Annotated in this window: 54 protein-coding genes, 1 rRNA gene and 1 pseudogene (2 of these 56 running past the window's edge); 29 read left to right on the forward strand and 27 right to left on the reverse strand. The window is 52.2% G+C overall.

Annotation, left to right across the window (positions count from 1 at the left end; genetic code table 11):
• From A3K92_RS02535 to A3K92_RS02550, 4 genes are all read left to right on the forward strand, one after another.
• Positions 1–1,159: the 3' portion of a CDC48 family AAA ATPase gene (locus A3K92_RS02535; protein WP_088884776.1), read on the forward strand. 1,349 nt of this gene lie to the left of the window's left edge; 1,159 of the gene's 2,508 nt are visible here — the last part of the coding sequence; its start codon lies off the left edge, out of view; the stop codon is at positions 1,157–1,159.
• Positions 1,160–1,249: 90 nt separating this feature from the next.
• Positions 1,250–1,870 (forward strand): archaeal proteasome endopeptidase complex subunit beta, encoded by a 621-nt coding sequence (psmB, locus tag A3K92_RS02540; protein WP_088884777.1) that lies wholly within the window; start codon positions 1,250–1,252, stop codon positions 1,868–1,870.
• Between the two features lie 10 nt (positions 1,871–1,880).
• Positions 1,881–3,827, forward strand: a complete 1,947-nt coding sequence (locus A3K92_RS02545; RefSeq protein ID WP_088884778.1) for a beta-CASP ribonuclease aCPSF1 — start codon at positions 1,881–1,883, stop codon at positions 3,825–3,827.
• A gap of 244 nt (positions 3,828–4,071) precedes the next feature.
• Complete coding sequence (locus A3K92_RS02550) at positions 4,072–4,557, forward strand: hypothetical protein (RefSeq protein ID WP_157722413.1); 486 nt, start codon at positions 4,072–4,074, stop codon at positions 4,555–4,557.
• On the opposite strand, the gene A3K92_RS02555 is transcribed toward A3K92_RS02550, so the two are convergent.
• The 4 genes from A3K92_RS02555 to A3K92_RS02570 are packed head-to-tail and all read right to left on the reverse strand — an operon-like array spanning position 4,541 to position 9,438.
• Complete coding sequence (locus tag A3K92_RS02555) at positions 4,541–6,220, reverse strand: ATP-dependent DNA ligase (protein WP_088886014.1); 1,680 nt, start codon at positions 6,218–6,220, stop codon at positions 4,541–4,543. The two genes, A3K92_RS02550 and A3K92_RS02555, sit on opposite strands and share 17 nt — an antisense overlap.
• A 49-nt stretch (positions 6,221–6,269) precedes the next feature.
• Positions 6,270–7,172 (reverse strand): pantoate kinase, encoded by a 903-nt coding sequence (locus A3K92_RS02560; protein WP_088884780.1) that lies wholly within the window; start codon positions 7,170–7,172, stop codon positions 6,270–6,272.
• Between the two features lie 4 nt (positions 7,173–7,176).
• On the reverse strand, positions 7,177–9,129 hold the full coding sequence (gene rqcH, locus A3K92_RS02565; protein WP_088884781.1) for a ribosome rescue protein RqcH: 1,953 nt from the start codon (positions 9,127–9,129) through the stop codon (positions 7,177–7,179).
• A gap of 48 nt (positions 9,130–9,177) precedes the next feature.
• Complete coding sequence (locus A3K92_RS02570) at positions 9,178–9,438, reverse strand: hypothetical protein (protein ID WP_232460899.1); 261 nt, start codon at positions 9,436–9,438, stop codon at positions 9,178–9,180.
• 153 nt (positions 9,439–9,591) lie between these two features.
• On the opposite strand from A3K92_RS02570, the gene A3K92_RS02575 reads away from it, so the two are divergent.
• Complete coding sequence (locus tag A3K92_RS02575; protein ID WP_088884783.1) at positions 9,592–11,586, forward strand: 1,4-alpha-glucan branching protein; 1,995 nt, start codon at positions 9,592–9,594, stop codon at positions 11,584–11,586.
• Between the two features lie 56 nt (positions 11,587–11,642).
• Positions 11,643–11,960 carry a P-II family nitrogen regulator gene (locus tag A3K92_RS02580; protein ID WP_088884784.1) on the forward strand — a complete coding sequence of 106 codons (318 nt, stop codon included), beginning with the start codon at positions 11,643–11,645 and terminating at the stop codon, positions 11,958–11,960.
• Here the strand turns inward: A3K92_RS02580 and A3K92_RS02585 are convergent.
• Positions 11,957–12,691, reverse strand: coding sequence for an alpha-glucosidase (locus tag A3K92_RS02585; RefSeq protein WP_088884785.1), 735 nt, complete (start codon positions 12,689–12,691; stop codon positions 11,957–11,959). The two genes, A3K92_RS02580 and A3K92_RS02585, sit on opposite strands and share 4 nt — an antisense overlap.
• A 152-nt stretch (positions 12,692–12,843) precedes the next feature.
• A complete protein-coding gene (locus A3K92_RS02590) occupies positions 12,844–14,400 on the reverse strand; it encodes a sodium-dependent transporter (RefSeq protein ID WP_088884786.1) in 1,557 nt (518 codons plus the stop codon).
• Positions 14,401–14,741: 341 nt separating this feature from the next.
• Between A3K92_RS02590 and A3K92_RS02595 the strand changes: the two genes are divergently transcribed.
• A complete protein-coding gene (locus A3K92_RS02595) occupies positions 14,742–15,860 on the forward strand; it encodes a thiamine ABC transporter substrate-binding protein (RefSeq protein WP_088884787.1) in 1,119 nt (372 codons plus the stop codon).
• On the opposite strand, the gene A3K92_RS02600 is transcribed toward A3K92_RS02595, so the two are convergent.
• Complete coding sequence (locus tag A3K92_RS02600; RefSeq protein WP_088884788.1) at positions 15,846–16,847, reverse strand: ABC transporter ATP-binding protein; 1,002 nt, start codon at positions 16,845–16,847, stop codon at positions 15,846–15,848. The genes A3K92_RS02595 and A3K92_RS02600 overlap by 15 nt on opposite strands.
• The gene (locus A3K92_RS02605; RefSeq protein WP_088884789.1) at positions 16,841–18,460 is read right to left on the reverse strand and encodes an ABC transporter permease; all 1,620 of its coding nucleotides are present in this window, start codon (positions 18,458–18,460) and stop codon (positions 16,841–16,843) included. Before A3K92_RS02605 ends, A3K92_RS02600 begins: the two co-directional genes overlap by 7 nt.
• A gap of 104 nt (positions 18,461–18,564) precedes the next feature.
• Between A3K92_RS02605 and A3K92_RS02610 the strand changes: the two genes are divergently transcribed.
• Positions 18,565–18,849, forward strand: a complete 285-nt coding sequence (locus tag A3K92_RS02610) for a hypothetical protein (protein WP_088884790.1) — start codon at positions 18,565–18,567, stop codon at positions 18,847–18,849.
• Here A3K92_RS02610 and A3K92_RS02615 read toward each other — a convergent pair.
• Both A3K92_RS02615 and A3K92_RS02620 read right to left on the reverse strand, forming a co-directional pair.
• Positions 18,841–19,518, reverse strand: a complete 678-nt coding sequence (locus A3K92_RS02615; protein WP_088884791.1) for an HAD family hydrolase — start codon at positions 19,516–19,518, stop codon at positions 18,841–18,843. The genes A3K92_RS02610 and A3K92_RS02615 overlap by 9 nt on opposite strands.
• Positions 19,519–20,127 (reverse strand): DOMON domain-containing protein, encoded by a 609-nt coding sequence (locus A3K92_RS02620; RefSeq protein ID WP_157722414.1) that lies wholly within the window; start codon positions 20,125–20,127, stop codon positions 19,519–19,521.
• Between the two features lie 110 nt (positions 20,128–20,237).
• Here A3K92_RS02620 and gcvPA point away from each other — a divergent pair, with 110 nt between their 5' ends.
• Positions 20,238–21,599, forward strand: coding sequence for an aminomethyl-transferring glycine dehydrogenase subunit GcvPA (gene gcvPA, locus A3K92_RS02625; protein WP_088884793.1), 1,362 nt, complete (start codon positions 20,238–20,240; stop codon positions 21,597–21,599).
• Positions 21,600–21,609: 10 nt separating this feature from the next.
• The gene (gene gcvPB / locus A3K92_RS02630) at positions 21,610–23,118 is read left to right on the forward strand and encodes an aminomethyl-transferring glycine dehydrogenase subunit GcvPB (protein ID WP_088884794.1); all 1,509 of its coding nucleotides are present in this window, start codon (positions 21,610–21,612) and stop codon (positions 23,116–23,118) included.
• A 318-nt stretch (positions 23,119–23,436) separates the two neighbouring features.
• On the opposite strand, the gene A3K92_RS02635 is transcribed toward gcvPB, so the two are convergent.
• The 3 genes from A3K92_RS02635 to A3K92_RS02645 form a co-directional block, all read right to left on the reverse strand.
• Positions 23,437–24,300 carry an alpha/beta hydrolase gene (locus A3K92_RS02635; protein ID WP_088884795.1) on the reverse strand — a complete coding sequence of 288 codons (864 nt, stop codon included), beginning with the start codon at positions 24,298–24,300 and terminating at the stop codon, positions 23,437–23,439.
• On the reverse strand, positions 24,297–25,598 hold the full coding sequence (locus A3K92_RS02640; RefSeq protein WP_088886015.1) for an MFS transporter: 1,302 nt from the start codon (positions 25,596–25,598) through the stop codon (positions 24,297–24,299). The genes A3K92_RS02635 and A3K92_RS02640 overlap by 4 nt, the downstream gene beginning before the upstream one ends.
• A gap of 85 nt (positions 25,599–25,683) precedes the next feature.
• A complete protein-coding gene (locus A3K92_RS02645) occupies positions 25,684–27,045 on the reverse strand; it encodes an SLC45 family MFS transporter (RefSeq protein ID WP_088884796.1) in 1,362 nt (453 codons plus the stop codon).
• A gap of 91 nt (positions 27,046–27,136) precedes the next feature.
• Between A3K92_RS02645 and A3K92_RS02650 the strand changes: the two genes are divergently transcribed.
• The 5 genes from A3K92_RS02650 (at position 27,137) to A3K92_RS02670 (ending at position 32,440) form a co-directional block, all read left to right on the forward strand.
• On the forward strand, positions 27,137–27,904 hold the full coding sequence (locus tag A3K92_RS02650) for a glycerophosphodiester phosphodiesterase family protein (protein ID WP_088884797.1): 768 nt from the start codon (positions 27,137–27,139) through the stop codon (positions 27,902–27,904).
• Positions 27,855–28,634, forward strand: coding sequence for a glycerophosphodiester phosphodiesterase family protein (locus tag A3K92_RS02655; RefSeq protein ID WP_232460900.1), 780 nt, complete (start codon positions 27,855–27,857; stop codon positions 28,632–28,634). Before A3K92_RS02650 ends, A3K92_RS02655 begins: the two co-directional genes overlap by 50 nt.
• 33 nt (positions 28,635–28,667) lie before the next feature.
• Positions 28,668–29,978 (forward strand): hypothetical protein, encoded by a 1,311-nt coding sequence (locus tag A3K92_RS02660; protein WP_157722415.1) that lies wholly within the window; start codon positions 28,668–28,670, stop codon positions 29,976–29,978.
• Positions 29,979–30,307: 329 nt separating this feature from the next.
• Positions 30,308–31,789: a glycerol kinase GlpK gene (gene glpK, locus A3K92_RS02665; protein ID WP_088884800.1), complete on the forward strand. Its 1,482-nt coding sequence runs from the start codon at positions 30,308–30,310 to the stop codon at positions 31,787–31,789.
• Positions 31,790–31,864: 75 nt separating this feature from the next.
• Positions 31,865–32,440, forward strand: a complete 576-nt coding sequence (locus A3K92_RS02670; RefSeq protein WP_088884801.1) for a cyclase family protein — start codon at positions 31,865–31,867, stop codon at positions 32,438–32,440.
• Here A3K92_RS02670 and A3K92_RS02675 read toward each other — a convergent pair whose 3' ends face one another.
• Positions 32,441–33,433 carry a V-type ATP synthase subunit I domain-containing protein gene (locus tag A3K92_RS02675; protein ID WP_088884802.1) on the reverse strand — a complete coding sequence of 331 codons (993 nt, stop codon included), beginning with the start codon at positions 33,431–33,433 and terminating at the stop codon, positions 32,441–32,443.
• 117 nt (positions 33,434–33,550) lie between these two features.
• On the opposite strand from A3K92_RS02675, the gene rrf reads away from it, so the two are divergent.
• From rrf to A3K92_RS02690, 3 genes are all read left to right on the forward strand, one after another.
• Positions 33,551–33,672 (forward strand): 5S ribosomal RNA (rrf, locus tag A3K92_RS02680).
• A 47-nt stretch (positions 33,673–33,719) separates the two neighbouring features.
• Positions 33,720–35,258 carry a hypothetical protein gene (locus tag A3K92_RS02685; protein WP_088884803.1) on the forward strand — a complete coding sequence of 513 codons (1,539 nt, stop codon included), beginning with the start codon at positions 33,720–33,722 and terminating at the stop codon, positions 35,256–35,258.
• Positions 35,259–35,609: a ribonuclease P protein component 4 gene (locus A3K92_RS02690; protein ID WP_088884804.1), complete on the forward strand. Its 351-nt coding sequence runs from the start codon at positions 35,259–35,261 to the stop codon at positions 35,607–35,609. It begins immediately after the preceding gene.
• Here A3K92_RS02690 and A3K92_RS09380 read toward each other — a convergent pair.
• The gene (locus A3K92_RS09380) at positions 35,606–35,773 is read right to left on the reverse strand and encodes a hypothetical protein (protein ID WP_157722416.1); all 168 of its coding nucleotides are present in this window, start codon (positions 35,771–35,773) and stop codon (positions 35,606–35,608) included. The two genes, A3K92_RS02690 and A3K92_RS09380, sit on opposite strands and share 4 nt — an antisense overlap.
• Between A3K92_RS09380 and A3K92_RS02695 the strand changes: the two are divergent.
• The 3 genes and pseudogenes from A3K92_RS02695 to A3K92_RS02705 all read left to right on the forward strand — a co-directional run.
• Positions 35,760–36,260, forward strand: a pseudogene (locus A3K92_RS02695) (archaellar assembly protein FlaJ); the annotation flags it as partial. The gene A3K92_RS09380 and the pseudogene A3K92_RS02695 sit on opposite strands and share 14 nt — an antisense overlap.
• Positions 36,261–36,308: 48 nt before the next feature.
• The gene (locus A3K92_RS02700; protein ID WP_088884805.1) at positions 36,309–36,965 is read left to right on the forward strand and encodes a protein-L-isoaspartate(D-aspartate) O-methyltransferase; all 657 of its coding nucleotides are present in this window, start codon (positions 36,309–36,311) and stop codon (positions 36,963–36,965) included.
• 167 nt (positions 36,966–37,132) lie between these two features.
• Positions 37,133–38,455: a RuvB-like helicase gene (locus A3K92_RS02705; protein ID WP_088884806.1), complete on the forward strand. Its 1,323-nt coding sequence runs from the start codon at positions 37,133–37,135 to the stop codon at positions 38,453–38,455.
• 61 nt (positions 38,456–38,516) lie between these two features.
• Here the strand turns inward: A3K92_RS02705 and mrtA are convergent, their stop codons facing one another.
• The 3 genes from mrtA to A3K92_RS02720 are packed head-to-tail and all read right to left on the reverse strand — an operon-like array spanning position 38,517 to position 41,012.
• A complete protein-coding gene (gene mrtA, locus A3K92_RS02710; RefSeq protein ID WP_088884807.1) occupies positions 38,517–39,137 on the reverse strand; it encodes a CPBP family archaeomyxosortase MrtA in 621 nt (206 codons plus the stop codon).
• Positions 39,138–39,140: 3 nt separating this feature from the next.
• Positions 39,141–40,052 carry a hypothetical protein gene (locus A3K92_RS02715; RefSeq protein ID WP_088884808.1) on the reverse strand — a complete coding sequence of 304 codons (912 nt, stop codon included), beginning with the start codon at positions 40,050–40,052 and terminating at the stop codon, positions 39,141–39,143.
• A gap of 42 nt (positions 40,053–40,094) precedes the next feature.
• Positions 40,095–41,012, reverse strand: a complete 918-nt coding sequence (locus A3K92_RS02720; protein WP_088884809.1) for an FKBP-type peptidyl-prolyl cis-trans isomerase — start codon at positions 41,010–41,012, stop codon at positions 40,095–40,097.
• A gap of 108 nt (positions 41,013–41,120) precedes the next feature.
• Between A3K92_RS02720 and cysS the strand changes: the two genes are divergently transcribed.
• Positions 41,121–42,551 (forward strand): cysteine--tRNA ligase, encoded by a 1,431-nt coding sequence (gene cysS, locus A3K92_RS02725; protein WP_088884810.1) that lies wholly within the window; start codon positions 41,121–41,123, stop codon positions 42,549–42,551.
• A gap of 57 nt (positions 42,552–42,608) precedes the next feature.
• On the opposite strand, the gene pyk is transcribed toward cysS, so the two are convergent.
• Both pyk and purB read right to left on the reverse strand, forming a co-directional pair.
• Positions 42,609–44,033 carry a pyruvate kinase gene (pyk, locus tag A3K92_RS02730; RefSeq protein WP_088884811.1) on the reverse strand — a complete coding sequence of 475 codons (1,425 nt, stop codon included), beginning with the start codon at positions 44,031–44,033 and terminating at the stop codon, positions 42,609–42,611.
• 1,654 nt (positions 44,034–45,687) lie between these two features.
• Positions 45,688–47,043: an adenylosuccinate lyase gene (gene purB / locus A3K92_RS02735; RefSeq protein ID WP_088884812.1), complete on the reverse strand. Its 1,356-nt coding sequence runs from the start codon at positions 47,041–47,043 to the stop codon at positions 45,688–45,690.
• Positions 47,044–47,218: 175 nt separating this feature from the next.
• On the opposite strand from purB, the gene albA reads away from it, so the two are divergent.
• From albA to A3K92_RS02750, 4 genes are all read left to right on the forward strand, one after another.
• Positions 47,219–47,494 (forward strand): DNA-binding protein Alba, encoded by a 276-nt coding sequence (albA, locus tag A3K92_RS02740; protein ID WP_010477671.1) that lies wholly within the window; start codon positions 47,219–47,221, stop codon positions 47,492–47,494.
• A gap of 162 nt (positions 47,495–47,656) precedes the next feature.
• Positions 47,657–47,797, forward strand: coding sequence for a hypothetical protein (locus tag A3K92_RS09540; RefSeq protein ID WP_335755195.1), 141 nt, complete (start codon positions 47,657–47,659; stop codon positions 47,795–47,797).
• Entirely contained in the window at positions 47,730–47,873 is a 144-nt protein-coding gene (locus A3K92_RS09545; protein WP_232460901.1) for a hypothetical protein, read from the forward strand. The genes A3K92_RS09540 and A3K92_RS09545 overlap by 68 nt, the downstream gene beginning before the upstream one ends.
• 328 nt (positions 47,874–48,201) lie before the next feature.
• Positions 48,202–48,735, forward strand: a complete 534-nt coding sequence (locus A3K92_RS02750; RefSeq protein ID WP_088884813.1) for a CBS domain-containing protein — start codon at positions 48,202–48,204, stop codon at positions 48,733–48,735.
• Here the strand turns inward: A3K92_RS02750 and A3K92_RS02755 are convergent.
• Positions 48,725–49,267 carry an NTPase gene (locus A3K92_RS02755; RefSeq protein ID WP_088884814.1) on the reverse strand — a complete coding sequence of 181 codons (543 nt, stop codon included), beginning with the start codon at positions 49,265–49,267 and terminating at the stop codon, positions 48,725–48,727. The genes A3K92_RS02750 and A3K92_RS02755 overlap by 11 nt on opposite strands.
• Positions 49,268–49,321: 54 nt before the next feature.
• Here A3K92_RS02755 and mtnA point away from each other — a divergent pair, with 54 nt between their 5' ends.
• Positions 49,322–50,395, forward strand: coding sequence for an S-methyl-5-thioribose-1-phosphate isomerase (gene mtnA, locus A3K92_RS02760; protein ID WP_088884815.1), 1,074 nt, complete (start codon positions 49,322–49,324; stop codon positions 50,393–50,395).
• Between the two features lie 174 nt (positions 50,396–50,569).
• On the opposite strand, the gene A3K92_RS09385 is transcribed toward mtnA, so the two are convergent.
• The 6 genes from A3K92_RS09385 to A3K92_RS02785 form a co-directional block, all read right to left on the reverse strand.
• Positions 50,570–50,728 carry a hypothetical protein gene (locus A3K92_RS09385; protein WP_157722417.1) on the reverse strand — a complete coding sequence of 53 codons (159 nt, stop codon included), beginning with the start codon at positions 50,726–50,728 and terminating at the stop codon, positions 50,570–50,572.
• Between the two features lie 15 nt (positions 50,729–50,743).
• Positions 50,744–51,031, reverse strand: coding sequence for a hypothetical protein (locus tag A3K92_RS02765; protein ID WP_198361951.1), 288 nt, complete (start codon positions 51,029–51,031; stop codon positions 50,744–50,746).
• A gap of 62 nt (positions 51,032–51,093) precedes the next feature.
• Positions 51,094–51,594, reverse strand: a complete 501-nt coding sequence (locus A3K92_RS02770; protein WP_198361952.1) for a GNAT family N-acetyltransferase — start codon at positions 51,592–51,594, stop codon at positions 51,094–51,096.
• Positions 51,551–53,029, reverse strand: a complete 1,479-nt coding sequence (locus tag A3K92_RS02775; RefSeq protein ID WP_088884816.1) for a hypothetical protein — start codon at positions 53,027–53,029, stop codon at positions 51,551–51,553. The genes A3K92_RS02770 and A3K92_RS02775 overlap by 44 nt, the downstream gene beginning before the upstream one ends.
• Positions 53,001–54,092, reverse strand: a complete 1,092-nt coding sequence (locus tag A3K92_RS02780; protein WP_088884817.1) for a DUF1611 domain-containing protein — start codon at positions 54,090–54,092, stop codon at positions 53,001–53,003. Before A3K92_RS02780 ends, A3K92_RS02775 begins: the two co-directional genes overlap by 29 nt.
• Positions 54,001–54,990 (reverse strand): pyridoxal-phosphate dependent enzyme, encoded by a 990-nt coding sequence (locus A3K92_RS02785; RefSeq protein ID WP_088884818.1) that lies wholly within the window; start codon positions 54,988–54,990, stop codon positions 54,001–54,003. Before A3K92_RS02785 ends, A3K92_RS02780 begins: the two co-directional genes overlap by 92 nt.
• Before the next feature lie 279 nt (positions 54,991–55,269).
• Between A3K92_RS02785 and A3K92_RS02790 the strand changes: the two genes are divergently transcribed.
• The gene (locus tag A3K92_RS02790) at positions 55,270–55,470 is read left to right on the forward strand and encodes a hypothetical protein (protein ID WP_088884819.1); all 201 of its coding nucleotides are present in this window, start codon (positions 55,270–55,272) and stop codon (positions 55,468–55,470) included.
• A gap of 133 nt (positions 55,471–55,603) precedes the next feature.
• Positions 55,604–56,499, forward strand: partial view of an MFS transporter gene (locus A3K92_RS02795; RefSeq protein ID WP_232460902.1) — the 5' portion only. The gene runs 310 nt beyond the window's last position; only the first 896 of its 1,206 coding nucleotides appear in the window; the start codon lies at positions 55,604–55,606; the stop codon falls past the right edge of the window.

Raw genomic sequence — 56,499 nt, forward strand, 5'->3', positions numbered from 1 at the left:
CTCAGAGGTTAAGGCGAAGCTCATAGACAAAATGCTTGAGAGGATCGCTGAGAAGACTCACGGCTTTGTCGGTGCGGATTTGGCAGCTCTCGCAAGAGAAGCAGCTATGGTCGTTCTGAGGAGGCTCATTGAAGAGGGGAAGATAAGTCCGGAGCAGGAGAGAATACCGCCGGAAGTCCTCCAGGAGCTACGCGTTAGGGAGGAGGACTTCTATGAGGCGCTGAAGATGGTCGAGCCTTCGGCTCTCAGGGAGGTTCTGCTTGAGGTTCCGAACGTTCACTGGGACGACATCGGCGGGCTGGAGGACGTAAAACAGCAGCTTAGGGAAGCGGTGGAGTGGCCACTCAAGTATCCACGGGCCTTTGAGCGGCTTGGCATAGATCCCCCGAAGGGAATCCTCCTCTACGGCCCGCCCGGAACGGGTAAGACCCTCCTTGCCAAGGCCGTGGCGACGGAGAGCGAGGCCAACTTCATAGCCATAAGGGGCCCAGAAGTGCTCAGCAAGTGGGTCGGTGAAACCGAGAAGAGGATCAGGGAAATCTTCAGAAAGGCTCGCCAGGCAGCACCGACGGTAATCTTCATTGACGAGATTGACGCAATAGCCCCGGCCAGGGGAAGCCATGAGGGAGGAAGATACCTCGACACCCTGATAAACCAACTCCTGACGGAGATGGACGGTATTGACAAGAACAGCGGCGTGGTTGTCATAGGTGCTACCAACAGGCCGGACATCATTGATCCAGCCCTGCTCAGGCCTGGAAGGTTTGACAGACTCATCCTCGTTCCAGCGCCGGACGAGAAAGCGAGGCTGGAGATACTCAAGGTTCACACGAGGAGGGTGCCTCTGGCAGGTGACGTTGATCTAAAGGACATCGCAAAGAGAACCCAGGGCTACTCCGGTGCCGATCTGGAGGCTCTGGTGAGGGAAGCGGCATTGACTGCGCTCAGGCGGATAGTTAGGAGTATCCCCGGTGCCGAGCCCGGCGAAGAGGAGTTCCTCGAAAAGCTGAAGGTTACTAGGAGAGACTTTGAGGAAGCTCTAAAGAGGGTCAAGCCGAGCATAACGCCCTACATGATCGAATACTACAAGAACTTTGAGGAGAGTCGCAAGAAAGTCGTCGGTAATACTGAGAGGTCTCCGGACTACTACACCTTCTGACTCTTTCCTTTTCGAAAAGTTTAAATACCCTCTGCCCAAGGTGGGGTTGTCGGAATTTTTCTGTTCTACAGATTACAAGGGGTGTCAGAGTTGAACGAAAGTTTAAGCGCTGCGAAAGGCACCACAACAGTTGGTTTGGTGTGTAAGGAGGGGGTTATCCTAGCCGCTGACAAGAGGGCCACAATGGGGAACATGGTAACGTCGAAGGAAGTCACAAAGATCTTCCAGATAGACGACCATCTGGCGATAGCGGGTGCTGGACTCGTTGGAGACATTCTGAGTATGGTCAGGCTTCTGAGGGCAGAGGCAAAACTCTACCGGGCAAAAGTGGGCAGGGAGATGAGTGTTAAGGCTCTGGCAACTCTAATGGCCAACATTCTCCACGGTGGAAGGGGCTACGGCTACTTTGCCTGGTTTCTCGTTGGCGGCTACGACTCCAAGCCGAGGCTCTACTCCATAGATGCCGCGGGCGGCGTTACCGAGGAGAAGTTTATAGCCGCTGGTTCTGGAATGGAGTTCGCCCTCGCTATTCTGGAAAACGAGTTCTCCGAGGGGCTTTCCCTTGAGGATGGGATGAGGCTTGCTGCAAAGGCCGTTAACGCGGCCATCAAGAGGGACGTTTACACCGGGGAGGGAATTACCCTCGTGGTTGTAACAAAGGAAGGCTATCGCGAGCTTGGAGATGACGAAATAAAGACCCTTCTTAAGTGAGGTGGTAGTGTTGATCAGGAGGGAAACGTACGTCGAGGACATACTGAAGGACATCAGGGCCGTCATTGAGCAGATGGTTCCCAAGGAGGCCAAGGTAACTGAGGTGGAGTTTGAAGGGCCTGAGCTCGTTATTTACGTAAAGAACCCCGAGGCCATAATGAAGGATGGGGATCTTATCAGGAATCTGGCAAAGGTGCTTAAAAAGAGGATAAGTGTTCGCCCGGATCCAGACATACTGCTCCCTCCGGAAAAGGCGGAGGAGATGATAAAGCAGATAGTCCCGCCGGAGGCAGAGATAACCAACATAAGCTTTGACCCATCGGTTGGTGAGGTCATAATTGAAGCCAGGAAACCCGGTCTTGTCATCGGAAAGAACGGTGAGACCCTCAGGTTGATAACTCAGAAGGTCTACTGGGCTCCCAAAGCGGTCAGGACTCCGCCAATTCAAAGCCAGACGATATACTCCATTAGGCAAATACTCCAGTCCGAGGCCAAGGACAGGAGGAAGTTCCTCAGGCAGGTGGGCAGGAACATATACCGCAAGCCCGAATACAAGAGCAGATGGATTAGAGTTACCGGCCTCGGCGGCTTCCGTGAGGTCGGAAGGAGTGCCCTTCTAGTTCAGACTGATGAGAGCTACGTTCTTGTTGACTTTGGCGTTAACATTGCCGCGCTTAAAGATCCCACCAAGGCATTCCCACACTTCGACGCTCCCGAGTTCCGCTATGTCCTGGATGAGGGCCTCCTCGACGCCATAATCATCACCCACGCCCACCTCGATCACAGCGGCATGCTGCCGTACCTCTTCCGCTACAAGCTCTTCGATGGGCCAATCTACACAACGCCACCAACGAGGGATCTGATGACCCTTCTCCAGCAGGACTTCATAGAGATCCAGCACATGAACGGCGTCGAACCGCTTTACAGGCCCAGGGACATCAAGGAAGTCATAAAGCACACCATAACCCTCGACTACGGTGAGGTAAGGGACATAGCTCCCGACATAAGGCTGACCCTCCACAACGCGGGCCACATCCTTGGTTCGGCCATAGTCCACCTTCACATAGGAAACGGCCTCCACAACATTGCGGTAACTGGCGACTTCAAGTTCATTCCGACCAGACTCTTTGAGCCGGCGGTAAGCAGGTTCCCGAGGCTGGAGACCCTCATTATGGAGTCCACCTACGGAGGAAGCAATGACTATCAGATGCCGAGGGAAGAGGCCGAGAAGAGGCTTATAGAGGTCATACACCACACGATAAAGAGGGGCGGTAAGGTTCTTATTCCTGCTATGGCAGTTGGTAGGGCCCAGGAGATAATGATGGTTCTCGAGGAATACGCCAGAATAGGAGGCCTTGAGGTACCGATATACCTCGACGGCATGATCTGGGAGGCAACGGCAATCCACACAGCTTATCCTGAGTACCTCAGCAAGAGACTCAGGGAGCAGATCTTCCACGAGGGTTACAACCCGTTCCTCAACCCAATCTTCAAGAACGTTGCCAACAGCAGGGAAAGGCAGGACATCATAGACAGTGGCGAGCCGGCCATAATTATCGCCACCTCCGGTATGCTGGTAGGCGGTCCGAGCGTTGAATACTTTAAGCAGCTTGCCCCTGATCCAAAGAACAGCATAATCTTCGTCAGCTATCAGGCCGAAGGAACCCTTGGAAGGCAGGTTCAGAGAGGATTGAGGGAGATACCTCTCGTTGGTGAGGACGGAAGGACTGAAGTTGTCCCGGTGAAGATGGAAGTCCATACAATAGATGGCTTTTCAGGTCACGCAGACAGAAGGGAGCTCATGAGCTACGTTGCCAGGCTCAGACCCAGACCTGAGCGCATTATCACCGTCCACGGTGAGGCCCACAAGTGCCTTGACCTGGCCTCCAGCATACATAAGAAGTTCAGTCTCCCGACGAGGGCTCCCAACAACCTCGACGCCATAAGACTCAAGTGAGGGGTCTTCTGTGGAACCTCCCTCGGAATTTCTTCACTGGTACGTTTTTCCCTTTTCGGCGGCTTCTTTTCTCTTTGTTTCCTATTCGATTTTGTGGATACTGAAGGCCTGGCGGGAAACTGGAAAGTATCCTTGGAAGCTTAAGGGCTTTCTTTACGGACTTCTTGCCCTTTTGGTGGCGGGTCTGTTGGAGATCCCCCTCTTCCAGATTTTTCAGATAAACCCGCGGCTGGGTGTGGTTTTAATGGGTATGTTTGTGGGTCTCATTGAAGAGGGCTCTAAGCTTCTTCCCCTTAGAGTCCGCCCCGAGGGGGGATGGAGGGACTGGAAGAAAACGGTAAGTGCGTCTCTCTTTTTCGGGCTCCTTGAGGCGGTTTTTTATATCTTTCAGATTGCCATTATGGGTGTTTGGGTGCTCATTCCCGTGAGGTTAATTGTTCTTTTCCTCCACGTCGCCTGGACCTTCATAGCCCTCACCGTTCTGCTGGTCGAGGGGAAGATGTGGGGCTATCTACTGGCCTCCGTACTCCACTCCCTTTACGACATTCCGGGGCTTCTCTATCTGGGCGGAATTTCCGAGGTTTACTTCAAAGCCGCCTGCATTCTGGGTCTTGCATCTTATCTGCCTGCTGTCCTAGCCGTCAAGAAAGTTGGCGAGAAGGCAGTTATCTACATGGAAGAAGAGAGAATAGGGATACACCTCCCCAAGTGGTTCACTTCTTCGCCTTGAACTTTTCTTGAAGTTCGTAAAGCTGGGCAACTCTCTCTATAGTGTCGGCCTCCTCCGGGCTTTTATCTTCTCTCAAAGCAACGTAGCGCGGGAACCTCAGTGCGAAGCCGCTCTTGTACTTCGGACTTTTCTGTATTTCCTGGTAGGTTACTTCTATGACCACTTTGGGCTCGATTTCGACGAACTTGCCTTCTTCCCTGACTATGAGTGGCTTCAGCATCTTGGTGAACTCGACTAAGTCCTCATCGGTGAAGCCGCTCCCGACCTTTCCGACCGGGACGAATTCTCCGCTGTTAGGATCGTAGGCAGCCACGAGGAATGAACCGAGAAGATGGGCTCTCCTTCCCTCGCCCCATTCTGCACCTATTATAACCAGGTCGAGGTTCTCCATGGTAGGTTTGATCTTCAGCCACTTCTTTCCGCGGTTTCCGGGCTCGTAAATTGAATCCAGTCTCTTGGCCATTAGACCCTCATGACCGAGCTCGAGGGCTCTTTTGTAGAATGCCTCAGCTTCCTCGACATTTTTTGTTATCAGCTGTTCTGCCAGCTTTATCTTCTCACTCGTTTTGACAATTTCCTCGAGTTTTTTCCTCCTCTCAATGAACTTGGTCTCTATTAAGCTCTCCCCGTCGATGAACATGACGTCGAAGAGGTTCAGCTCAAGGGGAATTTTCTCGACCATCTCTTCGATGTTGTACTTCCTCCTAAAGCGCCTTAGCACGTACTGGAATGGCCTCGGCCTTCCTCCCTCTCCGACGGCGACCAGTTCGCCCTCCACTATGGCACGCTCTGGTTTTAGGGAGTTTCTTATTGCCTCAACCACTTCCGGAATCGACCTGGTAACGTTCTCAAGCCTTCTTGAATAGACTGTCACTTTGTCTCCGTCCTTGTGGATCTGAACTCTGGCGCCGTCGTACTTTATCTCAAAGGCCGCCTCGCCACCCATCTCCAGAAGGGCGTCCTTAACACTGGCAGCGTTCTGGGCCAGCATCGGCCTTATGGGTTTTCCAACCTGAATCTCGACCTTTGAAAGTCCCTCGTTGCCTTCCAGCTTTGCAATCTTTGCAACGTAGCCAAAATCGCTCGTCAGCATGTAGGCCCTCTCAACGAGCTCGGGCTTGACCTTGAATGCCTCTGCTATCGCATCCCTCAAGATCCCCTCGGCGACGCCGGTTCTCATCGTTCCGAGGACGGTTCTCGCTATGTACTTCCCCTCCTCCGGCGCGGCATCCATGAAAAGGTTTGCGAGGTACTTCATCTTTCTGTCCTGACTGCCCTCCCCCTGAGCTTCGGCGATTTTAACAAAGGTATCGTAAACTCGCTTTATCGTTAACGGCTGGCTGAAAAAGCTCTTCTGCTTCCTCTTCTTTAAAGCTAAGGCCACGCTCTCCCCCAGATCGCCAGTGTCCTTTATCGAGTTCTCGATTTCCCTCTCGGGAACGCCAGTTGCTATTGCGACGGCCTTTATCAGGAGCTTTTCGCCGACGCCCAGTTCTCTTTCGTCCCAGTCAGGAAAGACCTTGCCAAGGATCAGGTAAGGAACAACCTCGATCAGATCCTCGGGTGTTTTCTTGAGGAAGTCCGCAACGAACTTAGTTTTGAGGGTTTTGAGGGTTGTCTTCTCCAGCCGTCTATAGAGTTCAGTCAGTTCTGAATAGCGCATGTCTCCCATACTTCCCACCGAAGAGAATATGTTCAAAAAGAATAAAAGGTTAGCCTATCCATCTCCCGACCTTTGGCCTTTCGGTGTAGATATCGGCCAGTGTGTAGTTGATCCCCATGTCAGAGATTAGCCCCCTGACTTTTTCTATCTCCTCCTCCCTTACCAGCGCGAAGAGACCTTTTCCGAGCATGATCATCGAGCTGGGGAGCTTTAAAACCCTGTCAAGTTCCCTGGCTATCTCAAGCAGTTCCCCATCCAGGAGACCCGTTTTTTCTGCAAAATCTCTCGCCAAAAACATCATCCTCTCGGGCCTCGGGTCATTCAGAAGTGCATCCAGGGCCTTCTTTCCTTCGCCTTTTATTTTTTCAATAACCTCCCCATCAAGAACGTCCTTTGTGCGGAGCGGGCCCAGTGGGATCGCGAGCACTTTGTAGTTCTCAAAAAAGAGGTTGTCGGTAACCCCTATTCCCGGACCGCCGGCTTTGATCCTGACCTCTATTCCACCGGCGAGCTGGCCTACGACGTCGCCGAGACCACCCTTATGGGTTACCTCCATTTCATGCGCTAACTTAGCGGCCGTTAACCATGTTCCCCCAAAAGAATAGCTTAAGGCCAGAGCTGTCCCCAGGGCTCCGCCGGCACTGTTTCCAAAGCCGTGGCCGTTTGGAAAGTCAAAGTACTGCCATACCTCTACCTCTCCGACAAAATCGTGGGGAACCAGCCTTTCCGCCACGGAATAGCTTATTATAGCATCATCCTTTTTCACCGGTTCGCCGTTGAAGGCTACATGGATGTGCCTCTCCAGAGTTCCCGTTTCGATGCTTACGAAGACGTTGGTTCCTTTATCTAGGTTAATCCCTGCCCCCAGGGAGCCGGCTTTGAGGGGATCCTCGTGGAAGACCGGCACGAAGAAAGCCGTTATATGGGCTGGAACGAAGGCTCTGATCAGCATATGATCACCCCACCACCTCGACTATCTCTCCTCCTCCAGGTGGAAGGATTGCGTTGAGGTCCTCTTCCCTCACCTTGTAGCCCCACTTTTCGAGGATTGCCTTTATCTTTTTGACGAGCTCGCCCTTCTTCAGCTTTCCGGGCCTTATGACGATGTAGCGCTTTGTGTGGGCTTTTATTGCATCTACAGGCGCGCAGACAACTAAGTCCTCGCCCTCATAGTTTATAACGCCAACCGCCAGCTTCAGGGGCAGTCCGTGAAGCCAGTTCCTCTTTCCGTAGACCATGAACGCTCCTTTACCAAGGTACTCCCCGCTCGGGGCCTGTTTCGTCACCTGCTCCGGATAAGCCCAGTAGGTGTCGGCCGAGTAGAGGCCCTGACTCCACGCCCTGCTCATCGAAACCGCGAACTGGCAGGCTTCAAAGATTGTCTTTTCTCCCGCTTTTTGTCCGTCTTTGATGACGACGTGGGGAGCACCGTAGACATCGGCATGACAGTAGAGGTCCTTGTCGGTCATGTGCTTCTTTACGAGAACCTCGTTGGTGCTCGCGTCTTTACCTGCTAAAACCAGAAAGCCCTCGCTCGAAACGAACCAGCGGAACTTCTCGAACCACTTCTTCTTCCTCCTCTCGATTTTCTTGACGTTCAGTTCCTTCTTCATCTCTTCCTCTATCAACTTCTCGACCTCGTCGAGCTTCCGCTTGGTGTCCTCGTAGGCCTTCAAAGCACCCTCGTACTTGTGCCTGAACTTTTTGGCATTCTCGTAGTAAAGCTCTGCATTCTCACCGAGGCTTCTGTCGAGGTGAAGCTTCACCTTTTTTCCCTCAAGTTCAATCGTTACCGCCTTCTCCTTTGGATCAATTCCCTTCACCATTAAGGCAACCCTGTTTCCAGCCTTCTTGCCCTCCTCGATTCTCTTCTTGAACTCCTCCCAGCCGAGCTTTTCTGTTGCCCTTCTGAACTCCTCAAGGAGGCGCTCGACCATAGAGTAGTTCGCGTAGATTAGGTCGCCTATCTCCTGGTTCTCATTCATGGCCTTCTCAAAGCCCTTGAGCATTTCCTCCTGCTTTTTGAGTGTCATCAAGAGCTGTCTCTTCTTGGCTTCGAGCTTCTTTGTCTGCTCTATTCTGGCTTTTTCAACCGTTATCCTGCCAAAGTACTCATCGAGGGCCTCGCTGAAGGTATTGAAGTACCTCTTCTCAAGCCCCTCGTAGACCCTGAGCTCTATTGGAACGACGTCGTGCATGTTGCCGTCCTTGAAGACGATGTTGGGCCTTGGCTCGTCGTTGAAAGTGCCCAGCATAGCCTCGTAGACCTTCCTCAGGTCCTCGTCGCTCAGCTCCTTAACGGGCGTCGTTTTCTCGAAGCCTGCCCTTATGGATATCTCCTCGGCATAGAGGCCACCCATGTTGAGCTTTCTGGCCAGAGCCCTGACCAGCTCAAGGTTTTCGTCTTCCCTCATGAGCTCCAGAAACCTCTCGAATGAAACCTCCAGCGGGTTCTCTCTCGCCGGCGGAAAGTGGTACTCGGCGTTGGGCTTTATGGCCCTGTCCTTGTATTCTTCATAGCGCAGGGCCGAGATTATCCTGTTCTCCGAGTCAACGAGGACGATGTTGCCCCTCCTAAAGAGTTCGCCGATGAGGGTGTAGTCCCCAGCCCTTATCTTCACGATCCTGTCGAACTGGTGCTGCTCTATCGCGTCTATGAAGCCCCCTCCAAGGTACTTCCTGAGGAGCATCGTGAAGCTTGAGGGCTGTTTTGGTGCCTCCTTGACGTAGCTCGTGAGGTGGAACCTTTTTCCTGCCTGAAGGATTAGGTCGGCCCTCCCCTCCTTCGTGCGGAGCTTTATCCTTATCTCGTCCCCGTCGTGATAGACCTTGTCAACGCGAGAGCCCACCAGCCACTGGAGTTCCCTCACAACATAGCGTATGTCAACGGAACTCATTTCTTCTTTCATCTTCCCACCGAAAAAGAGTCAGAAAAGGGGTTTAAAGAGTTGCCTTCGTTACCAGGCAAAGGCTATTAGCACCGCTGTGGCTATCGCGAGGGCTGCCCTGTAAACATCGCTTCCGTTTCCTTCAAAGAGCTCCTGCAGGAAGACCCACAGTGCCCCCGCTACACCTATATCAAAAATGACTTTTCCAAGTTTTACGGCATCATCTATTGGCATTCCTAGAACCGCTATTATCTCTCCCAGCAGCAGTATTCCCACTATTCCGGCCAGGAGTCCACTACCTGATTCCTTTTTTAAGACCTCCACGACCATCACCCGGTTGATTTTTTGATAGTCGTTCATGATACGGTACTCTCTCTTAAAAGCGGTTTGCTTTTCAAGTCCGATGTACATCTTTCAGCCAATGAGCAGGTGGGGACACGCTAACGTTAAATACTCGGACGTGTAATCACTGCAGGTGATATAATGAGAGGGCACTTTGCATTTGTACTCCACACTCACATCCCCTACGTTAGAAAGCACGGAAAATGGCCCTTTGGAGAGGAATGGGTCTTTGAGGCAATAAGCGAAACGTACGTACCACTTCTAATGGAGTTTGAACGTCTGGTAGATTCAGGGGTCCAGTTCGGTCTCGTAATAAACGTAACCCCCGTGCTGGCGGAGCAGCTGGCGGATGACTACATGAAGTCCGAGTTTGAGAAATACATGGAAAGAAAGCTTCGGGCCATGGAAGAAGACCTGAAGTCGGGCAAATACGATAAAAAAGCCGTTTCCTACATGCTTAATTACTTCAGGAAAGTCTACAGCTACTGGAAGGCAATAAACGGAGACATACTCGGGAAGCTTAGGGAACTTCAAGATAAAGGCTACGTTGAGGTAATAACCTCCGCGGCGACACATGGCTACCTGCCCCTCCTGGGAAGGGACGAGGCAATAAGGGCCCAGATAGCCAATGGCGTTGCCACCTATGAGAAGTACTTCGGGAGAAGGCCGAAGGGAATATGGCTGCCTGAATGCGCCTACCGTCCAGCTGGTGAGTGGGAGCTACCGGGCGGGAGGAAGGTCAGGAGGCAGGGCATCGAGAAGTTCCTCGAGGAGTTCGGCATAGAGTACTTCTTCGTGGAGAGCAAGCTCATAGACGAGGGGCCGGCAAGCAAGGCCTATGGTGAGGTTCTCCTGGCGGAAACGGAAAAGACAACACTGAGGCCCTACTGGATAAAGGGCTCGAACGTTGCCGTCTTCGCCAGAAACCGCGAGACGGGCCACCAGGTCTGGAGCGCCCACTTTGGCTACCCCGGTGACTTCTGGTACAGGGAGTTCCATAAAAAGGCGCCTAAGAGCGGTGGTCAGTACTGGAGGATAACGAGCAAGGACGTTGACATCGGTGAAAAGGAGTTCTATGACCCGGACAAGGCCATGGAACGCGTTGAAGAGCACGCGAGGCACTTTGTCTCGCTGGTGGAGAGGCTTCTGGGAGAGTACGAGGAAAAGACCGGGGAGAAGGGCATAATCGTCTCGCCCTACGACACGGAACTCTTCGGCCACTGGTGGTTCGAGGGCGTTAAATGGCTCGGCAGGGTTCTGGAGCTTATGGCTCTAAAGGGCATAAAGACAACAACGCTCTCAAGGTTCCTTGAGAACTACTCCGGCGAGAGGCACGAGATAGAGCTCCCCGAGGGTTCGTGGGGGGCAAACGCTGACCACTCGACGTGGTGGAACGAGGAGACCGAGTGGACCTGGGAGCACGTTTACAGGGCCGAGGACAGGATGGTGGCGATAGCGAGTCGCTTTTATGGCAAGGGCGGGTTGACCAACCGGGTCATCGAGCAGCTTGCAAGGGAGCTTTTGATCCTAGAGGCCAGTGACTGGCAGTTCCTTATAACCACCGGCCAGGCAAAGGAGTACGGCAAGAGGAGAGTTTTGATCCACAGCAGGGACTTCCACAGGCTGGCTAACGAGCTTGTGAGGTACGTGAAGACGGGAGAGTTCGATACTAAACTGCTCGAAGAGCTTGAAGAGCGCGACAACGCCTTTAAGCCAGTGTTAGTGGAGCACTACGTCAGCGAGAACCCGCCGGAGCTTGAGGAGTACGTTGAACCGCCCGAGGTTCCACCGGAGGAGGGAAAGGCCGAAAAGCCGGCCAAAGAGAGGGCCTACTCGACTGCCATAGCCGTTGAAATGGTGAAATCAAAGAGAGAGAAAAAGAGGGCCGTTAAATCGTCTAAGAAGAAAAAGAAGGTCGCCAGGAAGCAACCATCAAAAAAGACCGAAAAAAGAAGGAAAAACGGTGCGAGCGACCTCCTATCGATAAAGGGAATCGGACCAAAAACGCTGGCAAAGCTCAGAAAAGCTGGCGTTGAGAGCGTTGAAGACCTAAGAAAGGCTGATCCTGAAGAACTCGCCAGAAAAACCCGGATCTCAGTGAAGAGGATCCGGAAGTTCATCGAGCAGATTAAATGATATTTTTCTTTCCGAAACCCTTTTCGGAACTTTGCCCTATTTATTTTGGTGGTACCATGAAGAAGGTGGAGGCTATTTTACGACCCGAGGATTTTGAGAACGTGAAGAAGGCCCTCAAGAGTGCAGGATTCATGCCCCTGACGGTCTCCTCCGTTCAGGGAAGGGGAGTCCAAGGAGGTGTTCCGCCATACGATCTACTGCCGAAGATTAAGCTTGAGATAGTGGTTAAGGACAGCGACCTTGAGCAGGTCATTGACATAATAGCCAGAAACGCCAGGCGAGGGATTCCCGGGGACGGGAAGATCTTCGTTCTGCCAGTACACGACGCGGTTAGGATAAGGACGGGAGAAAGGGGGGAGGAGGCCCTCTACTAAAGGAAAGCATGCCTGTGTCGGTAGAGTCCCACGGCCGAACTCAGCACCAGGTAAAGTTCTACGGCCGCCAGCAGTACGAGGATGATTAGATACCCCTTTGCGAAGGTTGTGCTCTTGCTGAGGTGCTGGGCTATTTCCGCTATCTTCGCGGGGTCGTTTAGGGCTCTCATACCATAACTCAGCGCTATGGCCCCCACTATCACGGGTATTGGGATGGCAGAATACGCAAGGAGGAGACCCAGGTATCCCCTCCTCTGGAGTGAGAGCATCGAGAGTACTATCGGTATAGCGAGTATCAGCGCGGTTATCGCGAGGAACTGGTTCAGATAAAATCCTGTGAGCATGAAGAACGCCGTCATCCCGAAGAGGTACTTCCGGTAGACCCTCTTCAGTTCCTTCATCTTCTCCGGAACGAAGTCGTACTCGGCCGAGCGGGAGTAGAGGAGAATCCTGTCCGCTAACTTCATGTAATTCTTCTTCCCCTCCTTTTCTATGGCCTTGTCGGTGCTCATGGCCTTAAACTCCTTCGCTTTCTTGAAGAAGAACTCGGCCAGCTCCTCGTTGTCCTTCTTGACATCTTCTGCAAGCTTTTTGAAGTTCTTCGAGGCCTCGCTTATCTTCTCCTTCACGCGCTCCTTTTCCTTATTGGTGAGGAGCGTGATGCGGTCAATTCTACCAAGAGTTGATTCGAGAACCTCAGCTGTATCAAGAAGGATGTCCCTACTCTTCACGTCAACACCTCCAAAATTTGAAAAGAAAAGAGGCTTAAGACCTTTGTGCCTTCTCTGCCTTAAGCAGCCTGCTTATGCTCCAGTACATCATGGCAAAGATAACAAGCCATGCACCCACCATGTAGATTACCCAGCTTTCCATCGTCACCACCTCAGACCTTTACGATGACCTCGTTCTTTTCTAGCTCCTCTGCATACTTTCTCTTGATGGAGTAGTAGCTCTCAATGAATCCGATGATCCACATGACGATTATTGCCGTCCACGGTGCGATGCCGATCCTTCCGCTTATGAAGCTCTTGAATGTTCCGACCAGTGGGAGCAACAGGAGTATCGGTGCTATGTAGAGGATTATTGGTTTGTACCAGCCGGGAACTTCCATCCATGCACCCTCGTGGAGCTCCTTCCAGAAGTTGTCGGGCTTGAAGAGGTACACTGCAACGATGATGTCAAACAGCGCCAGCAGTGTCAGCTGGAAGCTGACCCACGCGTCAACCTGGTCCATGTAACCGCTGATGTAAACGACCGGCAGTCCCATTATGAAGTATATGAGGAACACTATCCAGGTGCCTATGCTCCTCTTGATGTTGAGGTCTTCCTCAAGCAGAGCCACAAGGTAGTTGTACATTGCTATTGCCGAGGTGAACCCTGCGAACCAGAGGAGCAGGAACCACATCGCACCGAAGAGCTTTCCAGCATCCCCCATGCTGACGAAGACGTTTGGCAGGCTGGTGTATGAGAAGCCAAGACCGAATTTTTGGCCAATCCAAGCGAGTGCCTCACTCTTACCCTTGGCCAAGACATCCGCTGGAACGATCTTGGGAGCGTAAGCGGTAGCGAGCGGTATGGCTATTGAACCACCGAGGACTACTTCAGCGAACTCGTTGAGCGAAACCGTCGCGAGACCGCTGAGGGCAACGTCATCCTTGGGACCGAGATAGCTCGCATAGTTCTGGATGATACCCATACCGAGCGAGAGTGTGAAGAATATTTGTCCGGTCGCAGCGAGCATGACGTCCCAAAGGTGGTCTCCAAGGTAACTCCAGTTCGGGCTCCAGATGAATTTGAATCCATCAATGGTGCTCCAGTTGGGGTCTATTGGTGAACCAAGGACGAAGATGTAGCCGACCATTATAATTGCGAAGATATAGAGCAGTGGCATCATTACCTTGACCCATCTCTCTATTCCCTTGCTGACACCCTGGCCGACTGCTATGGAGAGCAGTATGACTGTGATTCCCCAGAACAGAAAGACCTCGCCGTGGTTGCTGAGGTAGTTGCTGAAGAAGTCTCCCGTGTTCTGGCCGAAGTAGGCGCCGGTTATGCTGAACCAGGAGTAAGCCGCTGACCAGCCTATGAGGTGCAGGTAGTAGCTATTGAGCAACACCGTCAGACTGAAGGCCAGCATACCGCTGATGACACCCAACCAGAGCGCGCTCCTCGGCTTGAGGCTTTCCCTGGCCATGAGGTAGTACGTTGGACCGAGGGTACCGTGACCATACTTGCCACCGTAGCGACCGGCGACCCACTCAATCCACATCACTGGAATACCGAGGAAGAACAGTGCTACGAAGTACGGCACCATGAAGGCGCCGCCACCGTTTTGGGCCACCTGCGTTGGGAACCTGACGAAGTTACCGAGACCAACGGCGTTACCTGCCATGGCCAAAATCAAACCAATCTTTGTTGCCCATTGATCCCTCTGCTCCACTTACATCACCCCCTTATTTTTGCCCCGGAAATACAAAGAGGGGCTAACAAGGACATACTGGCACATTAAAGTATTTCTTCTCTATTAAAAAGTCTTTCGGAAGCGGTCTATTGTTATTTGACGCAAATTCGAAAATTATACTCTTTTTTGAACTTTTTACAAAGATTTTGTTGGAATTGGAAGGACTCTCCATCAAGAGTCTTAGCCGGAGTTTTTACATAGACTACTGCTGGGGTAATACTTAGCTATTCTATGGACGAATCTGTCCAGCAAACCTTATTAATGTCTTCAAAAACCGAGTTTTGAAAAATCAAAATGACGTTTTGAAAGGGGGTGGGAACGTGAAGAAACTCGTTGGTTTTTTGGTTGTCTTGCTGTTGGTGATTTCAGCCGGGTGTATTGGTTCAGAAAAAGGTACCTCTACCAGTACCACAAGCTCGGGGAGCGAAAAAACTACCACTACCAGCAACAAGCCTGAAACCTTAGTAGTGTACTCCTATGATAGTTTTGAATACGTTGCTCAGGCAACGTTTCCAAAGTTCGAGGAGAAATACGGAGTTAAGGTAAAGCTCATCACCGTTGGCGACGCAGGACAGCTCTTGAACAGGCTGATCCTTGAAAAGGACAACCCCCAGGCGGACGTGGTTATAGGCATAGACAACAGCCTCGCCGCTAAGGCCATAAAAGCCGGAATTCTCGACCCCTACAAACCGAAGAACATAGACCTCGTTCCAGAATGGCTCATCGAGAAGCTCGACCCAACCTATCACTTGATTCCCTACGACTATGGTTACATAGCCATAAACTACAGGCTGGACAAGGTCAGCGAGCCGCCGAAGAGTCTTGAAGACCTCACCAAGCCCGAGTGGAAGGACAAACTCGTCATCGAGGATCCAAGAACGAGCTCACCGGGTGCAGCGTTTCTCCTGTGGACGATAGCCGTTTACGGTAACGATGGCTACCTCGACTACTGGGAGAAGCTCAAGGAGAACGGCGTTGTTATAACCGAAGGCTGGAGCGACGCATGGTACGGGAAGTTCATGAAGGAGGGCTACCCACTGGTTCTGAGCTACTCCACCTCACCGGCGGCCACGGTTTACTACGAAAACAACACCAACATCAGGGCGGTGGCCTTCAGGGAGGGCAACTACCTCCAGGTTGAGGGCGCGGGAATAGTCAAGGGCACCAAGAAGAAAGACCTTGCCCAGAAGTTCATAGAGTGGCTCCTAACCGAGGACTTCCAGAGCGAAGTACCAACTAACCAGTGGATGTATCCCGTTAATCCAAACGTCAAGCTCCCAGACGTCTATAAGTACGCCGTTCCGCTCGAGGAGATCAAGCCCGTCAGCCTTGATCCGGAGTATGTAAGGGAGAACTTCGACCGCTGGATAAGGGAGTGGGTGCAGCTCATGATCCAGGGCAAGAGCCCCGAGGAGATAAAGGCCTCAAGGGAGGGTTGAATAGGCTCTAACCTTTATCCCAACTTTTTTTGGAATTTTCTTCGGGCTAAAGGGCAGCTCGGGTATGGGGGTTTCGGTCGTTATTTCTTTTCCCTCAACCTCAAGGATCATCCGCACCCTGCCGGGTAGGATCTCGTATTCCAGAACCTCCGCATCGTTTCCTTCCGTTACGACAACGCTCTCGGGCCTGAAGAACACCTTAACTCTTCCGTCCCTGCCGACTTCAAAGCACAGCCCGCCGAGACATGCCCTTCCGTTTTTGCTTTCGAGTTCGAGGAGGTTGGCCTTCCCGAGGAACTTGGCCACGAACTCGCTCTTTGGATGATAGTAGAGCTCCAGCGGTTCCCCAAGCTGGAGGATTTTTCCGGCGTTCATCACAGCTATCCTGTCGCTTATTGCCATTGCCTCCTCTTGGTCGTGGGTGACGTACACAGTTGTGGTCCCGGTTTCTCTCTGGATCCTCCTTATCTCCCGTCTCAGCCGCTCTCTGATTTTGGCATCTAGGTTGCTGAGGGGTTCGTCGAGGAGAAGGACGAGGGGCTCTATAACGAGGGCCCTGGCCAAAGCCACGCGCTGCTGCTGTCCGCCGCTGAGCTGTTCCGGATAGCGCTTTTCCATTCCCTCCAGGCCAACCACCTCAAGAACCTCTCTCACCCTGCGCTCGATCTCATTCCTCGGCAGTTTCCTCAGCTTCAGCCCAAAGGCCACGTTGTCAAAAACAGTCATGTGAGGAAAGAGCGCGTAATCCTGGAAGACGAGGCCGATGTTCCTCTCGTAGGGTTCTTTCCCGGTAACGTCCTCCTCACCAAAGAAAACCCTGCCTTCGGCCTTCTCCAGGCCGGCTATTATCCTCAGCGTCGTGGTTTTCCCACAGCCGCTGGGTCCCAGAAGGGTAAGAAGCTCACCGTCCCTGACCTCAAGTTTGGGGATGCTCAGGGTGAACCCTTCCCTGACGAGTCTGATCCCGTCAAGCCTTACCTCTACCATACTTCCTCACCGGTCTTCTCGATTATCAGGAAACCAACAAGGCTAACGAGGATTAGAATCACGCCCATGGCTGATGCCGGGCCGAACTGTCTGGTTCCGAGGTACTTGTAGATGGCTATCGTGACGGTCGTGTATTCCGGCCGGTAGATCATGTAGGTTGCCCCGAGTTCTGCAACGCTCATGGCGAAGGCGAATATGGCCCCGACGAGAAGTCCGCCCATAGCTAGGGGAAGTTCCACCTTCAGAAATGCCGTTAGATCCCTTGCACCCAGGGTTAAGGCCGCCTCGCGGAGGTTCTGCTTTATCTTGCCCAGGGATGCCAGCAGGGCCCTGAGGACGAAGGGGTAGGCTATAACGGTGTGGGCGGAGGCTATGAGGTAGGGACTACCAAGCAGGAGGAGGGGCCCCCTGTGGAAGGCCTTTATGTAGCCCAGCCCTATGATTATCGCCGAAGATCCCAGGGGGAGCATAACGGCCGTGTCAAAGAGCCTCTTTCCAGGAAAGCTCCATCTCCGCAGGGCGTAGGCTATCGGGAGGGCTATGAGCAGGCTTAGAAAAACCGTTGAGAAACCGAAGAGGAAGGTGTAGCCTATCGCGTGCAGGCTGTCGGAGGCGAAGAGGGGGTTGTACTCAGCCTCAAAGAGGCGCCTGTACCAGAGGAGCGTCGGCCTTCCACCGTAGGTGAAGGACTCGTAGACGACCGCCAGGAGTGGAGCCACTATGAAGAGCGCAACCACAGCGGAGTAGAGGAGGATTAGAAGGCCTTTGACGCTGAGGATCTCCTTAGTGGTTAACCTCTCGGTTCTCCTGAAAACCCTCTGCTCTTCGGCCCGGGAGTAGAGCTCTAGGCTTTTGAGGTATGCGTACATGAAGGTAAAGCTCAGCGCCAGCTGGATGACGGCAAGGGCTGAGCCCCTCCTGAAGTCCAGAAGGGTCATGATCTCGGTGAATATGGCCACCTCAAGGGTGGCGTATTTGTAGCCGCCTATTATCAGCGGTATCGAAAAGCTGAGGAAGGAGAAGATGAAGGTGAGCATGGCCGAGGCCAGTATGCCCGGATATAGCATCGGAAGGGTCACCTTCCTGAAGAGCGTGAAGCCCCTCGCTCCAAGGCTCATGGCTGCTTCCTCGTAGTGGGGGTTTATCCTCTGCCAGAGGGCCGAGAGCATTCTGACGACGACGGGAAAGTTGTAGAATGCATGAGCCAGGATTATGCCCTTCCAGGAGTAGATTATTCCCAGATCTCTGCCTACCAGGTTTGTTATAACCCCGTTCCTTCCAAAGAGGATTATGAAGCCCATAGCGACCATTATGCTCGGCATGACGAAGGGAACCGTGAGCAGGGCCCTCAGGAAGCGCTTTCCCGGGAAGTCGTACCTGGCGAAGAGGTAAGCTCCGGGGAGACCGAGGGCGAGCGTTAAGATAGTTGAGGCTATCGCCTGTTCAAATGTGAAGAGGATGACCTTTCTGTAGTAGGAATCACCCAAGACCTCGCCGAGAGCAGCTGGGGACAGACCGTCCTTTAGAATGAGGAGTATCGGATAGTAGAAGAACAGCAGGAGAAAAACCAGCGAGGGGATGAGTATCAGAGGGCTGAGTCTCTTCCACTTCATCGGAATCCCTACCAATCTTGGCCTTAAAACGTTGTCCTTTAAAATGTTAGGCTGGCCGAAAAGGTTTTAAGTTCCGTCCCACAACTACCCATTGGTGGGTAAAAATGTATTACATCGGAAAAGCGAGGAGCCCCTACGGTCCACACAAGACCCACGAGGCCATCCTGGAAAAGCTCAGGGAGAAGGGCTTCGACGTTGAGTTCACCAAACACCACTGGGCCGGCGATCTGCCCTTTGGACTGGTCCTGGTTGAGGGAAAGAAGGGCCACGTGGCCGTCAGGTGGTCCCTCGGCAGGGAATTCACCCTTGAGCTGGAGGAAACCGACAAGGAAACGTTCGACGAGTTCATAGAGGACACTATAGAGTATACAAACGCGGACTCAGGATGAACGCTCCTGCTTAACCCTCTCGATGACGTCGAAGATGCTCCAGAGGTCTCTGATCACGTGTAGATGGGGGATTAAGGCCAGCATTTCCCTCTTTTTCTCCACGAACTTCGCCGTGAAGGGGAAGTAGTACCAGACGTATTCCGTGTTCTCGTCGCCGTGCCCGATGAAGCGCCAGGGTTTGTCGTCCACCCAGATGAAGATCTCGTCTCCATACTTCTCGCGGACGAGCTGAAATGCCTCGTCTATCGTTAAGTCCCTCCCGAAGACTATGACTTCGTCGAAGAGGTCGTAGATGCCCATCTCCTTCAGCCTTCTTACCTTCATGCCGTCTATGAAGTCTTCCGCCGAGAACGAGATAACGGTGTGCCCGGCTTCCTTGAGCTTCCTAAGCAGTTCGGGGGAGTCGTCTATCGGCTTCGTCAGCTTCACCCTCTCCTCGAACCAGGTCTCGAAAAACTTCGTCCTTAGGAAGAACGGCGGCTTCGACTTCTTCTTGTGCTTTCCAAAGGTCGGTCTCTCGAACTGGAGCTCTATCTTGGTGAGGAGCTTCGCCCATAGAGCCTTTCCCGGAAGCCAGCGGTAGCGTTTCTCCAGTGCTCTTCTGAAGGCCTCCTCGATGCACGAGTAAGTGTCAGCAAGGGTTCCGTCAAAGTCAAACGCTATTATCATTCAACCACCTCCAAGCGAGACGTAGAAGTGGCCCGCTCTCACGTGCTCAGAGATGAAGTCGTCGGACATTCCATAGGCCCAAATGACGCGGAAGCTCCCGTTTGTAGGGATTTTGAAGTCGTAGGGATCGCCTGTGTCAAGCTTCCTTGAGAACTCCACTACCGTGAAATCTCCATCTTCCCTGCCGCCGAAGGATACAATGCTGTAGTTTCCGCCGTAGAATTCATCGGGGTTGTGCGGGCCCGCAAAGCCGGTGGAATAATCATCACTGATCCCAACAGTCCCGTTGGGAAGGACGTAGGCTATAACTATGTCGGTCTTTTTCATCCCAGGGCCGCCTCCAAAGCCCACTGCGAGCCAGCCGTGCGTCATAGCCTTCATGCCCACGAAGAGGGTACCATTCTCAACGCGGAAGAAGGCCGAAAAATCGCCTTCCTTGGTGGTGAAGTTTACCTGATATTCACCCGGCGATATAACCCCGTCGGGCTTCCACTGAACCAGCTGGGTATTAGCATCTGACTTTTCGCCAGCATGGCTTACACACCCTGAAGATAAGGTTACAAGCGCGAGCGCTAAGACCACTGCAAGGAATTTGAGGCCTCTCATCATGGGCTTAGAATCGAGGCTGGGTTTTTTTAAAATTGCCTGACCAGCACAAAGCATATATTACAGGGACATCAAATTTCAACGAGCATTTTAAAGCTCAGAAGGTGATAGGTATGGGCAGACACTACATCCCGAACTCGGCCCACAAGGAGGAGATGCTGAAAGAAATCGGTTTTTCATCCATTGAGGACCTCTTCTCAGATGTTCCAAAGGGCATGGTCAAGGAGTTCGACCTGCCGGAGGGAAAGAGCGAATACGAGGTCTTCACTGAGATGAACGAAATTCTGGGCAAAAACAAGACCGTACTTGAGATGCCGAGCTTTTTAGGAGCGGGCACGTACTTCCACTACGTTCCCGCGCACGTCAAGTACATCATCGAGAGGAGCGAGTTTCTAACTGCTTACACCCCCTACCAGCCCGAGATAAGTCAGGGCATGCTCCAGGCCCTCTTCGAGTACCAGAGCATGATGGCCGAGCTCTACGGCCTTCCCATCGTGAACTCCTCTATGTACGACTGGGGAACGGCAATAGCGGAAGCAGCCCTGATGACGGTGAGGCTCCACAGAGGGAAGAAGAAGCGCTTCCTGATCCCTAAGGCCCTAAGCCCAGAAAAGAAAGCGGTGATTAGGACCTACACCCGCGGAGCGGACCTTGAGATAGTCGAGGTTCCCTGGGACGAAAAGGGTCAGCTCGACCTCGAAAAGCTCAAGGAGGAAGTTAAAGATTCCGCTGGAGTTTACGTCGAGATGAGCAACTTCTTTGGCCTTGTGGAGGAGAACGTTAGAGAAATCGGAGAAATAGCCCATGAAGCTGGGGCTTACTTCGTCGTTGGGGCAGACCCGACGATGCTGGGAGTCTTTGAAGCTCCGGGAGAGCTGGGCGCTGATATAGCCGTTGGGGAGGCATCTTACCTTGGAAGCCCGATGAACTTCGGCGGCCCGAGGGCGGGCGTCTTTGCGGTGAGGAACGACAGGTCACTCATCCGCCAGATGCCGGGCAGGATAATCGGCATGACCAAAGACGCGGACGGAAAGAGGGCATTCGTGATGACCCTCCAGACGAGGGAACAGCACATAAGGCGCGCAAAGGCAACCTCCAACATCTGCTCAAACGAGGCGCTGGTGGCGGTGGCGGCTGCGATACACCTCGCAACGCTCGGGCCGAAGGGCCTGGCGGAGCTTGGCGAAATCATTCTCAAGAACACGGCCTACCTCAAGAAGCGCCTCTCAGAGGTCGGCGAGGTTCCCTTCGAGGGGCTCTACTTCAAAGACGTGCCAGTACGCTTTGAGATTCCCTACGATGTCATCCACGAGAGGCTCCTTGAGAGGGGAATCCACGGCGGCTACTACCTCGGAAAGCACTTCCCAGAGCTGGGCGAGACAGCGCTCTTCGCGGCGACAGAGACAACGAGGAAGGAGTGGGTTGACAGACTGGTTGAAGCGCTGGGAGAGATAATAAGTGAGGCGGAGCTGTGAGGTGGTGAAGATGTTCAGGCAGGCTAAATGGGATGAGCCAACTATCTTTGAGCTCTCACGCCCCGGAAGGATTGGTTACACCCTTCCAAAGCCCATTGAGGAGGTTGAGGTTGAAATCCCTGAGAAGCTCAGGAGAACGAGCCCGCTCAAGCTCCCTGAGCTGAGCGAGCCCGAGGTGGTCAAGCACTATACGAGACTTAGCGAGATGAACTACGGCGTTGACTCCGGAATCTACCCGCTCGGCTCGTGCACCATGAAATACAACCCCAAGATAAACGAGGAGATAGCCTCCCACCCTGGTGTCGCCTACGTCCACCCCTACCAGGACGAACGGACAGTTCAGGGAGCGCTCAGGATAATGTGGGAGCTGGAGCAGTGGCTGAAGGAAATAACCGGCATGGACCGCTTCACCCTTCAGCCTGCCGCTGGGGCGAACGGTGAATTCACCGGCGTTTCGATAATCCGCGCCTACCACCTCGATCGCGGGGAAGTTCAGAGGGACGAGATGCTGGTTCCGGATTCAGCGCACGGAACCAACCCGGCAAGTGCGGCCATGGCCGGCTTCAAGGTTATTGAGATACCCTCCAACGAGAACGGTACGGTTGATCTGGAAGCCCTTGAGAACGCTGTGAGCGAGAGGACTGCCGGCTTAATGCTCACAAACCCAAACACCCTCGGCATCTTCGAGGACGAGATACTGGAGATAGCGAAGATAGTTCACAAAGCTGGAGGCCTGCTTTACTACGACGGAGCGAACCTCAACGCGGTCCTCGGAAAGATAAGGCCGGGTGATATGGGCTTTGACATAGTCCACCTCAACCTCCACAAGACCTTCTCGACTCCACATGGCGGTGGCGGCCCCGGAAGCGGGCCCGTCGGCGTTAAGGACTTCCTCAAGGATTACCTGCCAGTCCCACTGGTGAGCTACGACGAAGAAAACGACCGCTACTACCTCGACTACAACGTGCCGAAGAGCATCGGCAAGGTCAAAGAGCTTTACGGGAACTTTGCCGTCATCGTCAGGGCCCTGACTTACCTCAAGATAATGGGGAAGGAAGGCCTGAGAGAGGTCAGCGAGGTCGCTGTCCTCAACGCAAACTACCTCACCCAGAAGCTGAAGGGAACCCGTGGCTATGAGTTGCCGGGTAAAGAACTGAGGAAGCACGAGACCGTCTTTTCAGCCGAGCCCATGAAGAAGGAGACCGGTGTCACTGCGATGGACGTCGCCAAGAGGCTCCTCGACTTTGGAATGCACGCTCCAACGGTTTACTTCCCGCTGATTGTTCACGAGGCTCTCATGATAGAGCCGACCGAAACTGTTAGCAAAGAAGAGCTCGACGCCTACGTCGAGGCCCTCAAGAGGATAAGCGAAGAGGCCTACAGCAACCCTGAGGTTGTGAAGAGCGCCCCGCACAACACAGCAGTGAAGAGGGTTGACGACGTTTTAGCTGCGAAGAAGCCGGTAATAACTTGGCGCATGTACAGGGAGCTCAAGAAGAAGGGCGAGATCGATTATTGACTTTTATCTTTTTGTGGGGTCAGCCAGTGCCAGTCTCTTCATCCGGTAGCGAATCCGACCGGTAAACGCTCTTCATTCCCCTCTCTTCTTTTGGCGGTTGCTTTTTAAAAGGTTCTCCCAAAGTTCCCCCGGCCGATGACGAGCGTTAGCCACGCTGAGCGGTGAGGAAAAGAGGGTTAGCTGAGGCTTTAGTAGAGCTTTCCATTCTCCTCCCTGAGTTTCTCGCGCTTTTTTCAACTTTCTTTTCATCTTCAAAAAGTTTAGGCTTTTTAATTTTTTGAATTTTTGAAAAGGTGCTCTTTATAAAAATTTGAAAAATCAGAGGTACTTCCTCAGGAACTCCCCCACTTTTTTCTTCCACTCCTCAGGATGGAGCTTGAGCGTCCTTACGTGAGGAGCGTCGGTGACCCAGAGCTCGACGTCCGGGTTTATGGTTTTGTTGCGCTCGTAGAACTCCCGAACCTCTTCTACCGTGACGAGCGGGTCTTTCTCTCCGGCTATTAGGAGGAGCGGTTTCCTTGCTTTGTCGGCATAACTTATCGGGTGGACTTCCTTCCCGCCACTAAAAAGCTTCGTGAAGGGCTTGACGAAGACGTGGAGCCACTCAGGAAGGCCGACGAAGTACTTGAGGCCCCTTGCACTGGTCTTATCGAGATCCATGGGCGGTGAATCTGCGACGCCGCAGCAGACCTCCTCAATCTCTGCGAGGGAGCGTATGGTGAGCATCGCGCCCATCGAGAAACCTACGAGGGCTATTCTCTTCGCTTCCTCCGGGTGGTTTTCCTTCAGCCACCTCACGGCCGCCCTAACGTCCGCAATCTCCTTATCGCTGACCGTCGTGTACTTCCCCTTACTCCTTCCATGCGCCCTGAAGTCAAAGACGAGGACATTGTAGCCCTCTTTGAGGAGGAACTCAACGGTCGGCTTCATGTAGAGCTCGTACCACCTGCTTGCCGTGTAGCCGTGGAGTGGGATGACAGTTTTATCGCTCCCGTTTGAGATCCACCAGCCGCTGAGCTTTAGCCCGTCCTCGGTCTCAAATGTGATATCCTCATAATCGAAGCCGAGGTCTTTCGGCGTCCAGTCCCCGATGAGCCTCGGCGGCTTCACCATCTTATACCCAACGAAGGCAGAGAAGGTAAGGAAGAGGAAAATAACAAGAAGTAAGACTTCAATGATCATTTTCCACTCACCTCAAGTTCCTTCATGCTCCATATGAGAGGCATGGCTATGAGCACCAGCACCGCTCCGATGGGGAAGAGGATGCGGTAGTTGTCGTCCGCGAGGTCAACTATGGCCCCTCCTATCGTGCCGGCAAGAAGGACGGGCAGTGAGCGGGTGGCCTCGAAGAAGCCGTAGTAGCGGCCTGTAAATGCCTCCCTCTCAAACTTAGTGAGCAGATCGCCGATGACGGGATAAGAGGCCGCCATCAGGATTCCCCAGCCAATTCCCGCTATCCCGAGGGCAACTACTATCTCCTTCTGGCTCGTTATGAACCAGCCCCAGAGCTGTGGAATGGCAAAGACGAGGCCGCCGAGGATTATGCTCAGCCTCCTGCCAATCTTGTCGTAGATCATGCCGCCGGGGAGTGACCCCACGAGCACGGTCACGTTGAAGAGGGCCATTAGATACAGACCGAGGGATGTAACTGCCTTGATGTTCTCCTGGCTCGCTGAGCCTTTGAGAATGTACGCAAGGATCCCGTAGAGGAATATTGCTATGAACTCAAAACTCATCCACCAGAGGGTTTGTGCGGTGTAAAACTTGAGGAAGTCGCGCTTTTTGACTATGCTGGCCAGGTATTCCCAAAGGCTCTCCTCGTCATCAATTTCCGGCGCTTTGGGTTCTCGGATAACGAAGTAAACGAAGAGAGCGGCTCCAATAAGGAATATCGCAGTTATTATAAACGGTATCTTAAGGTACGGCGTCTGGACGAGCGCCTTTATTCCTTCACTTTCGCCTGTCTCGGCCACGGCCTTGGCGATGAGAAAAGCCGCCAGTCCGAAGAGGAACAGGTTGCCCGCCCATTCGAAGAGCGTAATGATCCCGCTCGCCTTTCCGCGCTGTCCGCTCTCGACCGTATCAGGCATCAGCGCACGGTACTGGGCGGTATAGGTGTGCATCGAGAGGTAGAAGAAACCGAGGGCCAGAGCAAAACCCCAGAGCGGGACACCCATGGCATAGGCCGTGTAGATCATCAGTGCAGCAATCCCGGCGAGGAGGCCCCCGAGCATTATAAACGGCCTTCTCCTGCCGTATTTCGATCTGAGGGTATCGCTGTAATACCCCAGCAGAACTGGCACGAACAGGCCGATGAGGCCCTCAGCGGCCAGTATGGTCCCCTTAACAAAGGCGGACTCCGTGTAGCTCGACAGTAGCGGAAAAGACAGGCCTTTGTTGAGGGCCCACCCAACGCTTCTGCTGAAGCCGAGCAGAGCAAGTCCAAGCACAACACCCCAACTGAAGCCCTTCCTCTCCATCATTCACACCCCCTTATTCTGCCGTGTTTATGTCAAAGAGACGTTTTTACGTTTCCAGTTCAAACGACAAAAATAAAAGGAAAGGTCAGTCCATGTCCGGCACGTAGTCGAGGGCATTGCCCTTAGTTCTGACAATGTCGCCCCTCCTGACGAACTGCATCGTTATCGCCGCCAGTATGAAGAACACCATTGCAAACGGAAGGAGCGTTTTGTAGCCTATGAGGTCGAGAAAGGCTCCCGCCAGGGGAGGTGCGACAAGGTTGGCAGCCTGACTGAAAAAGTAATAGAGCCCGGTGTAACCGCCGAGCTTCTCCTCCGTCGTCATGTCGACTACCATTGGCAGGGAGTTCACGTTGACCATCGCCCAACCTATTCCCGCAACAAAGAACAGGGCCATGAACTCCATGACGACTGGGTCAGATAGGGACGGACTCTGGGGCTGGTGGGTTTCACCCAAAAAGTATGCCCCGAGTACCACGAGGGAGATAAGTATCAGGCCCGCGGTTATGGTTCTCTTCCTCCCTATTCTCGCCCCGAGAAAGCCCGCGGGTATCGCGGATATCATGAAGCTGAGCGACACTGCGCCGAGCAGGAAGGCCCCGGTGCTCTCGATCCTCCTTGTGAACTCAGTCTCAGCGGCACCCACCGGGATCCTGAACAGGTGGTACTTGAAGTAGCTGGTAAAAAAGGTCTCCAGGGAGTTGAAGGCGACGAACCAGAAGAATATTGAGAGCAGTATGAACAAAAGGCTCCTCTCGTGGCTCGCAAAGACGTCCTTGAGGTTCTCCTTCAGCTCGCCAAAGCTCTTGCGTGACGTCTCGGAGAGCAGCTTTCTAATGCTGACCTTCTCCCCCGGGACGCGGTATTCCTCGGGCTCCGGGACGAAGAACACCACTAGGAGGTTGGCAATGAGCATTATCGCCGCACCGGCGTAGAAGGGGTAGGCGTAGTTTATATCGTAGAGGGCCTTGCCCCCGAAGTAAGCCAAAAGTGCTCCGAGGCCACCCATGAAGTTGATTATGCCGTTGGCCTGACTCCTCTTCTCACTCGGTGTTATATCCGGCATGAAGGCAATGACCGGAGAGCGGAAGAGCGCCATGAAGAAGTTCATGAAGACTATCGTCCCCATGAAGAGGGCCAAACTGCCGTGCTCCCTGGCTATCGGGATGAGCGCAAACATGATCGCCGCAGATGGGGCGCCGAGAAGGATGTATGGTTTCCTCCTGCCGAGTCTCGTCCGAGTCATGTCGCTGAGCGCACCAAGGAACGGGAGCAGTAGAACCGCGAACAGGTTGTCGATGGTCATGATGAAGCCCGTCACCGTTTTGTTCATGCCAAAGGTGTCCTGCAGGAAGATTGGTATGTAGGCGTTGTAGAGGGCCCAGATGATGCTTATACCGAAGAAACCGAAGCCGAGCAGGAATATCCTTGAGTATTTGAACTCCACATTTCCACCCCCAAATTCGGTATCGGCGATTGAAACAGTGTGGAAATTTGGGGGAGGAAACTTTTAAGGGTTGCCAGCTCATCTCTGAACGATGAGAGCAGGAACAGAATTGAACAATGAAAGTACTCTGATACTGGGTCACAGGGGCTTCAAAGGGCCGTTGGAGAACACCCTTCCAGCTTTTAGAAGGGCTTTACTGTACGCCGACGGAGTGGAGTTCGACGTCAGGGTTACCGGCGATGGAAAACTCGTTGTCCACCACGATGAAGGTTTCTGGAGTGATGGTCTCTTTTACAGGATAAATGGCCTGAGTCTCAGGGAATTGAGGAGTATCCATCCCCTCGGAAAGCTCATTCCCAGAGTGAAGAACATTTTCAGGGCCTTCAGAAACTCGTTTTTCGACGCTGATGTTAAAGAACCAGAGGCCGTTGAACCCCTCCTAAAACTCGTCGAGAGGTTCAGCGTTGCAGGTCGCGTCGTATTCTCTTCAGAGAACCCTGGAATCGTTAAGGCCCTTTTAAGGGAGTGCCCCGACTGCCGCGTGGGCTTTTCCATAGTCGGCTACTCTTCCCTCACGTGGATCCCGAGGATTAAAGGTCTCTACTCCCTTCACGTGCCGATAGATGCAGTTTCTTACATTGGCTACCACACTTTTGTCGCTTTGCTTAGGGCTCTGCGTAAGAGGGGCCTGAGAATATACCTCTGGAACTATCAGATGAACGAGCTGGAATGGGTGCCAAGGCTTTGGAGGTTTGCCGACGCTCTCATTTTGGACAACCCTGCGTGGGTAAAGAAAGGTTTTTACGGGTATGGTGCACTCTCCTCTGGCGATACCTATGACGGGCTGGGAATCAGATAGAGTGCTCGTTCTCGGCCACAGGGGCTACTCCGCGAAGTACCCGGAGAACAGTCTCCTCGCCTTCAGAAAGGCCATCGAAGCTGGTGCCGATGGAATCGAGCTCGACGTCTGGCTCAGTAAGGACGGAAGAGTTGTCATAATGCACGACGAGACCATTGACAGGACGAGCAACATGACCGGAAGACAGAAGGACATGACGCTTGAGGAGCTCAAGAAGGCCGATATAGGCATGGGGGAGAGGATTCCGACGCTGGAGGAGGTCTTTGAGGTCCTGTCCGATAATGCCCTAATCAACATCGAGCTCAAGGACAGAGACGCCGCCGGCGAGGTTGCAAGAATAGTAAAGGAGAACAACCCAGGGAGGGTCTTGATTTCCTCCTTTGACGTTGATGCACTCAGGGAGTACCGGAAGTTTGACGGGAAAACAAGGATGGGACTGCTGATAGACAGAGAGGATGTCGTTCCACTCATCCCGAAGCTTAAGGATGAACTAAACCTGTGGTCAATTAACATCCCAATAGAGGCTATACCCCTCCTCGGTCTTGAAAAAACTGTTCAGGCGATTAAATGGGCCCGTTCCCTAGGTCTCAAGGTCGTTCTTTGGACGGAAAATGACGACCTCTTTTACCTCAACGACAACCTCGCGAAGCTTACGGGACTCTTCGAGGTGGTCATAGTCAACGACGTCGAGCGGATGATTGATTACCTCAGGAAACTCGGGCTCAGGTAAATTTTAAAAAAGTTCGCATTTTTACTTTTCTTGGTGGTTTGGGTGGATTCCAGGTGGATTCTCACTTTGATTGCAACAGTGCTTTTGGTTTCCCTTCTGATACCCGGCGAGGTTTACAGCCCTCCAAACGTTCCTTATCTCAAAGAGAACTACGATGTCTATCAGGAGGTTCCCAGCAGGGTCGCAACCCTTCTGTGCGGGGCAGAAACGAGAGAATACTATGAATACCTCGTGAACTGGACCCTCGGGTTCCCCCACTACCATGTGTACTGGGGAGCAGGGGGAAGCTTAAGGACGACTATCGTCGTTGGGAATTGGAGTTCCTTCAAGAAAAGCCTTCCATACGGATGCGAAATCATCTCTCTAAAGGAACTTTCAAAGGAACCAACCATCTCCCATGACCTGGCCCTCTACAACGCTTCGCTCATCCTTGAGAACCTGACGAAGGGAACCCCTGACTACGAAAAACTAAAGCCCTTCTTCTCCTTTGCGTCTTACTCCCCCCAGGATTCTGAGATTCCAAAAACGAACAACACCCACGTTGAAGTAATACTTATCGGTACCGGAGACACGGAATTCGTCTGGAAGCCATTCGTTTTTGTGTGGGCTATCGTCATGGCCTTAAGCGCTGTCAGCCTTTTTACCTCTTGGAAACGCAAGAAGAAGGCCATCTTTGTCTCATTTGTGATTATTCTCCTCCTTGGGGCTTTCTTCGTCGGGAAAGTCCTTTACCTGGAGCATGAGAAAGCCGAGTGGAACCGCAACGTTGCGTCCGTCCTTTCGCTTAAAGGGATGGGTGGAGAGTGCTGGCCCGTTGTGGGGGTCATAAACGTCCCCTCTGATTCGAGCGCGGACAGCATACCCCGGGCGCTTCAACTGATAAACGAGAGCCACGCCAAAATCCTCGAGGTGAGCTTTGAGGACTACATAGTGAAGCTTGAGGTCGGCGTAAACCCCGAAAGTTACGAAGAACTAGCGAAGGAAGCTGAGGAGCTGGGCCTGCAGGCCGATATTTTTCCCAGGTCTGAGGTTTCAGAGATTACAGAACAGATCCGGAGAAGCTACGAAAGGCAAGAAGAACTCATCGAAACCCTGAAGAAATACCTTCTCAAGCTTCCTCCAAGTGAGAGGAATGCCGTGGAGCGCTTCATCGAGCTGCAGAAACAGTTCTTGGAAGAGACTGAGAAACAGCTAAACGCGAGCAAAAACTGCTACGAGATTGGCATTGCAATCCCAACCGAATACGGGGTTGTTCAATACTCCTCGCTCTCGGGTTTCCTGGCGAAGTTGGTCCTTCTCGTCGTGGGAATAGCTCTCGTGGTTAGTTGGAGGAGTGATAGGTAAACAACCGGAGTAACTTTGGCTTTATCTTTTTATCCTTTTTGGGGTGTTCTTATCCTAGCAGTGCTCCAAGGACTCTAACACCAGAATCGAGGTCACTGGCCGAGGAATTGTGGCCGAGAACTGGGATACATTCTGAATCTAAAGGAGACACGGCTTGTCTGACGTCTGGATTACTGCCTGCGCGACGGGTCTTAGCCGGAGGAGAGGGCTGACAGGGGTTTCCTGAACGCTGGTAGAGTGAGGGTTTCATGGGCATCCTTACGGTCATTATAAACTGTCCTAGAGTAAAGCCTAATATACTTCCCTTTCGCTTTATCTCCGGTGATACCATGGAGCGCTACATACTCTCACTTGACGAGGGGACAACTTCTGCTAGGGCAATAATCTTCGACAGGGAGAGCAACATACACGGCATCGGCCAGTACGAATTCCCGCAACACTATCCGAGGCCCGGCTGGGTGGAGCACAACCCAGAAGAAATCTGGGAAGCTCAGATGAGGGCAATAAAAACCGCCATTGAGCACGCTAAAATAGAGCCGAACCAGATAGCCGCCATTGGAGTAACCAACCAGCGCGAGACAACGATTGTGTGGGACAAGAGTGGAAGACCACTCTACAACGCGATAGTCTGGCAGTGCAGGAGAACGGCTGAAATGGTCGAGGAGATAAAGCGCGAATATGGAAACCCCATTAAGGAGAAGACCGGCCTCGTTCCTGATGCATACTTCTCGGCGAGCAAGCTCAAGTGGCTCCTCGACAACGTTCCCGGCCTGAGGAAGAAGGCTGAAAAGGGCGAGGTTCTCTTCGGAACTGTGGATACCTTCCTCATCTACCGCCTCACGGGGGAGCACGTTACCGACTACTCCAACGCCTCAAGGACGATGCTCTTTAACATCAAGAAACTCGACTGGGATGAGGAGCTTCTCGAGCTGTTTGATATTCCTGAGGAGGTTCTTCCTGAAGTCAGGGAGTCTAGCGAGGTCTACGGCTACACCAAGAAAGAACTCCTCGGTGCAGAAATCCCGGTAAGCGGAGACGCCGGCGACCAGCAGGCGGCTCTATTTGGCCAGGCGGCCTTTGAGACTGGAATGGTGAAGGCCACCTATGGGACGGGGAGCTTTATCCTGGCCAACACGGGCAAGATGGTGCGCTACTCGGAGAACCTGCTCACCACCATCGCATGGGGTCTCAAAGGGAAGGTCAGCTACGCCCTTGAGGGGAGCATCTTCGTAACCGGCGCCGCTGTCCAGTGGCTCCGCGATGGGATAAAGATCATCAAGAATGCCGCCGAAACTGAAGAGCTTGCCACCAAACTTGAGAGCAATGAGGGAGTTTACTTTGTGCCGGCCTTCGTCGGTCTCGGTGCGCCGTACTGGGACCAGTTCGCGCGCGGGCTGATAATAGGGATAACGCGCAGTACCGGCAGGGAGCACCTCGCGAGGGCAACACTAGAGGCGATAGCATACCTTACGAGAGACGTCATTGAAGAAATGGAGAAGCTCGTTGGAATCAAGGAGCTCCGCGTTGACGGGGGAGCGACTTCAAATGACTTCCTCATGCAGTTCCAGGCAGACATCTTGAACAGAAGGGTCATCAGACCCGTCGTGAAGGAGACCACCGCCCTCGGGGCGGCATATCTGGCAGGCCTCGCAGTCGACTACTGGGGCGGCCTCGACGAGATAAAGAGCCTCTGGAAGGTAGAGAAAGTCTTTGAGCCTAAGATGGACGAAGAAACCAGGGAGAGGCTCTACCGTAGCTGGAAGGAGGCAGTGAAGAGGGCGATGGGCTGGGCGAAGGTCGTTGGTTCTTGATTAACTTTTTATTTGTCTATACTGAAAATGGGGCAACGTTTTTATTCAGAAGTGCGATTTTTAGACGGTGGGCGTATGATAGTTGATCTATCCCTTCCTCTCGGCGAGGATACCCCGGTTTACCCCGGTGATCCTGAGATACGTGTAAGACCTTGGGCATTTATCGATAGGGACGGCTACTACATGAACTCTCTAAAGATGGGGGAGCACTCGGGAACCCACGTGGATGCACCCGCTCACTTTATCCCCGGTGGAAAGACCGTGGATGAACTTCCACTTGAGAAGTTTATTGGGAGAGCGTTTGTAATTGACGTCCGCTCCTCCACTGAGGGGCCGGTTACCCTCGATGAGATTCCCGACTCGGGGTACAGGAACAGGATAGTCCTCTTTCTAACCGGTGGAAGGGAGCTTTCCCCTGAGGTGGCCCTCTTTTTGGCCTCTGAGGGGGTTAAGGCCGTTGGAACCGACGCCATGAGCATAGGTAATGAGAGCGTTCACGTGATACTCCTCTCGGAGGAGATCCCGATTTTTGAGAATCTAACCAACTTGGAAGAAGTGCTTGGGATGGAATTTGTTTTTATAGCTCTCCCCCTCAAAATAGAGGGCGGATCCGGGAGCCCCGTTAGGGCAGTTGCCATCCTTGAGGAGTGATCATTCCTCTTCTTCGCCTGTGCTCTTTTCGATGATGCTCTTAAGAGCCTCGGCCAGTTTCTCGTTCCTGTCTCTGAGCTTTCTGTTCTCTTCTTCCAGTTTTTCAACTTTGTCCCTGAGTTTTTTCAGCTCTTCGATAAGTGGCGTTACCTTGGATTTCGGTATGTATTCGGATTTCATGTTTTTGATTATTGAAAGGGCCTCTTCCAGGTTAGCTGCCCCGGTTATCTCCAAGAGTCTTTTCTCAACAGTTGAAAGCTTCCCAGAGCGTTTTTCGTACTCCAAAACACGCTTCTCGAGCTCTTTAACTTTTCTATCCATTTCCCTGTACTTCTCTAGTTCCTCCTTCAGCAGCCTTATTTCCTCCTCCCTGGCTTCAAGTGCCTTCTTCAGTTCGTGGTTCTTCACCACGAGCTTCTCGTATTTCTCCAGAAAGCCTTTGACTGAATTGGTGAGTTCAGTAGTGGTTCCGACCAGCGAGGAGAATAGCTTGCCCTCGATTTCAGATATTCTCCTGTCCACTATCTCGTTTACCTTTTCTTCGATTATTTTCGAGTACTGCCTTTCTATCTTGGATGGCTCGGGTACTCCAAGCTGAAGGCGCTCCTCCAGCTCGTTTATCCTTGGTATTAGGCTGCTAACTCCTTCAACAAGAACCATCTTTCTCTGGAGTTCCTCAACGTTTGCCTCCAAAGATTTGATGCGCTTTTCCAGGGACGAATCCCTTTCCCGCATTTCTGTTCTTGTGGAATCCAGATTTTGCTTGAGCTTCTCTATTTTCTCAGCGAGTGCGTTCTTCTCAATGTGGAACTCCCTTATTAATGCAGCCAGGGCTTGAAGAGAGAGAAGGGAGTAGTCTCTGAGCTCCTCCGCCTCCGGGATGATGGCCTTTACTGTGTCCCAGTCCCTAAGCGTCTTTAGCTCGGAGAGAATCTCGACGTGCCTTTCCCGGAGGTAGTCCCAGGTTATCCCTTGCCTTCCCTTGTCGAACATGCCCCATCGATCTGGAATAGTTCTCAAAATTTAAATAGATTTTGTGTAGGTTGATACATTCGAGGGGAGTAACTCAACCGAAAGATTTATAAAGTCACACCGGGGAGTATAAGTCGGTACGGCGGCCATAGCGGCGGGGTTACACCCGGTCTCGTTTCGATCCCGGAAGTTAAGCCCGCCTGCGTTCCCGGGTGTACTGCCCTCCGGGAGGGGGCGGGAAACCGGGAACGCCGCCGGCCACTATCTTCTCCATCAGCTTTTTAATTGGAGCAGACTATCTACTCACATGAGCGACCCCTATCTGGAACTCGTGGGTCTCCTTGGAATTCATGAGAGAAAGGAACCTCTGTCAGCTGAAAGACGGGCCAGGGAGTTTTTGAAGCACCTCCAGGAACTGAAACCCGGGGACGAGGCTACCGTTAGGGGTTTTCTTCTTCTCAGGATTCCCCCAAATGCTCCCAAAGATGCAGTCTACTACATTCTCGCTCCCTTACCTCCCGGTGAGCTTAGAAAAGCTGGATATCAGTTTCCAAGGGCTTACGCCGTGGTAAGGATAGATGACAAAACCGAGATAAAGGGGCGTTTGAGCTCTGGCTCATACGTAGAGGTAAAGGCCATTGTAGATGCCTACCCGTGGGGGAACCTAAAACTCCTCCGGGCGTTGCGTGTTAGTACCCTCCAATACTCCCAATACTGGGCTCAATACCGGGATCTCATGTTGAAGCCCAAGGAAGTGGAGGAGCTCATTGATGAAACAGTACACACCACAAAGAGCTTTCGAGACGCTCTCCTTTACTCTATCTACGGTGGAACTCCTCTTCTTGAGTCGCCAACCGGGTGGGGTGAAGGAAGCGAATTCTCTCTCCTGAGTAGCAGGAAGAGAGAAGTGGGTTTAGTTACGATGTGGCGCATTCTCCGGGTTGTTCATTCCCTCTTCCCCTGGGAACTCCAGCTTAGGAAGGAGAGAAAGCTTCAATACTCTGATCCCTTCTTTGACTTGGATTTTACTGTGATTAACCCCAACCAAGAACCCTTCAGATATTACGTTCCCGGTTCCCCTTTGAGGATTTCAAAGTTTGCCCAGAGAGCCCTTGAGGGCAAGAACGCTATAGGTTTGTTGTCCCTGCCGAAGCGTGCCAGTCCGGTTGATGGGCTGGTCAGTATGGCGGAATTGCCCTTTGTTTTTATACCCCAGGAGGACGAGAGACCGTACCTCCAGGACACTAAGTTGCTCTCCAAGTTCATGCCGAATCTGATAGCCACGATTTTCATCGAGCGGGAGCGGTACGGAAGTGTTTCAATCAGGGACAGCGAGGTTGAAATCCTCAGGAGGAAGTTTGAGGAATGGCTTATCGAAAAGAGGGAAGAATACGGTTGGAAGTTCGATGTTTTGACGATCCCAGGGGCTGTTTTGGACATCAGAAGAAGGTATGAGCTGACCCTTCGGCTCTTTGGCTCGGTTGGTCGTTTTAGGGGCAGGCTTGGACGGAATGAGGTTAGGACTGTTATGGAGGTGAACGAGGAAATTTTAAACGACTGGATGGTGGTTGTTGATAGCCTCCCCCAGAGCGAACTTCAGAAACTTCTGAGCCTTAAGGAATACCGGTTATACTTGCCGGCTGACAGGCGGATCGCCAAGGCCCTCGAAATCTTCAGGGACATCGAGGCAACCACGTTGAGCGGTGAAGTCGACAGGGTGGAGTTTCTGGATGCCCTTCTGAAGTTCGGTTTTTCCAGAGAATGGGCCGAGAGAACACTGGAAAGGCTCATAAAGGAGGGATACATTTACGAGCCTGCAAGAGGAAAGCTTAAACTGGTGAGATGAATGGGTAAAAGGGAACTCAGGGCAAGAGAGCAGAGGGAAAAGAAAAAAATAGCCGCGGAGAGGGTTGACGTTCTCTTCACTCTGGCTGAGAGGGTCTTTCCGTATGATAGAGATCTGGCCAAGAGATATGTTGAGATAGCCCTTGCCGTCCAGCAGAAGGCCAAAATCAGACTCCCCCGGAAGTGGAAGCGGAGATACTGTAAGAAATGCCACTCCTTCCTCGTACCAGGTGTTAACGCGAGAGTCCGGCTCAGGAGCAAACCCTATCCCCACGTTGTAATAAAGTGCCTTGAGTGTGGCAACATAATGCGCTATCCCTATCTGAGGGAGAAAAAGGAAAGACGTAACTAGGTCTTCGATTCCTCTGCCTCGGCAACGGCTATTTTCATGAGTCCGTCCATGACGCTCTTCATTACGAGCTCGCTCGTGTCCTTTATCTCGCTGAGCTTTGCTTTTATCAACTTCCTGAACTTGGGGTTATGAACCGCTATCTCGGGTAGCTTTAGAGAGGCCATAAGGATGGGTGCGGAGCCGGACTACGTTGGACTTGTAATAAGCAGAAACTTTGAGAGACTCGTCAGGCTCAGGAGAAAAAGACAGCAGAGCATGGCCAGCTTTATTGGCATAATCTACGGTTTAACGGCTTCGTTTGCATTCGCCCTTGCCGCCTCGTTCCAAGTTGCCTACAGTATCAATACCCTTTTTGGTCAGCTGAACGTACCTACCGAGTACATTGGGGACATCATTCATGTTATCCCTCCTTCGGGAATGACCTTTGTCATGTACGTCATGCTCACAATAATGATAGTTCATTCTCTGCTTTCGGCCGTGTCAATCAAAGTCGCTGATGGAGGACACGTCTACGTTGCGATGAAATACTTTGTCATCCTTCTCTGGATATTCGCCGCCGGCATGTACGCAGGCCAAGTTTTGATGGAGAAGATGATGAATCTCGGAAGCGGTTCAACTCAGGTGCTTGCTGTACTCTTCCAGAGCCTTTGACCAAAATTGTGATTAAGCCTTCGTCTTAGATAAGATACGGGAAGAACCATGGAGGACGAGAGGAAGAAATGGGAAAAGCTGGTCGAAGCCCTTGAGATTGAGGGCATTATACGCGATTCCCGGGTTAAAGAGGCCTTTCTTAAAGTTCCCAGATATCTTTTTGTCGAGGGCAGATACAGAAAATACGCCCATCTGGACGAGCCCCTTCCGATCCCAGCGGGACAGACCATCTCAGCCCCCCACATGGTGGCGATAATGCTTCAGCTGGCCGATTTAAGGCCCGGAATAAACGTTCTGGAGGTCGGAACGGGGAGCGGGTGGAACGCCGCTTTGATAGCCGAGCTCGTAAAGACCGACGTTTACACCGTTGAGAGGATTCCGGAGCTCGTTGAGTTTGCAAGGAGAAATCTGGAGCGCGCTGGCTACTCGGATAGGGTTCACGTGATTCCAGGAGACGGCACCAAGGGCTTTCCACCCAAGGCTCCCTACGACAGGATAATAGTCACCGCCGGAGCACCTGAGATTCCAAAACCGCTGATAGAGCAGCTCAAGCCCGGGGGAAAGCTCATAATCCCAGTGGGGAGCTACCACCTCTGGCAGGATCTCCTGGAGGTTATAAAACGTCCCAACGGCTCGATAAAGATTAAAAACCATGGCGGCGTTGCATTCGTGCCCCTCATCGGGGAGTATGGATGGAAAGAGTAGCCCGAGCGTTTAAGTTTTTATATCCTGCACTAACGGATATTGGCTATGATGAGATTGGCCTTTGGGGTCATCGATGCCCGGGATCGACGGCCTGAGCCACTCCGTCAAATTTTTAAGCCTTCTCCTTTTAGTAACCCTCGGGTAGATTAAGTTGTGGGGGTGATTGAATGCCAGCGATCGAGGAGGTCACCGTGAGGAGCTTTGAGAGGATAGGCATGCACTCCCACATAAAGGGCCTCGGCCTGGACGAGAACGGAAAGGCAAAGTTCATGGCGGACGGAATGGTCGGGCAGGTTAAAGCCAGGGAAGCCGCTGGAATAGCGGTCGAGCTCATAAAGCGCGGCAAGCTCGCTGGAAAAGGTATCCTGCTGGCGGGGCCGACGGGAAGTGGCAAAACAGCTATAGCGATGGGCATAGCGAGGGAACTCGGTGAAGACGTCCCCTTTGTCCAGATTGCTGGAAGCGAGATCTACTCCTCCGAGATCAACAAGACCGAGTTCCTCAAGCAGGCCATGAGGAGGGCGATAGGCGTTAGAATAAGCGAGGAGAGGAAGGTCTACGAGGGTGAAGTCAGGGAGATAAAGATCAACAAGACGAGGCATCCCTTCAACCCCTACATCGAGGTTCCGGAGAGCGTTCTCATAACCCTCCGCACGAAGGACGACGAGAAGACGATACGGGCCGGCAGGGAGATAGCCTACCAGCTCATGGAGATGGGTGTTGAGGAGGGCGACGTCATACAGATCGACGCCGAAACCGGCAGGATCTCCAAGGTAGGTACAACGAAGGAGGAAGAGGGGCTCTTCTTTAAGAGGAAGGTCAACCTGCCGAGCGGACCGGTTCTTAAGATAAAGGAGTTTACCTACACGGTTACGCTCCACGACTTGGACGTTGCCAACGCCCGCGGAAACATCTTCGGCCTGCTCTTCAGCACCGGGGCGGAGATAAGCGACGAGATAAGGCAGCGTGTTGATGAAACTGTAAAGAAGTGGATAGAGGAGGGCAGGGCAACGCTCGTCCCCGGCGTCCTCTTCATAGATGAGTGCCACATGCTCGACATAGAGGCCTTCTCGTTCCTAGCTAGGGCGATGGAGAGCGAGCTGGCTCCCATACTCATCCTGGCCACGAACAGGGGCATGACGACCATCAGAGGAACGGACATAAAGGCCCCGCACGGAATCCCGATAGACATGCTCGACCGACTTTTGATAATCAACACCGAGCCCTACAAGAAGGAGGAAATCCGTGAAATCGTCAAGATCCGCGCCAGGGAGGAGAAGATAGAGATAAGCGAAGAGGCCATAGAATACCTGGCAGAACTCGGTGAGAAGACCAGCCTGCGCTATGCAGTCCAGCTCCTGGCACCGGCGAGCGTTCTGGCCAGGGGCGGGAAAGTAGAGAAGGAGCACGTAGAGAAGGCCAAAGAATACTTCGCCGACCTCAAGAGGAGCATAAACTTCGTGGAGAAGCTCGAAGGCATGCTCCAGTGAGCATTTCTTTCCATTCCCTCCTATTCTATTATGCCTAATCTACCCATGTCCCCACAAACCGCTAGAGATGGATGAGGCCAGCTTTAAAAAGCGCACACAGGACGTCAAAGAAAGCCGAACCAAGCCAGTGGAGGAGGAAGCTCTGGAAGAAGCTCTTCCCTTTCAGGTCCATCCAGGCAAAAACCAGGCCTGCGAAAAATGAGTATGGGATTTCGGGGAGTGGTTTCCCGATGTGGACGAGGGTGTAGGGAACGTCCTGGGCGAATATGGCCAACCATCTGTTCTTCTCCGCGAGCGGGAACAGGAGAAACCCCCTGAAAAAAGCCTCGTGGGCGAGCATAACAACGCCAATAACCAGCTCTTTTTCGAAGAAGCTCACCCAGCCCAAATAAGCAAAGCGGGGGTAGTAGTTTCTCATTGATGGAACAAAGAGCCCTCCAAAGCTTGCAACAACGGCAAGGATCATCACAAGCCCGAAAATTTTCCAGTTGTCGTCTGGTAGTCTTAACCCCAATTCCTCCGGTCTAAAACCAAAGGCGGAGGAAACTGCCAAGGGGACTAGAAAGTACCAGAACAGAAGCCATGCCGCCCAGCGCTCCAGGCTCCCAACGAAAAAGCGCGGAATAAACGAGATGGGTAGCAGGATGATAAAAAGGGCGTAGGAGTTCCTGCGGAGGATCATCAATCACACCATGAAGCTGATGGTTGTCGTGCTGGGGTACCTCCTGACTTCGATGCCGCGGTTGGCAAAGGCTATGCCTATCTCAAGCGGCCTGTTCGGATTTGCTCTCCTTACAACCCTGATCCCTATCTCGTTTTCCAGCCTGTCTTTGTTAAGCCTTGAAACGTATGAATACAGCAGACTGACGAAGTTCCTGTAATCGTGCATCTCCTCCAGAAACTCCCTCTGCTCGGGGTTCAGGTAGGGGTAGACGTATTGGTCAAAAAACCACTGGAATGTTCCCAATGTTTCGGATGAATAAACGAACAGCAGCTTGTAGAATTCTTCGTTTTTGTTTCCAAACACTGAGTCCATGTACGGAATAGCCCTCCCAAGAATCCTGCTCGCCTCGCTGAGGTTCAGGTTAACCAAGTTCAGTCTCAGGTCGCTACCCCTGAGCTCTAGGAGTATATACCTTCCCCCAAAATCCATGTAGATTTGATTGTAAAACAGGACGGATTCTCTGGGTTTGTACGTCATCTGCTGGAGTATCTTGGCAAGGCTGCCCTCTATCCGTGCCAAAAGATGCGGCTCGCCGATGAACAGCGTTTCAACTCCTCCAACTAAGTCAACGTATACAACTTCCCTATCCAGAACAAATTCAACTTCCCTTCTCCAACCGGGCAGGTTGTATTTAGTTAATACTGAAAGATCCACTAGTGACACTTTGACCTCTTTCTCCAAGCCGCCAAATCTCTTTTTCAGAACGAGAACTGGGTGGTACCCGCTGGCGGGATTCAGAGGGGACACTGGAATGTCTCTCACTTTGATCATGGCGATTAGTGCCTTTTTTATCTTCTCTCTATCCTGCTGGGAGAACCTCTGCGTTAAGTCCTCGACGAGTCTCTCCAACCTCCCCCTGAGTCTGACTTCCATGATCCCACCGGGAGGTAGATTGGAAGAAAGGATATAAAAGGATTAGGAAGTCTGCTCCTCTTCGCCAGCTTCTTTTGTGTCCTCCTGAGGTTTTTCCTCAACGATCTCTTCGGAGGATCCAGCGTCCTCCTCCTTAGTGCTTTCGCTGACTTCCTCTACCTGAGACTCGGCTGCCTCCTCATTAGTTTTCTCTGACGCTTTTTCAGAGACCTCTGTTTCTTCGCTACCTTCCTCTTTTTCCGCCTCTTGCGGCTTTAGAAGTTCCTCAACTGTGGGCTTGAACTTGACCTCTTCGTATCCTATGAACTTGAGGTCGCTTTCAAGAAGTATCTCCCCCAGCACTAGAGTGTTTCTATCGACTTCATCGAGCACGGGCCTGAAGTCAACGGTTACGTCTTTCTCCCCAACTTCAATGACAACTTTTTCCAGCGGTATCCTGGGCAGACGGAGCTCTATAAGAGCCTTGACTTTCTCTATAGGATCCTCCACTTTCTCCGTTACCTCAACTTCATAGACCAAGTGCTTGCCCGCGTAGGGGTGGTTGAAATCGATCCTAACTCTGCCACCGCTCACGGTGAGTATTCGTCCCTTAAGCTTCCTTCCATCGCCGGTTTCGAGCTCTATCGGCATTCCCGGGATTGGGTATATCCCTGCCCTCCTAAGCTGGCCCAGAGTGAAGACCTTGATGAGTTTAGGATCTCTCTTTCCGAAACCCTTCTCGGGGGGAATAATTATCTCATACTTCTTTCCAACTTCTAGGCCTTCAAGCTGTTCATCCAGTCCCTGAATTACGTGACCTGCACCGACCGCTATAGGGACGGGCCCATAAACGCCGTTCTCTTTGTATATGCCTGCTTCTTTTGCTATTTCCTCCTCGGTAGTGTCAAAAATCTCGCCCGTCTCTTTTATTCTTCCGGTGTACTTGAGCCGAATAACGTCCCCTCTCTGGATCTTTGTCATTTTCCCAACCTCCATCCTTTTCTACTCCCAGTTATGGAGGTGGTTTTTAAGCTTTCCCGCATCGATAAACTAATAAAAAATCCTGCAAAACACCGCGCGGTGGTTAGCATGGGGATAAAAATCTACAACACCCTAACCAGAAAGAAAGAGGAGTTCATGCCGCTCAGAGAGGGCGAGGTTAGGATGTACGTCTGCGGGCCGACGGTTTACGATTACCCCCATCTCGGCCATGCGAGGACCTACATAGCCTTCGACGTTGTGAGGCGCTACTTCGAGCACAAAGGATACACTGTTCTGATGGTCATGAACTTCACGGACATCGATGACAAGATAATCAAGAGGGCCAATGAAACCGGTGAGGATCCGAAAGAGCTCGCCGAGAAGTTTCTAAGGTACTTCCTTGAAGACATGGCTGCCTTGAAGGTCAAGCCTGCAGACATCTATCCTCGGGTTACAGAGCACATAGATGATATTATTGAATTCATAAAAAAGCTCCAGGAAAAGGGCTACGCATACGAGGGTTCCGATGGCGTTTACTTTGAAGTTAGGAAGTTTAAGGACTACGGAAAGCTGAGCAAGATAAAGCTGGAAGACCTTGTTAAAGGCGCAAGGGTAGAGCCGGGCGAAGGGAAGAAGAACCCGGAGGATTTTGCCCTCTGGAAGAAGGCAAAGCCGGGAGAGCCCAAATGGGAGAGCCCCTGGGGTGAGGGAAGACCCGGCTGGCACATTGAGTGCTCCACGATGAGCACAAAGTACCTCGGAGAGAGCTTCGACATCCACGGCGGCGGAAGTGACCTTATATTCCCCCACCACGAAAACGAGATTGCCCAGACGGAAGCGTGCACCGGCCACGAGTGGGTCCGCTACTGGATGCACACCGGCTTTCTGATGGTCAACGGCGAAAAAATGAGCAAAAGCCTAGGAAACTTCATCACTATTAGGGAAATACTGAAGCACTATGACCCTGAAGTCGTGAGACTCTTCGTCCTGCAGAGGCACTACCGCTCGCCGCTCGACTACACTGAGGAGGGCATGGAGCACGCTAAGAACAACCTTGAGCGCCTGTATAACACCCTTGAAAACATCCGCGTGGCGATGGAGAGGGCCGAGATTTCCTTCCGCTGGGAGAAGCCGGAATTTGAAGCCTATGAGGCGATAAGGGAGGCAAGGAAAAAGTTCTACGAGGCGATGGACGATGACTTCAACACGGCCGAGGCTCTGAAGGCCGTCTTCGAGGCCAGCAACTCAATCAACCGCTATTTAACCCAGGTAGAGACGCCGAAGGAGAGCATCCTGAGGAAGGCCTGGGAATTCTTCAAGGTTGTGAGCGAGGTCTTCGGGATCTTCGAGGACTACTTCATGGAACAGAAGGCAGGCCAGGAGGAAGAACTCATAAAGCTCCTCATAGAGGTGCGCACCCAGCTCAGGAAGGAGAGAAACTTCGCCCTGGCGGACAAGATAAGGGCCGGGCTGAGGGAGCTTGGGATTCAGCTCGAGGACACGCCGCAGGGAACTGTCTGGAAAAGGATCAAGGTTTGAAGGTTTCTTTTTCCCTTGTTATTTATAAACTTCCTGAAAAGAAATTAAAACAAAGAATTATGGAACCTGGAAGATCCTCACGGTGTTTGTTCCAACAGTTTTTCCAACAGGTGCCCCCTTGGTAAGGAGCACGGTGTCGTCTTCCCTGGCAAGGCCGAGGCCCTTTATCAGGCTGATTATTTCGTTCTCGTCGTGGCTCTCAATAACAAATGGATACACCCCATAGCTGAACATCAACCCGTTGGCAACTTTCTCATCGCTCGTGAACGCGAGGATCCACTGCTTCGGCCTGAAGCGGGAGATCAGACGGGCGGTGTAGCCGCTTTTGGTGGGAGTTAGGATGTATTTGGCATCAACAACCTGAAGGGCCTCTATTATGCTCCTCGTGATGGCGTCCTTTATGGTCCCCTTCTTTGGGATTTTTTCCTTCCACTCCAGCATTCTCACATTGCCAAAGCTTTCTCTGTATGCCTCTGTAGCCCTGGCTATCTTTGCCATCATCCTAACTGCATCAACGGGATACTTTCCAACGGCAGTCTCCTCGGAGAGCATAACCGCATCGGCACCGTCAAGTATTGCGTTTGCCACGTCCGTGACCTCGGCCCTGGTTGGGAGTTTCTCCACAGTCATGCTCTCAAGCATCTGGGTGGCCACTATAGTGGGTTTACCCGCCATTACAGCTTTCTCTATGAGCCTCTTCTGAAGAATGGGGAGCTTTTCAATGGGTATCTCGACACCTAGGTCGCCCCTGGCTATCATTACACCATCTGAGGCTGATAGTATCTCCTCGAAGTTCCTGATGGCATCAGGTCTTTCTATCTTTGATATCACAAACATCTTAGCCCCCTGCTTTTCAATGAAACTCCTAACCTTGAGAACGTCATAGGCAGAACCAACAAAACTGATTCCAACCGCATCCACCTCGTTTTCAGCCATGAACCCGAGGATCTCAAGATCCTTCTCTGTCACGGCCTCCAGCGGAATTCGAGCATTTGGTATGTTTATTCCCTTGTGAGAGTACAGTACTCCTCCAACAATAACCTTACAGACGACATCTGGCCCCTCTACTTTGACCACTTTAAGGACAATGAACCCATCGCTGAGATAGATAACATCGCCGGGAGATACAAGTTTGGGGAGGTCTTTGAACTCTACCGGGATTAATCCTTCCATCCCCTCAACGTCCCTTACTGTAAGGGTCACTGTCTGGTTGCGCCGGAGCTCGACCTTCCCTCCAATTATATTTCCTACCCTTATCTTAACCCCCGGAAGATCCCCCAGTATCGCAACTCTGCGACCGAGACGTTCTGAAGCCCTTCTTATCTTCTCAATTCTCTTTTTGTGTTCCTCAAATGTGCCGTGCGAGAAGTTTATTCTGGCAACACTCATTCCAGCTTTTATCAGAGCTTCCAGCGTCTTAGAATCATCCGATGCCGGCCCAATAGTGGCAATGATTTTTGTCTTGTGTGAGGGTAGTCTCATGATATTCTCACCGACTTTTCTATTTTCATATTAGATTTAACTCTTTTTGGTGATGTCGTTTGGATTATCCATATCGTATTGTAAAATATATAATTAGATCTCCCTAACATTATTTCCAATGTATCTCGCGGAAAATACTGAGAATTGTTACTTTTAATAATTGTATTTTCTATGAATTATCAATATTCATTGCTAGAAATAACTTTGTTTAGGTATAAAAATTGATAAATTCATTAGTTATATTATTAATTACTTATAAAATTATTTTTACACACAATAGCCAACATTAAAAAATCCAAATTTTTTAATACTTTGATCAGTGATATTAACAAAACTTCACATTCGAAACCATGTAGAAGCGTCCCCAAACACATGTTCGTGGGGTCATGATATTTGTCATATGCTCCGGTCTTAACACCAAAATTTCATAATACTATTAAAGGTAGTTATAGGAGACAAGTGATATCCCGAGAGAACGGTATATGTACGTATTGGGCCCCTGCGAGCCGTTGGTATCACAATACATCCATCAAAAAGACGCGTGTTTTTAATCTTCATGGGCCTCACCAGGTAGGGCAGAGAAAGCTCTCCTTCTGGAGAGATACGCTAAGTTCTCCCAAACGGGCTGGTATCTATTCTGCTTGACTGAAACTTCAGGGGTCTCCAACTATAAGCTGTTTGGTCACTCAAATATCTGGCAGTGAACCAAGAAAACAAAACTCCTCCTTACCACACAAAAATCTCCCCCTTTTTATGTATGTGTTTGTACATTAAATTTGGATATAATGTACCTTATATCCAAATTACACGAACATAAAAGTACATTAAATCGGGAGAAGGTGAACGCAACCTCGAAAGCGGATTGAAGTAATTCTAACCATCTAAACGGTAAATCAGTGCCCATTAGTTTGGAGGTGAGCTCTCGTGTCTTTGTGTCAAAGCCAAAACAGTGCTGTGGGCGACATCTCCCGTGTAAAGAAAGCCAGTTATAAATTGCTGCCGATGGCTGGAAGATATTAGAAGGATTGAGTTGTGATGTTGAGATTTAGTCTCTGGTGTAGGTCATAATACAAGGGGTCTAGTAAAATGCCGCTGACTCGGCCAGTCAGCTAAAGGCTCAGGGGGTATTAACATACTGTGGGCTGAGGGAATACACTAGCGCGCAATTTCAGTATCTACCCATCGCTTTGTCCTGATGGATACTCGTTGGACATCCCATCGGGGTATGCCAATCGCATTATAACCATCTTTAATTGTAACCCAATTTTGTGATAAAGATGCCGGCTCTTACAGTTCAAAAACCCGTGTCCTGGAAGGCTCGTGTGTTTCAGTGTTTCGAACCCCTGAACAGGGCCCACCCCGCCCAAATAGCTATATACATTGTGCCAATATTACCACCCAACATAGTTGAAAATCAAAAAAATACTAATATTACTGATAGTAATTTCAATATAATCTGGTCTATACAACATATTAACAATTAGGAACTGTCCTAATACTAACTTATTAAAATATATAGGAAATTAGACATATTAGAAGTAATTTCATTAAAATTTCAAAAAGTCAAAATTCACTGAAAATTTTGAGAGTTGATCCACAGAATATAGAGAGAGCAAAAGAGCGAGAAAAAAGCCGGAAAAAGGCATTAAAGCCTTTATATGTTTTCTTCGCGCTCTTTCTCTTCTATAAAGGCAATTACGTTATCCACTATCTGCGGGGCCAGTCCGATGTAGTTCTCTGGCTTTAGAGAAGCTATGTCATCATCGCTGAGGAACTTTCTAACTTCTTCACTTTCCTTCACGACCTCGAGGAGATCCCTCCCCTCGCGGAAGGCTTTCATAGCCAATCTCCTTACCAATTCATGCGCCTCCTGCCTTCCCATGCCTTTCTCAGTGAGCTTGAGCATCAGAGGCTCGGCCATTATCAGGTTGTTAGTCATGTAGAGGTTGCGCTTTATGTTCTCAGGGAAGAACTCGAGACCACTCAGGACTTTTATAGTGGTTTTTAGCATCTCGTCAATGAGAACGAAGCTCTCAGGGAGAATGACTCTCTCCACCGATGAGTTCGTCAGGTCCCTCTCGTGCCAGAGCGGGTTGTTCAGCAGGGCCGGAATCACGTTGGAGTAGAGAACTCTCGCCAAACCGCTCACCTTCTCGCTCCTTATGGGGTTCCTCTTGTGGGGCATTGTGGAAGAACCTACCTGCCTCTCACCAAAGGGCTCACTGACCTCCAGGATTTCGGTTCTCTGGAGGTTTCTAATCTCCAAGGCAATCTTGTCGAGGGTGGAAGCGACGAGGGCCAGGAAGGCCATCAGCTCTGCGTAAACGTCCCTCTGGATTATCTGGTTGCTTATCCTCACGGGCTTGAGCCCGAGGTCTTCCATGACCAGCCTTTGTATCTCAAGTCCCTTCTCCTCGAAGCTCGCCATAGTTCCGACTGCGCCACTCATCTGGCCGACGAGAACCCTCTCCTTGAGTTCGTTGAGCCTGTCGATGTGCCTCTGAACCTCATCGAGCCATATTGCGAACTTCATTCCATAAGTGGTCGGAACGGCGTGCTGACCGTGGGTCCTGCCAATGCAGACGGTGTACTTGTGCTCCTTTGCGAGTTTTTTCAGAACGGAGCGGAGTTCTTTCAAGTCCCTCTCGACTATTTCAAGGCTCTCCTTTATGAGGAGTGCGTTGGCGGTGTCTATGATGTCGTTTGAGGTAGCGCCGAGGTGGACGTACTTCCCGTGCTCGCCGCAGATCTCACTTAAAGCTTTGACGACCGCCATTATGTCGTGGTGTATCTCGGCCTCTATCTCCTTGACACGCTCAAGTTTGACCCACTTCGTGTTGGCCCTCTCGGAGATAACGCGGGCGCTCTCCTCGGGTATGTTCCCCAGCTTTGCGTGTGCCCTCGCTAAAGCCGCCTCAACGTCGAGAAGCTTCTGGAGTTTGTTTTCCTCGTCCCATATGAGGCGCATCTCTTCGCTCCCGTACCTGTAATCTATGGGGTGGACGGCCATTTTTATCACCATTATAATGTCAATATTCCGAACATTTAAATCCTTCTTTGACTTTTAAATGTTAAAACGTCTCCCCTCTAATTCTAGAGCCTCGGGCATATGCATGGGGAAACCGAAAAGTATTTAACCCTATCTCGGCGATAGGCTAACGACAAAACTTCCGGAGGTGCCAGAAATGGCTGAGGAGCACGTTGTCTACATCGGAAAGAAGCCGGTTATGAACTACGTCCTGGCCGTTATAACCCAGTTCAACGAGGGTGCCAAGGAGGTCACTGTGAAGGCTCGCGGTAGGGCTATCAGCAGGGCCGTTGACGTCGCCGAGATCGTCAGGAACAGGTTCCTCCCAGAGGTCAGGGTCAAGGAGATCAAGATCGGCACCGAGGAGCTTCCGACTGCCGACGGCAGGACTGCCAACACCTCGACCATCGAGATAGTTCTTGAGAAGCCGTGAATTGATTAAATCCTTTTCCTTTTACTCTCATGCCTTTTGCTTCAAAGTTCTTTGAATTTAATATTCCCCTCCCAACTTCTAACGGTGACTTAGATAATAACCAATGAGGAGGCCCTGGCAATTCTCCATACGATTGAGGACGAATCCAAGTCAATAACTCAGATCTCCGAAGAACTTGGATTTCCCCTCTCCACTGTAAGCTACCACATCGACAGGATGCTACGGGTGGGGCTCGTTGAGGCCGCGGGGGAAGAAGTATGGGAAGAAACTTCGGGAGGTAAGGCTCTACCGGGCTTCCAATAGGTTCATCCTAATAGTCCCGCGCCTTGACGCAGGCAGGGTCACCAAAGAGCTTCCCTCCTCGAAAAGCTGCATGTAATAAGCTTGGACTAGTGTCTTTTCTGTCTATTGCATCCAGCAGGTTCCTTTGATCCTATGTCGTTGAAAATGTCTTGAAGTTCTTCAGTACCGATAATGAGTCTCAGATCTATATCCAGTGTGAACATTTACACGCCCGTTACAACTGCTCCTAATAACGCAACGATAAGCACTACCCCAGTCGGGAGTGGCAGAAGCGGGCATTCCCCGCTGTATTTAGCCGTGTTGGTGTTTATCAGTACTTTTCTAATATCTTACTGGCTCCTTAGGAGAAGATCCCAAAACGTTTTTAAGTTTCCTCCATGAAACTCCCCTGAAGAGGTGGTACCATGGCAGAGATCACCGTGGGTCAGATAGTCAAGAGAAAAGCAGTGCTTGTCAGGCCCGATGATACAATTCATAAGGCTGCTCGAATACTAGCCCGCAACAAGGTAGGGAGTGCCGTTGTCGTTGATGAGAACGAGGAAATCGTTGGAATAATAACCGACAGGGACATCCTCGACAAGGTCGTGGCCAAAGGGAAGGATCCAAAGAATGTTCTCGTTAAGGAAGTAATGACTAAGAAGCCTGTAACCATAGAGGATGACTACACGATTCAGGACGCCATTGATAAGATGATGGAGAAGGGCATTAGGAGACTTCTCGTGACCAGGCTCGGAAAGCCCGTCGGATTCGTGACTGCAGCTGACCTGCTGGCGGCTCTTAACACTTACAATCACGAAGAAGAGGAGGAAAGTAAAGAGGAAACCGAAGTCTATGGAATCTGCGAGATCTGCGGCCAGTACGGACCCCTCTACAAGGTCTACATTGAGGGAGGAGAAAAGTGGGTGTGCGAGAGCTGCAAGGACTCACTCAACCTATGATTCCCTTCAGCTCTTTCATAATTCTATCGAGGATTATCCCAAACTCCGCGTTTCTGTTCTCGACGCTTAGAGTGTGAAGCTGCCCGAGCGGTCTGAACTTGTCGGCCAGTTTTCTGTGGACGACTGCCAAAAGGGGCTTCTCCGACTTTAGGACTTCTCCAACAGCCCTAATAAACTCGTCGCTCTTGTACTCCATTGGGCCGATTTCGTCGATAACTATTAGATCGGCCTCGACCAAAGCGCGTTTTATGGCGGGAACGGCGACGCGCTCGATCTCATCAACGTGGACGACGTACTTCCCGAAGGGAACTCCTGGCAGGTGGGACGTCCCCCTGATGCTCGCTAAGGTTCCCTCTTCACCGGTATCAAGGGCGATTATCTTGAACCCTACGCGCCTCCCGCCCCTGCGCACTTCCCGAGTTATAATCCCACCGACGATGTAGCCCCAGCGGTCAACTTCTTTGGCTACCCTTTCGACGAGGGTTGTCTTCCCGACACCTGCCGGGCCCGTCACGAATATCCTCAGCACCATTTGGCTCACCGAAGGAGCTTTAAGTTCTTCCCTTAAACCCTTTGGGGTGATAGCATGGAGATAAGGTACAGGCCAGAGGAACTCACGAGGCTCCCGAGGAGCGTTCGTTACGAGAAAGGAAAAGTCATCATGATCGACCAGACTCTCTTGCCAAGGGAGTTCAGAACGATAGAGCTGACGACCGTTGACCAGGTCGCAGAGGCGATAATAACGATGAAAGTCCGCGGTGCGCCCGCCATCGGCGCCTCGGCGGCCTTCGGTTTGGCCCTCTACGCCGATACAACCAAAGCCAAGACCAAGGAAGAGTTCATGGACGGCTTTTATTCGGCCTACGAAAGGCTCAAGAACACGAGGCCGACCGCTGTGAACCTCTTCTGGGCGCTCAACAGGATTAAGAAGCTTGTGGAGGAGAACCTTGAGAGTCCTCTCGACGAGATAAAGAGGCTCATCGTTAATGAAGCGCAAAAGATAGCCGACGAGGACGTTGAGGCCAACCTTAGAATGGGCCACTACGGTGCCGAGGTTCTGCCCGAGGGGAACGTTTTAACGCACTGCAACGCCGGAAGCTTGGCGACCGTTCAACTCGGAACCGTTGGGGCCGTGTTGAGAGTTATGCACCGCGATGGGACGCTTAAGCTCCTCTGGGTGGACGAGACGAGGCCCGTCCTCCAGGGCGCCCGTCTGAGCGCCTGGGAGTACCACTACGACGGCATTCCCCTCAAGCTGATAACCGACAACATGGCCGGCTTTGTCATGCAGCAGGGCAAGGTCGATGCCATAATAGTCGGCGCCGACAGGATTGTAGCAAACGGCGACTTCGCCAACAAGATAGGAACCTACAGTTTGGCAGTCCTCGCGAGGGAGCACGGGATACCTTTCTTCACGGTAGCACCGCTTTCAACGATAGACATGAGCCTCAAGAGCGGAAAGGAGATACCCATAGAGGAGAGGAAACCTGAGGAAGTCCTCACCTGTGGCGGCTGCAAGATTGCTCCCGATGTGGACGTCTACAATCCAGCGTTCGACGTCACGCCGCACAAGTACCTAACCGGAATAATCACGGATCAGGGCGTCGTGTGGCCGCCGTTTGAGAGGAATTTGAAGAGGCTGTTCAAGGAGCAACTTTGAGGTTTTCTTTCTCTGCCGCTTTTTTCAACCTATCATCAAACGTTACAAAGAGGCTCAGGTCGTCTTTATTTTCAATGCAGAGGCGGGCTGAAGAGAATCGAGGGTCTTAAGGTCGTGTTTGAGAACTAGTGTTGTAGCCAAACTTCTTCACAAGTGCGCTTGTGTCAAAGAACGCTACCTCCATTCCTCTTCCCTCTCCTTGACCACATCCTCACTCAGCTCTCCCACGATGTTGGAAAGGGCCTTCCTAACTTCCTCCAGGTTCGGGGCCTTCTTGAAGAACTTTCTCAGGTGGGAGTAGGTTAGCTGGACTTTCTTGGCGGGAGTTCCCATCTTACCACCATCATTTTATCGTTCCTGCGGATTAAATAATTTCCGGAGCCTCTCCGTGAGTTTTCCCCCGACTCCCTCCCCTACCACTTCCTCAACGAAAACGCCCTCTACCTCACCCAGCTCCTCCTCGAGGGCAGGCAAGAAGAGGCCAAGGAGCTCCAGCGGCTCAAGACACGGGCAGTCCACGGAGTACTCGAGTGGCTTTTCCGGCAGTTCTATCCTCAGAGATAGGCCTTTCCCGGTTTTTGAAACCTCAAACGGTACGGAGCACTCCTTCAGGATTATCCTGCCCCTCACTATCATCAGCAGAGTCATAGAGGTGATGGAGAAAAAGGTTTCCAAAACAGAAAGTTTGAAACCGGACGTTAAAGAGGTTTCTCCATAATAACCGCCCTCTCGGAGTAGCCCTTTTCGGCATACCACTTCCTCGCGGGGTTGTTAACGTCAACCCTAAGGGAGATTTTCCTGGCACCCTTCTTCCTTGCCCATTCTTCGGCTTTCTCCAAGAGGGCGCTCCCTATGCCCATCCCCGGAAAGAGGGTCTCGATATCGTATATGTAGGCCGAGGGGACGAAGTCCACCGTATCAATTCTCAGGCAGACCCACACGTGGCCGAGGTAGCGCCCGTAGGGGTCTGCTGCGACGAAGAACTTGTGCTCGCCCGTTGAAAGGAGGCTTTTGATGACCTTCCCGTAGTTCTCCTCGTACTCCTCGTCACTAAGCTGGAAGCGGGAGAAAGAGCGGCTTATCCTCATGTCGTTCTCGAATATCTCGTCGAGATAGTCCTCACCGTCGAGTATGGTGAAGTCCCCGGCGGTCTTTTCAACCGGCGGCAGTGCAGGGGGCCTTTTCTTCTTTGAGAACACCGCTTATCGCCTCCTCGCGGGAAATTCTGACCCAGTGGTCACCCTTCAAATAGGCGTAGCCCTTCGTGTAGGGTTCCAGCAGTCTGTAGAGCTTCTCGCGGATCTCCTCGGGAATCGCATCAAAGCTTGAGTTCCTGCCGTCGAAGTGGAGCATTTCAACGTGCCAGTGGGGCTTCCCGTCGAGTGGGAACTCGGGATTTCTCTGCTTTATGAGGTAGAGTGAGTGCTCAAGCTCCCCCCTGTCCAGCCGGGTTTTTCCTTCGTTTATGCGCCGGGCGAGGCCTTCAACGTGCTCGGGTTTGTATTTTATTAAAGTTGGGTCTATGCCGTTCGCGAGGAGGAACGTTAGAACTCCATTGCACTTGAAGCACTTCCCGCATGGGACGTAGTCGTCTCCCTCCCTGTGGACGGAGTGGCAGCTCCTCTGGAGCCTGAAGAGCTCCGGGTAACGGCTGTGAAGCACGCGCTCCACGATGAGGCCGGTTATAGGTCTGACTGCCGACCACTGCCTTATCCCGAGACCCCTCTCCGCGAACCAGCGCGTCATGTATCTCTCGAAGTCCTGGCTCTGGTCGTAGGTGGCGTAATAGTGGCGGATTCCATTGTACTCGTAAGTTAACCCCCTCGGGTCGTCATATTCGTTGCCGAAGAGCAGGTTCCCGATGCCATACTTGTGCATCAGCGGGAGGAAGGCGAAGGAGTAGCCCGCGAAGAAGAACAGCCGTATGGGATAGACCTCGGCCCTTGGTTTGCCCACGTTCTGGAGGATTTTCATGTTCTTTTCTATGAAGGTGTAGAGCCTGTCGGCGTTGCTCCAGACCCTTTTGGTTCTCGGCTCGTTCCTCTCGAACCAGCGGTAGGCGGGGATTGCCACCTTCCAGTGGCCGCCGGACTCGTTGTAAAAGAAGGGATAGACCTCGCAGCCGAGCTCCTTCATCATGCCGTAGGTGAGGAGGCTCTCCTTGCCACCGCTCAGCATTACGGCGCACTTGGAATAGTCTGGCTCAAAGTCGATGGGTTCCTCCTCAATGCTTTCGGGCAAAAGCTTAGCCATCGGCTCGGCCATCTCCGGCGTTACTTCCTTCGGGATGTACTCCTCTCTCACGAAGCCCGTCCTCTGGACTATCCTGTTGACGAAGATGTCGCGAGCAGTTACCTCCATCATGTCGCGGAAGAACTTGAGGTCTCTCGGGTCGAGTGAGAAGTCAAAGCGTATCTCCGGTGTAAAGAGGCCGTAGTTTATGGCCGGGATCATGCTCATCAGCTTTGCAAAAGCCTCGACCTTTGGGATTTTCTCGTGATAGCGGTGGATTAGAGTGTAATCCAGCTCTTCACCGTCGATGCCGAGGACATATCTCGCTGAGATGCGCCTTGCGGAGACCCTTGGCCTCTCTATGAGGATATAGTCAAAGCACTTCAGCTCCGGCAGGCTCACTCGTCCTCACCTCTCCAGGCCCCTTCGCCTTGCTCGCTATCAGCCTGGCTATATCCTCGACGCCCTGGTAGAACGGGACGCGCGTCATGCTCCCGGTCTCGCTCTCTATCCGCTCTGCCCATTCGAGGGCCTCCTCCTTCGTGAGGTTCTGGGTGTTTATCGTGATAGCTATCGGTGGCTTCCCTGAGAGGAGCTCTATCATCCTTATGTAGTTCTCAAGAGGCGGAATCCTGTACTGGGGGAAGTCGTCGAAGGTCAATCTTCCCGGCGCATGCTGGAGGACGATGAAGTCGGGCCTGGCAGCGCCTATCAGCTCGAAACCGCCCGGAAAGGCCGGGTGAAGGAGCGAGCCCTCGCCGTGGGTAACTATTATGTCTGGCCTCTCCCCTACCCAGGCGCGGTAGAAGACGTCTTCTATTGCGCCAGCAACGAAGTCGTTGATGATGGAGTCCATGACTATGCAGTACTTGAAGCCCTGCATCCAGCCGGTCTGGCCCATAGCTATGAACTCGCTCTTCAGGCCGAGGGCCTTAAACGCCTCGTGGAGCATTATCGCGGTGGTCCTCTTTCCTATGGCCGCATCTGTTCCAAGAACCGCTACTTTGGTGGCCTTGACGTCCTCTATCTTCCCGGTAAAGGGAACGCGGTAGTTGTAGAATATCTTCCTGACGTCGATTATCTCGACTCCCCTCTGCCTCGCGAGGCGCTTCAGGTAGGGGTCGTCGCTGAGGAAGTGGTGAAGACCACTGATAACTCCAAGGCCCGCTTTTATTGCTTTCGCAACTATCCTTCTGTAGCTAGGTGGGAGAACTCCTCCAGGAGTGGCGACGCCAATGATGAGCCACTTTGCATCCGGGTTCTCCTTAAGTGCCTCCTCGATGGTTCCGTATATAGGGATGCCCCTGTTTATACCGTCGAGCACTTCTCCCGCGTCCTTTCCCGCTAGAGTTGAATCTATCAAGCCGACTATCTTATACTTTCCCGAGTACCGCACGAGCCCGTGCGCCGTTTTTCCATCCGTAGTAAGATAGCGCCCCTCCGTAAGCACCAAAGCCTTCTCCACCGTGGGCACCTCCGGTCAACACCAACACGAAGTTTCCTTTCCACATTCCAAACTTCCTAACGAACTTGATCAGACCGGCAACCGTTAAGGCCGAGGCCGGCAAAACCGAAAGGCCCGTCGTAACGCGGAGCAGCTCGGCGCATCTCAGGGCAGTATCGTCGGCGAAGCCGAAGACGTAGCCATTGGACTCTTTTACAGCCCTCATTGCCTCACCGAGATCGAAGGATATCTCCGAGACGAGGGGCTCGTTGACCGGTGTCTCCGCTATATCCCTCCTTGGGTCGCCGTAGAACTCCCAGAGGAGCTGGTTGCCAAAGGCTGTTGTGACGCCCACCATCCTCGGCTTAGCCTTCCCGCGGAAGCCGTGCCAGATTCCCGCCAGAGTGGTACCGTTCCCAACCGGGACGAACATCGCATCCGGCCTTATCTCGCGTAGTATATCCTCCGCTATCGAGGAATATCCAACATAGTCCACTTCCGGATGACTTCCGGGGTTTGCGTCGTAGATGCCGTTTGCAAGGGCAAAGCGCCTGCTCTCAGCTACAACCTCCTCGTACGTCCCCGGCCAGGGGATCACCTCCGCGCCGAGGGCCTTCATCTCGCCGGCCCTTTCTAAGGTGTAGCCGGCCGGCACAAAAACGAAAGCCTTCAGGCCGTAGAGCCGTGCGTAGTAGGCGATGGAAACACCGTAGTTCCCGCAGGTGCCCACGGTGATGGCAGAATAGCCCTCTTCAAGGGCTTTTTCCACGTGGGCTCTGGCAATTCTGTCCTTGTGAGTTCCGGTGGGGTTTCTTCCTTCGTAGTCTATGTAGATTCCCTCAACCCCCAGGGCCTCCTCGAGGAGAGGGGCCCTTACGAGGGGGCCGCCGTCATCATCGGAGTTCTTTTCGGCCTCCATTTCCAGCCACCAGATCCGTTGTTTTCGTCCAAACACGGTTATACGGCATTTTTAATTTATGTCGCCACTGTCATTCCCTTCATTTTTTGAGGGAAGCCAAGTGGAGTTCCTCAGAGGTATATAAATCTTTCTCCCAGTTATGACCGTTATTCTTGCCTAACATTTGTCTCGATCTCTAAAATCGTTAGGAAACCGAGTTATTGCCGCGAATCTGAGCAGAAAAGTTTTTAAACTCATTATACGCTCAATAAACGCCCCTCACGGGGGGAGGTGGTCGATATGTACTACCCACCCAAGAAGAAGGTTCAGCCCAGGAAGGTTGAGGAAGAAGAGGATGAGGAATTCGAGCCCCTCGACGCTGTTGAGGATGCCTATGAGAGCTGGGATGAGGAAGAGGAGTGGGGCGAAGAAGAGGAATGGGATGATGAAGATTGGGGCGAAGAGGAAGAATGGGATGAGGACTGGGATGATGAAGACTGAACATCCTTCCTCTTTCTTTTAAACCTCAAGCTTTTTAAATTCTTCTTTTTCCCAGCCCGGGGTGAAAATCTTGAGGCGCCGCCCGCAAAAGAGAAAACGGACAACCCTTAAAGCCCTGGAAAAGGGGCGGCAGATGAAACACCGGCCAGACCCTGGAAAGTGGTTCTATTCGTTCATCCCCTTTAAAGTCTCAACTGGTGGTGCCGCCCCCCTAATCTCGCTCCTCACGATGAACCTCGGCGGCGGCCCGACGGATGTTGGTGTTGTGAACGCGATAGGCAGCACCGCATCGATGCTGGGCGGTCTCTTCTGGGGCAGGCTGAGCGACAAACTCAACAGGAGGAAGGTTTTTCTCCTGACGGGGTTTTTGGGCACCGCGGTGGCTTCCATCCTTTTCGCCCTCGCGGAGAGTGTCCACCAGGTTATGGCGATAAACGCGCTCTACACATTCTTTATCGCGGCGACAATACCTATTCCGATCCTCATAATAACCAAGGCCTTCCGCCTGGAAGACTGGGACTACGCCATAGGAAGGTTCAACGAGATAGGCGGCTGGGCATGGGTCGGGGGCATGGTCCTCGGCCTGGTAATGGCCCGGTTCCTCAGTTTGAGAGAGATATTCGTGGTTCTGGGCCTCATCGGGTTGTTATCCCTCCCGTGGGGCGCCGGAACAATACGGGAGGTTCCTTTACACATTGACAGGCGGGTTCTTGGGATATACACGGGTTACGTCGTCGAAAAGTTCAGGTATCTGCCGAACATGGTAACACACCTCCCAAGGTTCTCCACGGAGGGCTTTGGAAGGCTCTACATTTCCACAATTCTCTTCTGGATTGGGGCCATGCTGTACTTCACCCAGTTTCCGGTTCTCCTGAAAAGCAGGGGACTGGGCGCGACGGAGCTTTACATCATGAGTATTGCAAACTCCGCCATTGCAGCCTACATGTACACCCGCGTTGGACTGAGACTCAGGAAGACGGGTGGCTACGGGGCGCTTAAGAAGGGCCTGGCTCTGAGGGGAGTTGCGTT

It is taken from the genome of Thermococcus gorgonarius (assembly GCF_002214385.1).
GTDB classification, from domain to species: Archaea; Methanobacteriota_B; Thermococci; order Thermococcales; family Thermococcaceae; genus Thermococcus; species Thermococcus gorgonarius.

Excerpts from the sequence above, each read along its gene's own strand:
- A3K92_RS02550 (WP_157722413.1), top strand. The coding sequence starts at position 4,072 with ATGGGTATGTTTGTGGGTCTCATTGAAGAGGGCTCTAAGCTTCTTCCC.
- A3K92_RS02555 (WP_088886014.1), bottom strand. The coding sequence starts at position 6,220 with ATGCGCTATTCAGAACTGACTGAACTCTATAGACGGCTGGAGAAGACA.
- A3K92_RS02560 (WP_088884780.1), bottom strand. The coding sequence starts at position 7,172 with ATGCTGATCAGAGCCTTCGTTCCAGCCCATATAACGGCTTTCTTCGTG.
- rqcH (WP_088884781.1), bottom strand. The coding sequence starts at position 9,129 with ATGAAAGAAGAAATGAGTTCCGTTGACATACGCTATGTTGTGAGGGAA.
- A3K92_RS02570 (WP_232460899.1), bottom strand. The coding sequence starts at position 9,438 with ATGGTCGTGGAGGTCTTAAAAAAGGAATCAGGTAGTGGACTCCTGGCC.
- A3K92_RS02575 (WP_088884783.1), top strand. The coding sequence starts at position 9,592 with ATGAGAGGGCACTTTGCATTTGTACTCCACACTCACATCCCCTACGTT.
- A3K92_RS02580 (WP_088884784.1), top strand. The coding sequence starts at position 11,643 with ATGAAGAAGGTGGAGGCTATTTTACGACCCGAGGATTTTGAGAACGTG.
- A3K92_RS02600 (WP_088884788.1), bottom strand. The coding sequence starts at position 16,847 with ATGGTAGAGGTAAGGCTTGACGGGATCAGACTCGTCAGGGAAGGGTTC.
- A3K92_RS02605 (WP_088884789.1), bottom strand. The coding sequence starts at position 18,460 with ATGAAGTGGAAGAGACTCAGCCCTCTGATACTCATCCCCTCGCTGGTT.
- A3K92_RS02610 (WP_088884790.1), top strand. The coding sequence starts at position 18,565 with ATGTATTACATCGGAAAAGCGAGGAGCCCCTACGGTCCACACAAGACC.
- A3K92_RS02615 (WP_088884791.1), bottom strand. The coding sequence starts at position 19,518 with ATGATAATAGCGTTTGACTTTGACGGAACCCTTGCTGACACTTACTCG.
- A3K92_RS02620 (WP_157722414.1), bottom strand. The coding sequence starts at position 20,127 with ATGATGAGAGGCCTCAAATTCCTTGCAGTGGTCTTAGCGCTCGCGCTT.
- gcvPA (WP_088884793.1), top strand. The coding sequence starts at position 20,238 with ATGGGCAGACACTACATCCCGAACTCGGCCCACAAGGAGGAGATGCTG.
- gcvPB (WP_088884794.1), top strand. The coding sequence starts at position 21,610 with ATGTTCAGGCAGGCTAAATGGGATGAGCCAACTATCTTTGAGCTCTCA.
- A3K92_RS02635 (WP_088884795.1), bottom strand. The coding sequence starts at position 24,300 with ATGATCATTGAAGTCTTACTTCTTGTTATTTTCCTCTTCCTTACCTTC.
- A3K92_RS02640 (WP_088886015.1), bottom strand. The coding sequence starts at position 25,598 with ATGGAGAGGAAGGGCTTCAGTTGGGGTGTTGTGCTTGGACTTGCTCTG.
- A3K92_RS02650 (WP_088884797.1), top strand. The coding sequence starts at position 27,137 with ATGAGAGCAGGAACAGAATTGAACAATGAAAGTACTCTGATACTGGGT.
- A3K92_RS02655 (WP_232460900.1), top strand. The coding sequence starts at position 27,855 with ATGGTGCACTCTCCTCTGGCGATACCTATGACGGGCTGGGAATCAGAT.
- glpK (WP_088884800.1), top strand. The coding sequence starts at position 30,308 with ATGGAGCGCTACATACTCTCACTTGACGAGGGGACAACTTCTGCTAGG.
- A3K92_RS02670 (WP_088884801.1), top strand. The coding sequence starts at position 31,865 with ATGATAGTTGATCTATCCCTTCCTCTCGGCGAGGATACCCCGGTTTAC.
- A3K92_RS02675 (WP_088884802.1), bottom strand. The coding sequence starts at position 33,433 with ATGTTCGACAAGGGAAGGCAAGGGATAACCTGGGACTACCTCCGGGAA.
- A3K92_RS02685 (WP_088884803.1), top strand. The coding sequence starts at position 33,720 with ATGAGCGACCCCTATCTGGAACTCGTGGGTCTCCTTGGAATTCATGAG.
- A3K92_RS02690 (WP_088884804.1), top strand. The coding sequence starts at position 35,259 with ATGGGTAAAAGGGAACTCAGGGCAAGAGAGCAGAGGGAAAAGAAAAAA.
- A3K92_RS09380 (WP_157722416.1), bottom strand. The coding sequence starts at position 35,773 with ATGGCCTCTCTAAAGCTACCCGAGATAGCGGTTCATAACCCCAAGTTC.
- A3K92_RS02700 (WP_088884805.1), top strand. The coding sequence starts at position 36,309 with ATGGAGGACGAGAGGAAGAAATGGGAAAAGCTGGTCGAAGCCCTTGAG.
- A3K92_RS02705 (WP_088884806.1), top strand. The coding sequence starts at position 37,133 with ATGCCAGCGATCGAGGAGGTCACCGTGAGGAGCTTTGAGAGGATAGGC.
- mrtA (WP_088884807.1), bottom strand. The coding sequence starts at position 39,137 with ATGATCCTCCGCAGGAACTCCTACGCCCTTTTTATCATCCTGCTACCC.
- A3K92_RS02715 (WP_088884808.1), bottom strand. The coding sequence starts at position 40,052 with ATGGAAGTCAGACTCAGGGGGAGGTTGGAGAGACTCGTCGAGGACTTA.
- A3K92_RS02720 (WP_088884809.1), bottom strand. The coding sequence starts at position 41,012 with ATGACAAAGATCCAGAGAGGGGACGTTATTCGGCTCAAGTACACCGGA.
- cysS (WP_088884810.1), top strand. The coding sequence starts at position 41,121 with ATGGGGATAAAAATCTACAACACCCTAACCAGAAAGAAAGAGGAGTTC.
- pyk (WP_088884811.1), bottom strand. The coding sequence starts at position 44,033 with ATGAGACTACCCTCACACAAGACAAAAATCATTGCCACTATTGGGCCG.
- purB (WP_088884812.1), bottom strand. The coding sequence starts at position 47,043 with ATGGCCGTCCACCCCATAGATTACAGGTACGGGAGCGAAGAGATGCGC.
- albA (WP_010477671.1), top strand. The coding sequence starts at position 47,219 with ATGGCTGAGGAGCACGTTGTCTACATCGGAAAGAAGCCGGTTATGAAC.
- A3K92_RS02750 (WP_088884813.1), top strand. The coding sequence starts at position 48,202 with ATGGCAGAGATCACCGTGGGTCAGATAGTCAAGAGAAAAGCAGTGCTT.
- A3K92_RS02755 (WP_088884814.1), bottom strand. The coding sequence starts at position 49,267 with ATGGTGCTGAGGATATTCGTGACGGGCCCGGCAGGTGTCGGGAAGACA.
- mtnA (WP_088884815.1), top strand. The coding sequence starts at position 49,322 with ATGGAGATAAGGTACAGGCCAGAGGAACTCACGAGGCTCCCGAGGAGC.
- A3K92_RS09385 (WP_157722417.1), bottom strand. The coding sequence starts at position 50,728 with ATGGGAACTCCCGCCAAGAAAGTCCAGCTAACCTACTCCCACCTGAGA.
- A3K92_RS02765 (WP_198361951.1), bottom strand. The coding sequence starts at position 51,031 with ATGATAGTGAGGGGCAGGATAATCCTGAAGGAGTGCTCCGTACCGTTT.
- A3K92_RS02785 (WP_088884818.1), bottom strand. The coding sequence starts at position 54,990 with ATGGAGGCCGAAAAGAACTCCGATGATGACGGCGGCCCCCTCGTAAGG.
- A3K92_RS02790 (WP_088884819.1), top strand. The coding sequence starts at position 55,270 with ATGTACTACCCACCCAAGAAGAAGGTTCAGCCCAGGAAGGTTGAGGAA.